This window comes from Marinobacter sp., assembly GCF_041595835.1.
GTDB lineage: Bacteria > Pseudomonadota > Gammaproteobacteria > Pseudomonadales > Oleiphilaceae > Marinobacter.
Genome location: NZ_JBFHJO010000020.1, coordinates 1 through 48,602 on the forward strand (window position 1 = coordinate 1; position 48,602 = coordinate 48,602).

Here is a 48,602-nt window from a genome sequence, read left to right on the forward strand (position 1 = left end):
CCCGGGCATTTCGTAGCACGGGTAAATTTATGGAACAGGAGATGATTCTGGATGACTGACCTACAGGCGAGCCCAAGCGCGTTCACTTTTGGTATTCGCCGTTTGGTATTGGTGGATTCTGCTGGCTTCTGTTACGTGGAAATTCCGGTCACTCATCATGGGCTGATTCTAGGGCCTGGAAACTTGGGTAAATCCAGTTTGCTGAACTCCCTGCGCCTGTTCCTGTTGCCAGAGAGTAATTTCAAAAACAGCCGAAAGAAGTTTGCATTCCGTAATGCGAGTGCTGGTAGCTTCTACAGCAACGAAGAAAGTTATCAGCACTACTTTCCTGGTAAATACAGTTTCCTGATTATGGAGGCCGAAAACCCCGCCGGCACCTATTGTCAGATTTTATACCGGGATAACAGCAGCCAATTGAGTTACGGTCGTGCGTTTGTTCCAGTGCCATACGAGCAACTTCGCCCGTTATTCTGGAATAGTGATGACCCGGATGGTATTGGCCAGGCCGTTCCGGAGCTATCCTTCAGCCGGCTTTCTGAATCTTTGAAAAAATTGTCGAAAGATACCCGGTTTATAAACGACCCGGCCCGTCTGAAGTCGTTGTTATACAACAGCGAGCTGATGAATGCGGACGCCGTGCGTTATTCTGTTTTGCCTCTGGGAGAGTCTGACGAGCGTAAGGTGCAATCCCTTCGCACCCTGATCTTGCTGTTGTTTGAAATGAAGGCCGACGACCGGGCCATGGCCAATGCCATTGCGAGCATTATCGAGGCCGATAAGAAGTTTTCAGACGATGCCTTTGATTTCAATATTGATGACTTTTTGAATCACCATGAATACCTCAAACAGCAGCAAAACCAGCTTAACCGGATTGAAAAGGAGCGGCCTCGTTTTGAAAAGCTGAATGGCGATTATCAGAAGTATCAGGGTCTGCTTCGGAGTCAGCATGATTTTGCCGCATTCAGAGACGGTCTTTTTACGGCACTCGAGCACGTTGGCACTCAGCGACGAATGGCGGTTGAGGCCTATAACGAACAGAATGAAATACTGAAGCATGTTGCGCAAAACCTGAAAAAACTGGAGCAGGAAGCCAACAGTTTGCAGGGAGAAGTACGAGCCGCCGAGCGTAACCTAAAGCGAGCCGAGCAAGACAAGAAGAACGGTGAATTGCTGACTGCCCGATACGGCACCATGACGCTGCAGGAAATCGGGGAGATTCTTCAGGAAGATCGTGAACATAAGCAGAGTCATCTTAATGCCCTGAAGAGTGCGGCCCAGGCCGAAGTGCGCCTTACGCAGATTGAAGCTCAAAAACGTAACCTGGAAAGCAAATTGGCAGCACTGGCTGAGCGGGAGAGCAAACAACAGTGGCAATTGCAGAACCAGGTGGATGAATCCGTTGCGGCACCGCTGCGCTCCGTTGACCCCAGACTGATGATGGCCAGCCCGGGCCAGAAGCTTGACGCTACCCGTAAAGCCACCCTTGAAGCCTTCGCCAAATTGTTGGTGCCTAATGGTAAAGGGTTTGACTGGTTTGATATTGAATATCCGGCTCAGGCTGCCCGGCAAGAAGACTATGCTGAGCAGCGCCGGCGGATTGAAGGTGATATGCACGGGCTGGAAAAAGAACGTTCTGAGTTGGCCGGTACAGCGAATAAAGAGCAAGATCGCCCCCGCCTGATTGAACGAACTGAAAAGGAAATCCGGGCCGTCGACAAAGATCTGGAAACCTTGGCTCGATACCCCGCAGCGGCAACGATACTGCTTGATGCAACTGAAGAGCGTAAAGCGGCCGAAGAGGCTCTGGCCAGGCTGAACGAACAAGCCCGGCTGGAAAAGGAAAAGATGGAAGCTGTTCAGCAAAAGGCTTCGAAAGCTCGCGCTGAGAAAGATCGTATTGAAGAACGGGAGCGGGAGCTAGCTCGGCTTAGTAAGAGTGTTGGCACGGCAGAACATAGGTTTCAGCACCTGAAAGCTGTAAAAGCTGAGCAACCTTTGGATATTGAGAAAATCTCTGTAGCGGCGTTTGACGACCTGCAGGCCCGGCTTGATGAGGTGGAAAATTTACGCAGAAATATTCTCGACCACCTGCGCCAGTTTGTTTATCTGGGGGTATATGAAGATGTTGACGGTGAACTGCAAAAAGACAGTCCCACATCAGCGGTTATTCGAGATACCTTCAAGGGTTTGTCTGACCTGTTCGCCGCTCTTGAAGAACGTTGGCTGGTGCTGGATGAACAAGTGTCTGTCCATAATGAAACTGTGGCCAGTTACGTTCAGGCGTTGACCTCCAATCACGAATTCATCAATCGGTTTGAAGCTCAGCTAAACCGGGAACTGGAAGGTGTACAGATCAATGATCTGGTGGAGATCCGGGTGGATATTCACACCGACCCGAAATTCCGAAATCTGGTGGAAGAAGCCAATAATATTGACCCTTACGGCAATCAGCTTCAGTCTGAAGCCTTCTATGACCGACTGCGGGTGTTTGTTGCAGATTTCTTTGGTGAACACGGAAGCAAGCGCCTGACCATGGATAAGGTCATCACTGGCATCTCGTACCGAACCCGAAAAGAAAACGCGACGAACCTGGATAAGAAGGGACAATCTACCTCAACTACGGCGCTGGTTAATCTTGAACTGGTTTACCGGTTGCTCAAGCGGGTGTTGTACCCGGGCGTAACATTGTCATTCCCGATGGTGCTGGATGAGCTGGCCAGTGTGGATATCAGTCAGATGCCTGGTTTGCTGGATCGGTTGAGCCGGCAAGGCTTCAACCTGTTCTCTGCGGCGACTCACAGCGCCAGTGCCGAAATGATTTACTTGATTGGTCGACATTTGGAAGTCGGGCAGATGCGCACATCTCGGCCTTATAGCCGGCAACGAACTCTGGTGTTCTGGGGCGGTGCCGAAGGTTTTACCGGCGGTGAGCCTGTAAGCCATTGGGCCGATCAGTCTCAGAATAGTCTGTTGGAGTCGGTGAATGAGTAAGCGCTTCAGCACTTTGGATACCACTCGGCTGTTGTTTGACCATCCGAAAGTTCTGTTCCGGCTGATTGAACGCATGGATCGGAATGAAGCCCGTTACGTACTCGAAAGTGATTTAGTGGCCGAGGTGATGGACTACACCCGCGCTCTGTCCAATGCAGACCGAGACAGAATGCGGATGGCGATGAACACTGAGAATCTGTTTCGTTCGGGCTTGGTGATTGACATCGTCAAGGCAGAAGGTGAGCGCCGTCTGATTTTCCAGGATGCGTTGATTAACCTGATGCGTGCCTGTAATGCCTCACTTTACCAAGAGTTGACCGACGCTCGCTTGCGCGGTCATCTGGTGACCTTGCGAGATGTCCGGAATCGGTTAGAGGCCAGCAGTTTCAGTGAAGCCGACCCGGATTTCACTGAGCTCAGGGATGACCTGAATGAGCGGGTCAGTCAGCTCATCGGGCTGTTACGACAAAATGTACTGCGTATGCAAACCATCAGTGCCCAGTTTGCAGAGCTGTCCGGCGATGCCAGCCGCGCCCCGGAAAGGTTTGTGGAGTTCCGGCATAAGCTGCTGGAACAAATCGTTACCCTGTACGAGCGCCATATCAAACCCACTCTGGTGTTCTTGAACCCGGACACGCGTTTGCCTGATGGCAGTAACCTTTTTGAAACACTGGACGCTATGGTTCGGCTGCTGGAAACCCAGGGAGATCATAATCTGGCGGATCAGTTGTTTCGCTCCTCTCTAAGCCTCAACGCGCTGTATAAACCGATTCAAGCCGTCGCTCAGGAGGTTGAGCATTTCCTGCGTAAAACGCGCCGGGGAATGGTGCAGTACAACGCAATGGAACATTTCTATGACAAGCTGCGGGAGCTCAAAGGCGAAACCGAAACTCTCAGTCTGCGTCGAAAATGGCTGGAAGGGGGGGGCTTTGCTCGCAGCACCGGATTTCTTGTGGGGCTAAGGGCTCAACAAAGGCCCAGGCACTACGCCTTCGGCCATTCATCCAGTTATTACCAATTGTTGTTCAGTGAGCTGGACCTTCGTCTGGTCGACTTGCGCCGGAAAGCTGAAGTACCTGAGTTGCAAGAAGTGGCGGGTAGCGGTCGTGAGACCCGGGTTGATGTTCAGCGTATCAATCAGCTCTACCAATGGCTGGAAACTCTGGAACTTCGGCCAACCACGGATCTGGTGCGAGAGCTTCATGGCCGACTGGATGGGTTTATTCCGGGTTATCGATTCCCTGATTTGCTGGCAGCGCTTAATCGACTGGTGAATACCCCGCCGGAAGGTTTCAGGGTGGAGACGACCAACCGCTTTGGCACCCTGGATTCGGTGCCGGAGACTAACGCTGAACAGTTTGTATACCGTAAACGCCGACTAGAATTACAAGCAGAGAGTAACCATGACTGACCTGAACAGCCCGAAAAGTCATCAAGCAAAGAGCAGCTTTGATGAAATTCTGCCGGCCCACAGCGCCGCCTTATACCGGGAATTTCAGGCTGGCCGTGTGGTTGTTCGGGAGCTATGGGATAATAATCGATCCGAGTTTGTGTCAAACCCTTTGTACAACCTACTGTATAACCACTTATCCCACTTCAGAACCTTTTATCAACACCTGGGCTGTGAGCTGGTGTTTAATGACCAGGGTAGCTTCTTTTTTCTCAAAGAAAGTAATGACGATGACAACGAAGAGCATGATGAAAATGCTTTCCGGGTGCAGGTTGTTTTGCTTTTGATTGGTCGTTATTTCGCCCGCAGCGGCCGTGATCTGGATTATCTGGCGCGGCCAGATGCCGGGCTTGGAGAGCAGGACCTGGCAGCATTGAGTACGGATGAGGAATATCTGGAAATTCTCCGTGCAGCACGCTTCGATAAAGGCCTGCCCGAAGCTTTGGACTATCTGGATAAACGTAACCTGTTGTTCCGTAGTGGGGCCAGTCGGTACTTTCTGAGTTCGGCCGGGATGCACTTTCTGGAGGAGTTGGTCAGGGAGTACGAGCAAGTTTAACCGAAAGGGGAGTTGGGCAGGACAGGAAATAACACCGGAAATCGCTACTTATCACGCCCTCAGGAAGAACGGTGTTCAGGTAAACGCGATGTCGTTACGGCCGCTATTCTTTACCTCATACATTGCGGTATCCGCCTTTTTCAGAAGATCTTCAGCTGTTATGCCGTCATCAGGGAATAGGGCAACGCCGATGGATGCAGAAATCTGAATGTTGTGATTCTGAACATGAAACGGCTCGTTCAACACTTGTAAAACCTTTTTCGCGATATGTCGGGCTTTGTCCTCGCTGTTAATCGGCGCGGTGATGATCACAAACTCATCGCCACCGCGACGCCCGACGACATCGGTGTTTCGGATACTGTGTTTCAGCCGTTGAGCCACCGCCAGGAGTAATTCGTCACCGGCTTGATGGCCGAAGGTGTCGTTTACTGGCTTGAACTTATCCAGGTCGATAAACATCACAGCAAACTGGCCATTACCCCTGCGCGCTTCATGTATGGCTTGATCAAGATGGTTGTCCAGCGCAGCGCGGTTCGGTAGACCTGTCAGTCTGTCAAAATGCGCTAAACGAATCATCTGCTTTTCCGCCTTCACTCGCTCGGAAATATTACTGAAGGTTTGAATAAGCTGGTGTATCTGGCCATGGTTGTTCCGCACCGGAGAAATGGTCAGCAGGTTCGGAATGGGGGCACCTTTACGAACTTTTAGCCAAACGTCCCCCTGCCATGCATTTTCTGCAATCAGTTGGCGGTCAATGTTTTTGGGTAGTGGTAATTCCCCCTGAGCTGTATCCAGAAACTCAAATAAAGTCTTGCCTCTGAGGGATCTTGCCGAGAGCCCGACGGCATCGGCGAAGGCCGGATTTGCTTTGATGATATTAAAGGATGGATCGGAGATCACGATGGCTTCATTGGTATGCTCAACCACTTGATAGGCGAGTTTTAACTCCTCGGAGGACCGAGCAATCTGAGAAGCCTGAGACACCAGCGCATGCAGGATAGGTTTGAGTGAGCGCCAGACCACTAATGCCGCCAGGCCCGATAGCAAAAGGATCGCCAGCGCACTCAGAATGACCGTCCGGATTACATCGCCGAATACCTGAGAAACATTCGAATGCATGTAAAGTTCCCAGTTACAGCCATCAACGGGCCTCAGAAAGGCCAATACCTGAGTACCATCTTCTGTATTTGAATGGAAAAACTCAGGGTATTCTCCAGCTTTGATGTTTTCAGCGTCAGCTAAACAGGTGTCTGAGGGGGCTGTTTCCAGGCTCCCTGTCTCCGGATTTAAGGTGATGTGCTTCGTTCTGTCGGAATTGAGAAGACAGATTTTGGTGCCATCTTCCGTTTGAAACACATGGTTAAGAGATGTAAGGGTAAACAAAAGTACATCCGTTCCAACCACTTCACCGTTATAAGTTACCGGACTTGATGTGCTGACGAGGGACAAGCTGCCTGCACCAGACGTCAGTTGGACGGTGTCAATGTCAATACCTTCCGGAATTGCGATGTCAGAGGGAAGAATATCTGCGATAGGGCCAATGCGTACCAGCTCTTCTCCTTCGGCATCGAACCGGATCAGGGCTGCAAGGTTGTCAATGTTCTTGGCGGCATCTTGTAGCCGAGGTTCTGAAAAAGCTTTGGTGTCAGCAGTCGACAATTGGCCAGCGGAGTGTCTTGCAAGTACCCGGGCGATTTCGGAGCGACTTGATGTTTGAAGGGCGAGGTATTGGTATAGGGAAAGAATGGCCCGCACGTTTTCGGTTTTCACATCAGCCACATTACTTGCGGCCTGAGATGCATTCGAGAGAATTCTGTTGATCAGCGGTGCTGAAACAATTGCGGCAATTAGGATTCCAGTCAGAGCAACCGCTATTATGGCAATAGTGATGATGCGACGCTTCTGTTCGAGGATTTCCATTGCTACCGTTTTGTTTGGGTGAGCTTCAGGGGAATCTTAACTGATTTTCCTGATCATTGGAGGGGTAATCGTGGGTTTTCCTATGAAAACAACGCAGTTTTCTCTGCGAGCTAAGCGCCCCGGAAGCAGACTTTGGATGGTGTTGATTGCTTTTGGTATCAGCGTCTTGATCGTGATTGAGTCTGAGTCATGGGTTGTTGAGGAGCGGTTGATCACCTTGCAGGCGCAGGAGCAATTTGGACGTCAGTCGGTTTTGCTGGACCAGCCGTTGTCGATTCAGGCCTTGCTACTGGATTACCGAAACGATGAACTCTTATGGCTGAAGGCTCAGGCTGCGCTGCATGTCTATCCGGAATACAGTCGGTTGTTTTTTAAACTGTTTGGTGAGGAGCCGGAATTCAGGCAAGCCTTAAAAGCAAACGGGGAGCAGCTGATTCCTCCTTTGGTTCACTTTTATCAAAATCCAGTAAATACCATCGAAGTGATGAACAAGATAACTGGCAGCGGGGACTCTCTGAGTCCTGAACAAAGGGCTTGGTATGCTATTAATTTTGCGAATCAGGAAGGTAGCGACTTCACGGGACAGTTCCTGGTAGCGCCAGATGGAACCATTGAATGGATCTGGACAGAGCGAATCACCGAAGGTGTTGTTCAGTTTTTTACCAGCGGCATTCGGACACTGGAATCCCGATACCGAACCGACCAGGATATCCGCGCAAGGGATCTGGGCTGGGCTGCGGTAGACATGGCCATCATCGGCAGTGCCGTGAAATTTCTTAAAGCAGGGCGGGCGGCGGCAACCACTGCACGAACATCTACGATAGCCGCTCGGTCTGCCAGCTATACCTCTCGTTTGGCCCGGGCCGGCCAACTGGCTTCAACCATGGTCAGCAATGCCCGATGGCCAGCTTTTGCGGCGCTGGCTTATGTGGCGGTGAAGCACCCGGTGGTGTTAAATGACTTATTCGCCGGGGCAGCAAACGTATTGGGTGTACCCGCGTGGATGGTGCAGATACCCGGTTGGTTCTTCATACTTTTACCACTTTTGGTCATACTGCGCTGGTTGCTACGCACCATCCTCTGGCTTATTCCTGCCCGCCATTAAAGTGCACCCGGTTACCAGGCCAGCCAGATAGTGTGTCGTGCACCTTTGCCGGGGCGAAGAGCACGCACGACCACGGATTCAACTGAAAACCCGGCACGGCGAAGCCTTTCAGTGAAGGCATGTTCGGGGCCGGCGGACCAGTACGCCAGAATGCCCTCCGCGCTCAAGGATTTCTGGGCGGCGGCAATGCCTTCCGGTGAGTAGATCCAGTTGTTTTCTTTGCGGGTCAGGCCCTCCGGGCCATTATCCACATCCAGCAGAATGGCATCCCAGTTTCCGTCGCCTTCTCGAAGCAGCTCTGCTACGTCACCAATGTGAACTCTGGCCCGAGGGTCGTTCAGTGGATAGCCTGAAGCTGCACCCAGCGGCCCGCGATTCCACGCTTCAACTTCCGGTACCAGCTCTGCCACAGTTATCTCAGCCGCATCGCCAAGAGAAGACAGGGCAGCCGCTAAGGTAAAACCCATGCCAAGCCCACCAATCAGTACGCGGGCTTTCGGGATGTGAGCAAGGCGTTCACAGGCCAGTGTGGCCAGAGCATCTTCAGAACCGTGTACCCGGGTGTTCATTAACTCCCCGGGTGCGCCGGCAATCTTGATGGAAAACTCATCATTACGTTGAAGTAAGCGCAAACGAGTGCCATTGCCGGGAATGGTAGCGGTGCCTATTTCGTTGAAGCGGGACATGTAGAGTTCCGGGTGGTGAAGTCAGTTCGCATCTTAACCTTCCGAGGAACGCTTTCAATGACTATCTGTAGTTATAGGCCTGTCTCAGTCAAAAGGAGATAATCTGATAACTGATAAACTGCACGTCAGTCAGTCTAAATTGTCCATTCAGAAGGAGTGATTTTTCATGAAAACACTGTTACAGGTCGACTTTCCGTTTGATGGCCCATTCGGGCAGGAAATGACTGTGGCCATGAAAGAGCTGGCGGAGTCGATTGCCAGGGAGCCGGGTTTTATCTGGAAAATCTGGACGATGAATCAAGAAACCAAAGAGGCTGGCGGTATCTATTTGTTTGAGGATGAGGTTAGCGCAAGAAAATACCTGGGTATGCACACTGAAAGACTGAAGGGTTTTGGCGTACCGGTTGTAAATGCCAAGGTCTTTCAGGTCAACGAAGCATTGTCGGCGATTGATAATGGGCCGGTTTGATAGCCGCCTGGGTAGACGTGTGGTTACTTAACTGAATTTGGTTGGATGTGGCGCCCCCAGCACGATTCGAACGTGCGACCTTCCCCTTAGGAGGGGGACGCTCTATCCAGCTGAGCTATGGGGGCATTTCAGAAGAGGCGCTATGATAGCGGTCATAGGCCTGTGGCTCAAGGGGCCACAGGCTTACGTTTGCGGAGCTCGTTAAGAATAGCGTCTTGATTGGCGACTTTTTCACCGGTTAATACCAGTAAAGCACGTTGCCGTTCGATCAAAGTTTCCCGGAAGGTCTGCTCCAGTTCGTCCAGGGTTACTTTTCTGATTGCCGCAGCCATTCGCTCCCGACTGTCGAATTTGTAGTTCTCCCGATCAATTTCCCGCCAGTACCGGTTCGAGACTTCACCGAGTTGCCTGTCCCGTTCCGTCAGCTGGCTGATAACAGCCTGTTTTTCCCGGTCGAGTTGGCTTGGCGAGAAATGGGCGAGTTTCGCTGCAAACGCGTTGGCAAACTCAGTGACTGCTTCGTCTATCGCTGTGCCGCTGGCTTCTGGTGACTGGATGACAAGACCCAGAGCAGGGGTTTCCAGCATCTCAAAACTCGTGGCATACACTATGTAGCCGAGTTGCCGTGTGGTGCGAAGCTCCTCGTAGAAGGGGCTGCTGACGATTTGGGTCAGAAGCTGAAAACGGGCCCGTTCTTGATAGGACGAGTCTTTACCTTGCAGGTATAGGGTATACCCGGTGTCAGGGTGTTCTACATTCAGGGTGGCCCGGGTCTGTCCTGCTGGTAGCTGACGAACCTGTGAGCGATTTACCGTAGTGCGTTCGTGATCGTTCAGCACCATGGCCTGTACCTGCCTGGACAGATTTAATGCTGAGGCTTCGGTCAGGTTGCCGTGGGCGAGCATGATAGGGTCGGTTGCCGTTATCAGTTCTTTGCTAAAGTTTGTCAGTTCGCCCAGAGTGATTTCTCTGGCGGCTGTTAGTTTTTCTGCCGTCGGGTAGGTGCCATCGAGCAGTGCTGTCTGGATGAATTCCGAGGTCTGTTGCACCGGACGGTCTTTGGCCTTGTTTTCCAGTCCATCGATTAGCCGCTGGCGAGCTATCTGGAAACGCTGTTCTGTGATGGTGGGGGCAGAGAATTCCAGCAATATGCGGTTAACCAATTTGTAGAGTTTGTCGTTGTAGCCACCGACTCGAATGGTTACGCCCCGCAAGTGCGGGTACACGCTGTAATTCAGCCCAGCTAGCCTGGCGGAATAGGCCCAGGCGTTGAGATTGGTGTTGACGGCGTCTACCAGTAGTTGCGTGAGCACTGCATTACGTGCAGAAGCACGCGCTACCGGGGTACGCAGTCCGATGTAGACATTTGCTTTGGGGGTGTTGAATCGGGTATCACGGGCAAACCAGACATCCAGGCCGTCAGGGTTAGCCAGTAAAATGGGTTGGGCCATACTATCGCCGTTAACCAGGTCCAGATTTTCAGGCACAAAGGGATTGGGTTGCGGCAGAGACAACTGTTTGGCCAGTTGTTGGTTGACCGTCGTTGGCAGCTTGAGTGGTTCACGCTGCCAAGGGGTTTCATACCACTTGGTCAATTGTGGCTCTTGCAGGTTCTGATCTGGCCCGGAGACCCATACCATCAAATTGTCGGGGGTAAGATGATCCAAAATTGCCTGATACTGCTCTGGCGCGTAGCGTTCCATCAACCAGGGCGCGCTCAGGAGATCTTCGGGCGGGTAATCCCGAAGGAGGCTGGATAACCGCATCGCTTCGCGCATGGGCTCACCCCGTTCCCGAAAACGGAAGTCGATGATGGCCAGTTGTTTCATTTCTTCAAAACGTTCCGTGCTGATGCCTTTAGTTTTAATTTCATTGATATAACTGAAAACCAGAGCGATGATTTCATCTTGCTGTTTCAGCCCTGCACGGGTGAGGGACATGCTGATATCCAGCGTTGCATGCGCTCCGGTATCCATGCCAGAGCCTGCGGAGAGGGACTCCACCAACCCGGCTCGTTTGAGAACATCAAACAAGCTGCCCGGGCCTTCGTGGCCTAGCAGGTTAGCTACGTAAGAGGCCGGTTTGGTCGCATAGTTTTCTCGTTGTGAGGGAATGGGGAACGAGAGCGTCAGGCTTCGGCTGTCTTTTAGGGTTTGGGCAGAAATTCGCTCAGGTAGCTGGTCTGGGCTATACAGTGGTTCTGTGTGCTCAACAGCTTTCAGGTTCCGGTTGGGAATGGCGCTGAATCGTTCTTTAACCATCTGCTCGAGATCGTCAAGAGACTGTGGGCCGTAAACCGCCAGCGCCATGATATTGGCAGAATAGTTCTGTTCCCAGAATTCAATCAGATCGGGACGAAGAGGGTTTTCATCCGTATTTTCGAGGGTGCTCAGGTTGCCTACAGCAAACTGGCTGAAGGCGTGGCTCGCGTTGCCTCCTGCTTTTCTGACGGAGAGCAGGCGGCGGCCATCTTCTTTAAGTTTTGCACTGAATTCGGAATGAACGGCATTTCGTTCCCGGTCCACCAGCTCCGGGGTAAAGAGTGGGTGGGAAAATTGTTGGGCGAACCGGTCCAGCGCCGGCTCCAGGAATTCGCTTTCTACATCGAAGAAGTAATTGGTGTTTTCAAAGGCGGTGAATGCATTATGGCTGCCGCCATGGCTGCGAATGAATTGCTGGTATTCGCCGGCATCCGGATATTTTTCTGTGCCCAGAAACAGCATGTGCTCCAGGAAGTGCGCCAAGCCCTCGCGGTCGGCCGGGTCATTGCCGCTTCCGACGGCTACGTTCATTGACGCAGCTGCTTTGTCTGCTTCCGGGTCCGAGGCCAGGATGATGCGAAGCCCGTTATCCAGTTCCAGGTATCGATAACTGTTTGGATCGTTCGGGCTTTTGTTGGGAGCTGTACCCGACAGGGCGGCAGTGCTCAGCAGCATGCTGCCAATCAATAGCAGGAACAGGGGCAAACAGAACAAACGGTGGAACGAGTGACGTTCAGCGATCATAGGGCCTCATCTATTCGGAATTCACATGTAAAAATGGATCAGTGCATCTGACCTGTTTTTGTGTTGTCAGGTTGTTGTTCCACTGTTTTTCTGGCCAGGCTGGCGGCTTGATCTGCGTCCAGTTCGCCAGAGGCAATGCGCTCCAGCACTGTTGCCATGATGGCGATGGACTGGCGGTAATCCGCAAACTCTTTCTGAAAGGCCTCGTCGATGGCCTGATAGACCGCCTGGATTTTCTCTTCCCTTGAACCACTATTTGCCGCGGTATCATTAATTGCTTTCAGGCAGGCACGGGCAATGGCAATGTAACGTTCAGTGTTCGGGTTGTTTTTCTGCATGGCTGGCTTGGCAAACCTTGGTATTGGTAATTGAATATTAGAGACGCCGAAGGGCGCCAGAAGTTCCCGATTATGGCATTGCCAGGCGCTGCTTGCATTGCTCGTTGGTAATTCGGCGTTTGGGGGGAGGCAGTTCCGGCCTCTTGTGTTAGTCTCAGACTTATTGTGTTGGCAAAGTGGGTATAATTTTACCTGAAGCTGCCAAAATTCTAGAGTAATAGCTCTAACAGAAACAAAGGCTTAAAGAGTAAAAACTCTAATAAAGTTCGATACATGCAGGCTGCAATTAAGTAGAATGCGGACGTTCCACAGAATGACTAAGACTTTAGTCTTAGTTGTGTGTGGTTCCGAAAAATGAAAATAAATAAGTAACAGGTAGGATGGATTACCTATGAACTATTTCCTGACAGGTGGCACCGGTTTTATTGGTCGTTTTCTGGTAGAAAAACTGCTGGCCCGCGGCGGTACAGTGCATGTTCTGGTCCGTGAGCAGTCCTTGGGCAAGCTGGAAGACTTACGCCAGCGCTGGGGCGCAGATGAAAGTCGCGTTAAAGCGGTAATTGGCGATCTGACCAGCAAAAATCTGGGAATTGATGCCAAAACCATGAAAGCCTTGAAGGGAAATGTTGACCACGTATTCCATCTTGCGGCTGTATATGACATGGCGGCTGATGAAGAATCTCAGGCCACAACCAATATTGATGGTACCCGGGCAGCGGTTCAGGCTGCTGAGGCGATGGGTGCGAAACATTTTCACCATGTTTCCTCTATTGCCGCTGCGGGCATGTTTAAGGGTATCTTCCGGGAAGATATGTTTGAGGAAGCGGAAAAGCTCGACCATCCATACCTTCGCACCAAGCACGAGTCTGAAAAAGTGGTGCGTGAAGAGTGTAAGGTTCCGTTCCGTATATACCGTCCAGGCATGGTGATTGGCCATTCCCAAACGGGTGAAATGGACAAAATTGACGGGCCTTATTACTTTTTCAAATTGATTCAGAAAATTCGCCATGCTTTGCCGCAGTGGGTGCCGACCATAGGCATTGAAGGTGGTCGGCTCAATATCGTGCCGGTAGACTTCGTAGTTAATGCCATGGATCACATTGCTCACCTCGATGGCGAAGACGGCAAATGCTTCCACCTGGTAGATCCCGACCCTTATAAAGTTGGTGAGATTCTTAATATTTTTTCTGAAGCAGGCCACGCACCGCGTATGGCTATGCGGATTGACTCCCGGATGTTTGGCTTTATCCCTCCCTTCATTCGTCAGAGTGTTAAAAACTTGCCCCCGGTTAAGCGTATTACTGGTGCCGTTCTGGATGACATGGGCATTCCGTCATCAGTGATGTCCTTTATCAACTACCCGACCCGTTTCGATACCCGGGAAGTGGACCGTGTATTGAAGGGCTCTGGTATTGAAGTACCTCGCCTGCCGAGCTATGCCGCAGTCATCTGGGACTACTGGGAGCGTAATCTGGATCCGGACCTGTTCAAGGATCGGACCCTGAAAGGCACGGTTGAAGGCAAAGTGTGTGTGGTGACTGGAGCAACCTCTGGTATTGGTCTGGCGACTGCAGAAAAACTGGCAGAAGCCGGTGCTATTCTGGTTATTGGCGCTCGCACCAAAGAAACTCTGGATGAAGTGACTGCGCAGCTTGAAGCTAAGGGTGGCAATGTTCACGCCTATCAGTGTGACTTCTCCGACATGGAAGACTGCGATCGTTTTGTGAAAACGGTTCTGGATAACCATGGTCATGTGGATGTGTTAGTGAACAACGCGGGTCGTTCAATTCGTCGTTCATTGGCGCTGTCGTTTGATCGCTTCCATGATTTCGAGCGCACGATGCAGTTGAATTACTTTGGCTCTGTGCGGCTGATTATGGGCTTTGCGCCAGCCATGCTGGAGCGCCGACGCGGCCATGTCATCAATATTTCTTCTATTGGTGTACTGACCAACGCACCTCGCTTTTCAGCGTATGTAGCCTCCAAATCAGCGCTGGATGCCTTCAGTCGTTGTGCCGCCGCTGAGTGGTCAGATCGCAATGTGTCGTTTACCACTATCAACATGCCATTGGTGAAAACGCCGATGATTGCGCCTACTAAAATCTACGATTCTGTGCCGACTCTGACGCCGGAAGAAGCTGCACAAATGGTCGCTGATGCGATTGTTTACCGTCCGAAGCGTATTGCCACTCGTTTAGGTGTGTTTGCTTCGGTTTTGAACTCTCTGACACCGAAGTTGGGTGAAATCATCATGAACACCGGTTACCGGATGTTTCCGGATTCACCTTCGGCTGCCGGGAGCAAGTCTTTGGAAAAGCCCAAAGTATCAACCGAGCAAGTAGCATTTGCTGCGATCATGCGTGGTATACATTGGTGAACTGAATGGCTGTGAATAATAAAAAACCCGCCAAGTGCGGGTTTTTTATTGCCTGCAGAAAACTACATTAGCAATCAGTCGACGCTGTTTGCGACCGGAGGCGGAGGAAAACCGCCCAGCTCTTGCCAGCGATTAACAATACCGCAGAACAGATCGGCAGTTTTCTCTGCATCGTAAGCTGCGGAATGGGCTTCCTTGTTATCAAACGGAATACCGGCCAGTTTACAGGCTTGAGCCAGGACCGTGTGCCCGTATGCCAGGCCGGCCAGAGTGGCAGTATCGAAGGTAGAAAAAGGATGGAAAGGATTGCGTTTGATGTCGGCTCGCATGGCCGCAGCGAACACAAAGTTGTGATCAAAAGTGGCGTTATGGCCGACCAGGACCGCTCTTTTGCAGTCGAAGGCTTTTACCGCTTTTCGGATGGGGGAGAAAATTTCGCTCAGACCTTCGCGCTCTGGTACCGCTTCCCGTTCAGGATCCCAGGGGTCAATACCAGTGAAATCCAGGGCAGACTGTTCGAGGTTAGCTCCCTCGAAGGGGTCTATTTGCTGAAGGTGGGTTTCGCCTCGGTGGATGAAGCCATTTTCATCCATGGTCAGCATCACTGCTGCGATTTCCAGAAGAGCATCTCTTTCCGGGTTGAAGCCTGCAGTTTCGACATCTACTACAACGGGTAGAAAGCCACGAAAGCGCTGAGACATAGGGTGAAGCGGTTTGTTTTCGTCAGACACTCGAACTCCAATGTTCGTGTTGGTAAATAAAAAGTGATTATGCCATGCGCCAGTTAATGGTTTCACCGGCTTTCAGTGGCACGATAGTTCCATCGGCCAAGGGCAGCTGTTCCGGCATGACCCAAGGCTCGCGAACCAGTGTAATGGTGTCGGTGTTTCTGGGTAAGCCGTAGAAATCAGCGCCATTGAAGCTGGCGAAGGCTTCCAGTTTGTCCAGAATGCCCAATTCTTCAAAGATGTCAGCGTACAGGCTTATGGCACCGTATGCTGAGTAGCAGCCAGCACAACCACAGGCTGCTTCTTTCTTATCTATAGCGTGAGGGGCTGAATCGGTACCCAGGAAGAATCTGGGATCACCACTGGCCACGACTTCACGCAGAGCTTGTTGGTGTCTGTTTCGCTTGAGAATTGGCAGACAGTATAGGTGAGGGCGCACGCCCCCGACCAGCATATGATTACGGTTGTACATCAGATGCTGTGGTGTGAGCGTTGCAGCTAGATTATCACCGGAGTGACTGCGCACAAACTCAGCAGACTCCGCCGTAGTGATGTGTTCCAGGACCACCTTCAGGTTGGGGAAGGTATCAAGTGTTGGCGTAAGTACTCGTTCAAGAAATACCTGTTCCCGGTCAAAAATGTCGATATCCGCATCGGTCACTTCTCCGTGTACCAGAAGGAGCATGCCGCAACTCGCCATAGTTTCCAGTGCAGGATAGATGTTACGAATATCCGTCACGCCTGAGGCAGAGTTGGTGGTAGCTCCCGCAGGGTAGAGTTTTGCGGCCACAACACCCGCAGCTTTGGCCTCAAGGATGATTTCCGGTGTGGTGCTTTCGGTGAGATACAGCACCATCAGTGGCTTGAAGTCAGTTCCTGGTGCAGCTGCACGGATGCGCTCTTGATAGGCCTTGGCAGTGGCTGCATCTGTGACCGGCGGCACCAGGTTCGGCATGATGATTGCGCGGCGGAAACAGGCGGCTGTGGCAGGTACGACGCTATTTAGCACAGCACCATCGCGTACGTGGAGGTGCCAGTCGTCAGGGCGGGTGATGGTTAGTTCTCTGGTCATGGGATATTTGCAAGGAGGCCATAAAAATTTCGCAAATTATACCAGAAGGTCAGGCTGAATGTTTTCAATCTGAATTTGTTGTGTGGCTCAAGTAATGCTTTGGCCTGCCGATATCCTATGGACTGAATGTTTAACGGATACCAGGGCGTTTCTATGGTTAGGTTCGAACGCAGATCTACAGGATTGGGTGTTGCACCTTTGGCGACTGCACTGCTGTTATGGGCTTCTGTCTCGCCTGCCGTGGCATCCAGCTATGGTGCAGGGATAGAAAACAGTCAGTGGTATCTTTCTGAATCGGTATTTGAGTGCTCGCTTGTGCATGAGGTGCCAGGGTATGGCCGTGCCGTCTTCAGCCACCGGGCCGGCGAAGATCTTGCGTTTTATCTTGAGTCTTCAGTTTCATTGATGCGACCGGGTAAAGGGCATCTTGTGGTTGAAGCTCCGGCTTGGCGTCCGGGAGTCGCACCCACGCCGGTTGGAACGGTCAATGTTACTGATGGTCGTCGTTCGGTGAGTGTGGGGAATCGAGAAGCAGCCCTGATGGCCCAAGGGCTTCTGCAAGGCATGCAGCCAACGCTTACCCGGGTCGCGCGCTATGGCAACAGGCCCGTCAGGGTGCATTTGTCGAACGTGAATTTCTCTGGTCCATATTCCGGTTATCAGCAATGCGTTGCCGGTTTGCTGCCGGTTAATTATGACCAGATTCGCCGCTCCAGAGTGCCATTTGCAAGTGGTAGTGCCAGGCTTTCAGCCGCCGACAGAGTTCAGCTGGATAATATTGTGGCTTATGTGATGGCGGATTCTACTGTGGAGCGTATTCTTGTGGATGGTCACTCTGATAGCGTTGGAAATCGTATTGATAATCGGGCGTTGTCTGAGGAGCGGGCTGCCGTTGTGGCCGACTATTTGAAGGCTCGGGGTATCGATGAAAGTTTGCTGATTGTGCGTAGCCACGGAGAACAGTTTCCGGTATCTCGCCGTAATGCAGATAACCGAAGAACAACCATTCGATTGCAGCGAGAAGGCGAACGCCCTGAATTGCAGCAGGCAAACGGGATGGGCGGCGATTTCTCGGGGTGACCGCGGTCTTACTTTAATAGACGGCGTTCAATACCTCTAGATGTGCCGCGACACTTTCAGCCAGGGCTTTCAGGTGGTAGCCACCTTCCAGCGTTGAAATAATCCGGTCGTTGGCATGATCGTGAGCGACGCTCACCAGCATTTCTGTCAGCCAGCGATAGTCTGCTGTTTCGAGATTCAGTTCAGCCATCGGATCCAGTTTGTGGCCATCAAAACCCGCAGAAATCAGCACCAATTGTGGCTTGAAGTCCTGGAGCTTTTTCAGCCATACGGCTTCTACTCTCTTCCGGTAATCTGTGGATGAGCAGTTTGCTTCCATCGGGGCATTGATGATGTTTTCTGCCTGGCGGTGCACATGGCTGTGGGGAAAAAGCGGGTGCTGGAAACTTGAACACATCAGGATGCGCTCGTCTCCGCTGACAATATCCACTGTTCCGTTACCCTGATGAACATCAAAATCAACGATGGCTACGCGTTCAAGTTGATGGAAACTGAGAGCTCGTATGGCTGCCAGGGCGATGTTGTTATAAAAACAGAATCCCATGGATTTTGTCCGCTCGGCATGATGCCCAGGGGGGCGAGCGCAGACAAATGCGTTAGTAACCTGGCTGCTCATCACCATATCAACGGCTTGAATGTTGCCTCCAGCGGCCAGTTTTGCGGCGCGCAGTGTATCGGGCATCATTGCGGTGTCCGGGTCGGTAAACACGCGGCCATGGGTGGGCTGCATCAGGTCAAGTTGGTGTAAATAAGATTCAGGATGTACGGTCAGTAGCTGATCACGGGTAATTTCGTCCGGGCGTATCCAGTCTAGTTCCTGTTGCAGATTGGTATCTGCAAGGTACGCCAAAATGCTTGAAATACGCTGAGGGCTCTCAGGATGCTCCGGCCCCATGTTGTGTTTCAGGCAGTCATTGTGGGAGAAAAATGCAGTGGTCATACTTAGTGTCTGAACCTGAGTCTGATTGTTATCAATCTCATACTAACAAGGATGCCCGTAAGATGGGTATTTCTTTGGTCTAATAAACAAGATAGTCGATTTACATCAGGGAATAGCCATCTAAGATAAGGTATACATTGATAAGTAACCTGTTTTATTGAGATTCTTAACTAAGTTACCGTCGCCATGTTCAGGGAGAGTTCACTTGAGTACCCGTTATCTGGAAAGTCTGTTTAACCCTGAATCCATTGCTGTGATCGGTGCATCCGAACGAGCAGACAACTTGGGCGGTATGGTATTGCGTAACCTGCTGGGTGGTACTTTTCCCGGTCGGATGGTGGTTGTTAACCAGCACGATTACGATAATGTCCATGGTGTGGATTGTGTCGCTAAAGTGTCGCAACTGGATTTTCGTCCTGATCTTGCCATTATCTGTACTCCCCCCGAAACGGTTCCCAAGATGATTCGGAAGCTCGGGGAGTGGGGAGTCAGGACTGCTATCGTTATGACTGGCGGCATGTCTCGTACCCATAGTAAAACCGGGCAGCCGCTAATGTATTCCGTGCGTGATGCCGCCAGAGAGACCGGTATCCGTGTTTTAGGGCCTAACACGATTGGCTTGATGGTTCCGGCGCGGCACCTGAATGCTACCTATGCCCATATGGGGGCAATTCCCGGGCGTGTAGCGTTTGTGGGGCAGTCAGGTACGATTGCTGATTCGGTGTTGGACTGGGCTTTTGCCCGGGGTGTCGGCTTCTCCTACTTCTTGACGTTGGGCGATGGCATGGACATCGATCACGACGACCTGATTGATTATCTTGCTCAAGATCCCCATACCCGTGCCATCATTTTACATATTGAGAGCATCCCCAACCCCCGCCGATTTATGTCGGCGGTGCGTGTGGCATCCAGAACCAAACCGGTCATTGCCGTTAAGTCCGGACGAGTACCGGAATCGGAGTGGATTCCGCATCGCCTTCCTGCGGGCATCAGTCACAGTGATCCGGTATATGACGCCATGCTGCAAAGGGCGGGGGTGTTGCGGGTAGATGGCCTGGGGCAGATGTTTGATGCCCTCGAAACGCTGACGCGAATGCGGCCTTTGCGACGTGAGTCGTTGGCGATTATGGCGAACGGTGTTGGCCCTGGGGTGTTGGCGGTTGACCGTTTGGCGGACCTGGGTGGTGAGCTGGCAGATTTGTCAGAAAGTTCTATTACAGAACTCGCGAAATTGTTACCGCCGTACTGGACCCGAAAAAACCCGATTGATTTGAACTATGACGCTTCACCTGAGCTGTATGGCAAAGCAATAAAAATTCTGGCAAAAGATCCGAATGTTGCGAATATATTGGTGATGTATGCACCAACGCTTGTTCAGGACAGTCTTCAGATCGCGGATGCGGTGGTGCAGGCATCCAAGGGGACACGCCTGAATATCTTTACCTGTTGGTTGGGGCAGAGCACGGTGATGGATTCCCGGGAAGAGTTCTACCGGGCAGGTTTGCCATCTTTCTTTAATCCGGAAAAGGCGGTTATGGCGTTTATGCAGCACGTAAAGCACCAGCGGGTGCAAAGGCTGTTGACGGAAACCCCTGAATCCTTCACCGATCATTTTGCCGACCGGGCTAACACTCGTTCCTTAGTGACTAAAGCGTTGCGGGATGGCCGCAAGCATCTTTCCAGCCGGGAGGCCCGTCAGGTCATTCGTGATTATGGTATTGCGGCGATTGAAACCGTGTACTGCGATGACGTTGAGGAAGTTCTTGAGATGTTTTCGGTTGAACGCAGGTCAATTGATATTACGGTGGTCCATGAACAGATCTGTTATCCATTTCTTGAGCTCACGCCGACTCAGCGTCGCTATAAGGGGACAATAAAAAATCTGAATAGCGAACAGGCCATTATTGATGGTTGTCGTTTCCTGATTGAGGAATATCAGGAGCATTTCCCGAACAGTGGGTTCCTGGGCTTTGGTATGCAGCACTCATATCAACACGTAGGTGGAATTGAGTTCAGTGTTGGTATCACCAGAGATGAAGTGTTCGGCCCCTTGGTAGTGTGCGGTGCGGCGGGGGCTCAGATTAACATTATGACGGACCGTCAGATTGCCTTGCCGCCCTTGAATATGGTGTTGGCGCGTGAGTTGCTGCGTCGGACCTATATGTACAAACTGCTGAAGGAACATAGCCTGAAACCGCAAGAGGACATTCGAGCGGTTTCAGAAACGCTGGTGAAATTGTCGCAGATTGTGATTGATATTCCCGAAATTCGTGGCTTGGAAATCTCCCCCTTGTTGTTCAACGAGCAAGGAGCTGTGGCAGTGAATATTGCCATTGATCTGGATGACAAGCCCAGTCGCCCGATTATTCAGGCTTATCCTCGAGAACTCGAAGAGTGGATTGTGCTGCCTAAGTCGGGACGCAGAGTTATTATCCGGCCAGTGCTTGCGGAGGATGAGCCGGCACACAGAGCATTCCATGAACACCAGTCTCCGGAGTCTATCCGGTACCGCTTCTTTCAGTACCGTAAGAACTTTTCACGGGAAGACGTCGCTCAGATGGTGCAGATCGACTACGACAGGGAGATGGTGTTTATTGCCAACGCGCCCAAAGAAGATGGGAGTGGCGAGGAAACACTTGGAACCGTCCGAATCTGGACAGACGCCGATAATCTTCGCAGTGAATTTGCGGTGATGGTGGATGACCGCATGAAAGGTGAGGGCCTGGGCGTTGCTCTGATGCAGAAGATCATTGAGTACTGCCGCGCTCGAGGAACCATGGAAATGGTCGGTAATGTATTGCCTGAAAACAGGCCAATGCTCAGTTTGGCAGAGCACCTGGGCTTCGAAATTAAGTTCAACCCGGAGGAAGAGGTGATGGACCTGCGGTTGGTACTTAATGAGCCAGAAAAAGACTGGCAGAAAGAAAGGCTGAAAAAACGGGGGCATTAACAGCCCCCGTCAACTTCAAATCATTCTTCGACAATGGCAGAACGGTCTTCGCCCCCGAGTGCTTCCAGCAGCCCCGGAATCATTCGGGACAATTCCAGAGTCATAATGGCGAAGGCAGCATCGAATTTGGCCACGGCGTCGTCAACATCCACGTCGTCTAACTGCTCTTGCAGGGTTTCGCCAAACTTCAGGCGGCGTATGCCTAGCTCTTCATCCAAAACGAAATGGACGTTGTTATCCCAGGTCATTGAAAGCTTCGTGACTTGCATGCCTGTTTCCAGGTGATTTCGGATTTCGTCGGCTTTCAGGTCCAGCCCTTTGCAGCGCACAACGCCACCATCCTCCGATGGGTCTTTCAACTCACACTCATTACCCAGCTCAATCGTTGCCGGATGATCGATGGTTTCATTCAGCCAACCGGTGAATGTAAATGCCGGCGCCTGTTCAACTGCCGGTGGGCGTACCGGTAAAGATCCGAGAGTTTTACGTAGAGTAGAGGCCAGGTCTTCAGCTTGTTTCGCCGAACCAGCATCCACCACCATTATGCCGTCCTGGGGGGCCAGATATGCGTAGCAGCGGCGATTCCGGGAAAACGCTTTCGGTAGCATTTCCAGCATGACCTGTTCTTTGATTTCGTCTTTTTCTTTACGACGGATTTTCCGGCTCTGTTCCAGTTCGATCGCTTCTGCGCGTTCTTCTACGGCCTCTTTTACAACGGGGCCAGGCAGAATCTTCTCTTCTTTGCGCAGGGCAATCAGGTGGTATCCATTGGCACTGTGTACCAGCAGTTCACCGTGTTTACCTAGTGGAGGCACCCAACCCTGGCGCATGGTTTCTTGAGGGCCGCAGGGCTTGAAAGCGTCGGCTTTCAGTTTTTCTTCAAGGGCTTCGGCTGTAATGTCGAACGGTTTGGTAAAACGGAAAACTCGGGCGTTACGAAACCACATGGGGTTTGTCCTTGCTGTATTTGTCAGGGCTTTTCAAGAAGGGAAGCGATCATACGGCTACGGGGCGCAGCCGTAAAGTGACCGGATGGGCATGTTCAGATGTGCATAAATTCCACCAGCACGGTTTTAAAAATAAAGCCGGCAACGCCTGCTCCCAATACGATAAACAAGGTAATGGTGCCAAAGGTTCCGGCCTGTGACTTTTTGGCAAGATCCCAGACAATAAAACCCATCCAGATAATAAGGCCCGTTAGAAACACCATCATGGCGATCTGGGAAAAAACGGCTTCGTTCATGACTGCTCCGGTATTAACTGAAATGTACTGATGAGAAAAGAGAAAGTGTCGTTACTGTTGTCCGTCCCGCAGGAAGACCCAGTTGTTCTTATCGGATTGTTCTTCGCTGAAGTAATATCCATCCAGATCGAAGCCTCTGAGATCATCTACCTGAGTGATACGGTTCTGAATGGCATAACGGCACATCAGGCCCCGGGCTTTCTTGGCATAGAAGCTGATCATCTTGTACTGACCGTTTTTCCAGTCTTTGAATTGGGGGGTCACCAAGCGGCCGTCGATGTTCTTTTTCTGGACACTTTTGAAGTATTCGTTTGAGGCCAGATTAACCAGAACCCGATCGTCGGCTGCGAGGAGCTTATTAAGATCTTTGGTCAGCTTGTTGCCCCAGAATGTATAGAGATCTTTTCCTCGCTTGTTCTCAAATCTGGTACCCATTTCGAGTCGGTACGGCTGCATCAGGTCTAACGGTTTCAGCAAGCCATAAAGGCCTGATAGCATGCGTAGATGCTCCTGGGCAAAGCTGAAATCATCCTCACTGAAACTGCCTGCATCCAGGCCCGTGTACACATCACCCTTAAACGCCAGGATAGCCTGGCGGGCGTTTTCCAGGGTGAATGGGGTATGCCAGGTGCGGAAGCGCTCGGCGTTCAACTGGCCAAGCTTGTCGCTGATGCGCATCAGGTTGCTCACCTGATGTGGTTCCAGTTCCTTGAGCTGATCAATCAGCTCGCAGGCATCCTCCAGATAATCTGGCTGGGTGTAGGTTTCCGTTGCCAGTGGGCTTTCGTAGTCCAGAGTCTTGGCGGGAGAAATGATCATCAGCATGTCAGCGAACCCTCATTGCAAAAACGTCAGTAACTGGGCTTGGGTAAAAGGCCAGCCCAGTTCTGTGCCTGTATCTTGCCGGCGCAGCACTGGAATACGGGTGCCATAGCGCTTCACCAGATCTTCTGACTGGGCAATGTCGACCACATCAACCGGGACTGGCTCCGGCATGGGCGTGCTGACCAAAAGTGCCTCGGCCAGCTCGCACAGGTGACAGTTAGAGGTGGTGTAAAAGATCAGTGTCATTATTTTTTGGGCTGCGCATCTATTTGTTGACCATTAACGCCCTGGCTATCTTTCCCCATCAGGTAAAGGTAAACCGGCATCAACTGCTCAGGGTCTGGGTTTTTCTTGGGATCTTCAGCAGGGTAGGCCAACACTCTCATGCCCGTGCGGGTAGCTCCTGGGTTCAGGCTGTTTACACGGATGTTATTGCGTTCGTCGTCCAGCTCATCGGCCAGCAACTGAGCCAGACCTTCAATCGCGAATTTGGAAACCGCATAAGCGCCCCAGTAGGCTCGGGCCTGGCGCCCAACACCTGATGAGGTGAAAATCATCGAAGCACTGTCGGATTGGCGCAGCAGTGGAATCATGGCTTTGCTAAGCAAGAATGGTGCTGTGGCATTCACCTGCATGACTTTGTTCCAGGTTTCCGGATCATACAGCTCAACAGGGCTGCGGGATCCAAGAATGCCAGCATTATGAAGCAGCCCATCCAGGCGCCCAAAGTTTTCTTCGATGGTCATGGCCAGTTCTTCATAGTCTTTCATTGCCGCGCCTTCGAAGTTCATGGGGACCAATGCCGGCTGGGGATGCCCTGCAGCTTCGATCTCATCATAAACTTCTTCTAGCCGGGCCAAAGTACGACCCACCAGAATTACAGTAGCGCCGTGGGCGGCATAGGCTTTTGCAGCAGCACGACCAATACCGCTGCCCGCTCCGGTTACCATGACAATGCGGTCTTTTAACAGATCGGCGGGAGCCTGGTAATCATGCATAACCTGTCTCCGTATTCAGGGCTGTTTCCGGCCGGTTGCGGCCAGTGATGAAATATTTGGGCATTATTGTAACAGCTTTGCCAAGTCGCTGACGGTGTCTGCGATGGTATCGGCTTGCCACAGATCAACCGTTTCGGGCTGTTCGATATAGCCATAGCGTACAGCGATGGTGTACATACCTGCCTTGCGGCCTGCTTCGATGTCGCGCTCGTGATCCCCAACATAGATTGCCCGCCCGGGCTCAGCATTGATCTCTTTGCAGGCCAGAAACAGTGGTTCTGGGTGGGGTTTTCGGTTGGTCACATGGTCTGGGCAGATCAGAGTTGCACAGCGCTTCTCTAACCCCAGGGCTGTAATAAGAGGGGCCGCAAAACGAACGGGTTTATTGGTAACAATGCCCCACGGGATTTTTTTGGCTTCCAGGTCACGAAGCAACGTATCCATGCCTTCAAATAGCGTTGTTTCTTCCGCAATGCCTGCTTCATAAAGATCTAAAAATGCGGTGTGCTTATGTAAATAACCATCTTGTTCGGGTTCCAGGTTGAACCCCAGTCGCACCATAGCCCTGGCACCATTGGAAACGGAGCGCCGGATGTGTTCCGGTGCCAGAGGTTCAAGGTTGTGTTGTTGCCGAAGCTGGTTCAGACAGCGAATGAAGTCTGGAGCTGTATCAATCAGCGTGCCATCTAAATCAAACAGAACCGCAGAGGGTTTGGCTTTAGTTTTCACGAATATCCCGGGCATGCATCAGGTAGTTTACATCCACATCACGACCGAGCTTATAGCTTTTGGTGATGGGGTTATAAGTCATGCCGGTAAGTTCCTGGATTTCAAGGCCTGCATGGCGCAAGTGGTCCGACATTTCTGAAGGGCGAATGAATTTCTTCCACTCGTGAGTGCCCTTAGGCAGCATGTTCATGATGTATTCCGCACCCACAATAGCAAACAGGAATGATTTGGGGTTTCGGTTGATGGTTGAGACAAACATGTGTCCGCCGGGACGAAGCATGGCGGCGCAGGCCTTAATGATGGACGCCGGATCTGGTACATGTTCAAGCATTTCCAGGCAGGTTACGGCATCATATTGGCCTGCGTGTTCCGGATCACGTGCCAGTTCTTCAATTGTGGTCTGTCGGTAATCCACTTTTACGCCAGACTCCAGGCCATGTAGCCGGGCCACATTCAAAGGAGCTTCGCCCATATCGATGCCGGTTACGTGGGCACCACGCCGGGCCATGCCTTCAGATAACAGACCACCGCCGCAGCCCACATCGAGAACCCGCTTTCCGGCAAGGGAAACCCGTTCGTCAATGAAGTTCAGACGCAGGGGGTTAATGTCGTGAAGTGGTTTGAATTCACTGGTTGGGTCCCACCATCGGCTGGCCAGTGCCTCAAACTTGGCAATCTCTTTGTGGTCTACGTTCTGGTTGCTCATGCTTGCACCTGGTTTGAAAAATTAACTGAGAATGTGTTTTTGCCAGTCTTGAACCCGAATCATCAGGTCCGGCACATCAATTCGGGTCAACCGGCCATCCTGTAACTGTGGTACGCCGTGAATCCAGCTGTGGCTGACTGCTCGCCCGTGATTGCTGTAAACCAGATGCGAGGCTGGGTCATAGACGGGCTGCAGGAACGGATCACTCAGGTCGACTGCGATGAGGTCTGCCAACTTGCCGGCAATGAGTGAGCCCAGTTCATGTTCACGGCCCAGTGCCCGGGCGCCATTCATGGTCGCCATTTCAATAGCCTTATGGGCCGACAGTGCTGTGGCGTCTTCGGCTACCACCTTAGCGACCATGGCGGCCGATTTCAGTTCACCGAACAGGTCCAGGTCGTTATTGCTGGCTGCGCCATCGGTACCGATGGTGACATTCATTCCGCTGTCGATGAGCTTTTGAACAGGGCACAGGCCGCTGGCTAATTTAAGGTTGGATTCAGGGCAGTGAACAATGTGCCCGCCGGCTTGGTTCAGAAGCTCTACATCGGCTTCGTTAATCTGAGTCATGTGAACGTACTGGCTGTTGCTGCCCAGCACGCCCAAGTCAGCCATGCGGGCAACCGGGCGTTGGCCTGATACTTTCAGTGCTTCTTCTACCTCGAAAGCAGTTTCATGCAAGTGAATCTGGATAGCTGCACCGGTTTTTTCTGATAGCGCTACAGCAGCCTTCAGGGGCTGGTCAGACACGGTATAGGGCGCATGAGGGCCTATCGCCGGCATGATGTAGCTATCTTTGCGCCACTGCGCAATGAGGTCAGTGCCTTTAGCCAAGTATTCATCCGGGCCGGAGCCCCAAACGGTTGGCATATCGATAAGTGGAAAGCAGATCTGTGCACGCATACCAATGTCGTGAGCGGCCTGAGCCGTGACCTCGGGAAAGAAGTACATATCAGAGAAGGTTGTGGTGCCAGTGCGCAGCATTTCAGCCATAGCCAGTTTGGAACCATCCAGAACAAACTGCCCGGACACAAACTTGCCCTCGGCAGGCCAGATATGTTCGTTCAGCCAGGTCATCAATGGCAGATCGTCGGCCATTCCACGGAATAGGGACATGGCAGTGTGACCGTGCAGGTTGATCAGGCCTGGCAATACGACATGCTGTTGGAGGTTAATTGTTTCCCGGGTACGGTATTTCTGGTCTGCATCCGTTTGGGGTAAAACCGCCGCTATGCGGCTGCCCTGAAGAATGACGGCCTGGTGTTCCAGAACGACGCCAAAAGGTTCAACGGGAATTAGCCAGCGGGCGTTAATCCGGGTGTCGGCTGCTGTGATGGTGTTTGCCGTCATTAACCTGCCTTGGAGGGTTGGGGGCACGGAGTCTGCGTGCCGGAAATTTCAACTGGCAAGTATAGCGAGCCACCACCGGTAGAACTACCCCGGCAACTGAGCCAGTGGAGGTATAAACCTGCAGGTAAAACGCTATACTGCGCCTTTTCTGGGCTGCAAATGGAGCTGTGTATGGCAATTTCTACCGACCAACGATCGATGGGGGCTGTAGCTATGCGCTGGCATGGCGACAGGTTAGAGCTTTTGGATCAGCGCTTGCTTCCTGCTGGCGAACACTGGGTCACCGCAGCAGATGCCTCCGCTGTTGCTCAGTGTATTGCTGATATGGTGGTTCGTGGCGCTCCGGCCATCGGCATCAGTGCGGCTTATGGGGTTGCCCTGGCGGCTTACAATGCCCGTGGCAACAGTAACTGGAAGGCTGCGGTCAGGCTAGCCATTGATGAGTTGGCACAATCCCGGCCAACCGCGGTTAATTTGTTTTGGGCGCTTCAGCGGATGGAACAGACTTTCCTGACTTGCGCGTCGCCGGGTGAGGCTGTTGAGCTGTTGGCTGCTGAGGCGGTGTTGATACATGAGGAAGACTTGGCTGCCAACTTAGCTATGGCGGATCACGCACTGGATGTGATGAACCCGCAGCAAGCTATTGGTGTGTTAACCCACTGTAATACGGGCGCACTCGCAACGGGTGGTTATGGTACGGCTTTAGGCGTGATTCGTCGCCTCCATGAGCGCCAGTTGCTGGACAGGGTGTATGCCGATGAAACCCGGCCTTGGTTGCAGGGTAGCCGCCTGACCGCCTGGGAGCTTATGCAGGATAATATTCCCGTCACGCTTAATGCGGATGGTGCAGCAGCAGCCATTTTGGCCAGTGGTAAGGTGAAATGGGTGCTCGTAGGAGCTGACCGGATTACAGCTAATGGTGATGTTGCCAACAAAATTGGTACATACAGTCTGGCGGTATTGGCCCGTTACCATAATGTGGGGTTCATGGTGGTGGCTCCGTCCAGTACGGTGGATATGGCCCTGGTATCTGGTACGGAAATTCCGATTGAAGAGCGTGAAGGAACGGAGGTTCGTGAAATTCGGGGTATACCTCTGGCACCTGCAGGAGTGGATGTGTTTAATCCAGTGTTTGATGTTACGCCGGCAGGCTTGATTGATGCCATTGTTACTGAAAAAGGTGCCGTGAGGAAACCTGATCTCGCCGGAATGAGGGCGTTATTTGCCTGAAGGGGGGGCTGGCTCTTCTGAATCCTGCGTGTGAAGGCTGGCTTTCAGTTCTGCCATTTCTATTTCTTGCTGTTCGATAAAGTGCATCGACATTTCAAAGCTGTTTCGGGTAAATTCCAGGACTTTCCTGAACCCTTCGTCAGAAAGGTTTCGGGCATCGTCGTGGCGGCGGAATATATTGATGAACTCCCGTTCCCGTTCGAATTGCAGGGGTATCCGGCCTATCCCCCAGTCGTTCAGGATTTGCCAGACTTCCGGGTTGTAGTTCCGGGTGGTGCGCATGATGAAGGGAATCGGGTCGTTTCTGGCTATGAGTGCGGCAAATCTGAGAATCAGCTCGAAGGATAGGGTGGCGGTGCCGTTTTCAATGGCTTCAAGCAGGGATTTGTCTTTCAGGTTCAGGGCCTCGCTCATTTCTGAAAGCGTGAGCCCGGCCACTTCTCGGATGTCCTTGAGAGATTGGCCAGCGGTCAGCATGGCCCTGAGTTGATCCTGTGAGTTAACGAGCGCTCGCCCGACTCTGAGCGAGGTGTCAGTAGCTTTGGCTCCGAATCTCAGGGCCGAACCGGTAAACCCGACAATACGATCCAGAATCCCTTCCGGTGTTTTATTGCGATTTTCCGTAGTGGCTATGCCTTCCGCTTCCTCCATAGAACGCATGGCGTGCAGGGCGTCCAGCAGCATGTCCTGGAACGCCTGAGCTTTTTTCAGACTGTCGCCTTGAGTTCCGGGAGAGGCATGCCGGGTCATGGTTTTATGGCGCCTCGGTTTTGGCGGCGAACCGGGTAGGTGTCAGTATGGATGCCATGCGTTGGTCCAGATCCAGCAAGTCGGCCATGATGTGGCCGCCTTCGCGAATCACGAAGTCCAGTTCTTCATCTGTCGTGTCCAGATTTTCGGCCTGCTCATCCTGCCATTTTTCCAGATCTTCCAGTGTGTCAAATGGTTCATCGCCACGTAGTTCTCGGCGGGCATTTGCAATGGTCAGTCGGGTATTTTCTACCTGATTGTGTTGGGCTGTTCTTTCCTTAAGGTTAAGACTCACGTAGTCGATCTGGCGTTGCTGGTTAAGGAAGTCTATTTCCTTTTGCAGCAGGCTGAATTCCGGGCTGGTTTCAAAGCGGTCAGCGTGTCGTGAACGCAGTTCTTCGATGATGCCGCTGAAATCGAAATAGCGAGTGTGGGGTACGGCTTCAATCTGATCCCAGGGAAGAGCATGATCCAGCGCATCTTCACCAATTCTGGTTTTATCAATACGGGAAGGGATCTCGATGTCAGGGATCACGCCTTTGTGTTGAGTAGAGCCACCGGAAACCCGGTAAAATTTGGATTGAGTGATTTTCAACTGCCCATGGTTAAGTGGGCGTACAGCCTGAACAGTGCCTTTACCAAAGGTTTGAGAACCAACGACCAGGCCGCGGCCGTAATCCTGAATGGCACCTGCAAAAATTTCTGAAGCGGAGGCGCTCATGCGGTTGACCAAAACGACAAGCGGGCCGTCGTAGACAACCGTCGGGTCTTCGTCGTTCAGTACCTGGACATTGTTGTTAGCGTTGCGTATTTGAACGGTAGGACCTTTATCGATAAACAGGCCGACAAGGTCGTTGGCTTCGTGTAATGCGCCACCGCCGTTGTTGCGAAGGTCTATCACAACACCGTCAACACCATCCTGCTTGAGTTCGTTAATCAGTTTACGTACGTCACGGGTGGTGCTTTTATAGTCGGGATCGCCAGCCTGCATGGCCTGGAAGTCAGCGTAAAAGGTGGGGATGGTGATGACACCGATGTTGTAGGTTGCTCCATGCCTGTCCAGCCTGATGAGGTCTTTGCTGGCGCTTTGCTCTTCCAGCTTTACTTCATCACGATTGATGGCAATGCTGCGAGTAACTGTTTCATCGGAAGCGTTCGCTGGTATTACTTCCAGAGAAACGGTTGAGTTACGAGGACCTCGGATCAGATCCACTACTTCATCAAGGCGCCAGCCGATGACGTTGACAGGTTCTTCACCCTCTTGAGCTACTGAAACAATTCTGTCTGCAGGCTGCAGCTGTCCTTGTTTGGACGCAGGGCCGCCAGGCACCAGGCGAACCACTTTGGTGTATTCGTTGTCTGACTGAAGAACCGCCCCGATGCCTTCCAGAGACAAGCTCATGTTGATGTTGAAGTTTTCAGACGTACGTGGTGAAAAATAAGACGTGTGTGGATCCCACATGCCAGTGAACGCGTTCATGTAGGCCTGAAATGCATCTTCACTACGAGCTTGATAAGCACGCTTAAGCTGGCCTTCGTATCGGCGTAACAGGGTTTCTTTTATAGTGTCGTCATCGTTACCGCTCAGCCGTTGAGCCAGGACGGCATTTTTGATGCGCTTGATCCAGAGTTTGTCCAGAGCGGCTTTGTCTGCTTCCCATTGGCTATCTGAGCGGTCAACACGAATTTTCTCGGTGGTGCTGAAGTCCAGCTCGGAAATGTCGTTTTCAACAATATCCCGGGCAAATTTGAGGCGTTCGATAATGCGCTGCTGAACCAGGTTGTAGATATCAAACCCAGGTTGCAATTGGCCGGTCTTCAGGGCCGAACCGAGTCGATTCCTGACATTACTCAGGGCGTCAATATCTTGCTGAGTCAGATAAACGCGCTGGCTGTCCAGGTAGTTCAGGTAGGCGTCAAATACATCGCTTGATAATTCGTCGCTGATGCCAAGGTCGCGGAAGTGTGTGAACTGTAACTGACGGGCAATCAGAATATTTGCCCGTGCCTGATCAATGGTGGGGGACACCGGTTGATACACGGCGGGTTCTTCAACTTTTGCCTGTAAACCGGACAAGCCGGGAATGAGTAGGGCAATGCTAAACGCCGCGCTTAGCCCAGCTTTTTTGATAAGCGTGGACCGGTGGCTACGGGGCATGGCTTTTTCCGCAATGGTCATATTAAACATACCTGGCGATACTGGGCTTTTTATACTTGTCAGTCTGGCTGACAGTGGTTATTACCCGTGACTAGTCAATTTATTGTAGGCAACTGCTACACCTGTTGCCATAGGCCAGGTGTATAGCTTGGTGACAATATGTCCATATAAGTTGCAGCTTTAGACTATAGGTTGGGACTTTTGGCGGGAAGTAAAGGGGGAGAGTGGCCGAAGGGAAGCCCTCCGGCCTGCAGGCACTTATACAAAGATTTCGTTGTTTTCGGCTTTTTGTAGCAGCAAGGCCGGGGGGGTGAACCGTTCGCCGTATTTTTCGGCCAAGGTTCTGGCTCGCTCAGCAAAGGCTCGTACGCCATACTGGTTCACAAACTGGATGGCTCCGCCGGTCCACGGAGCGTAACCAATACCGAAGATGCTGCCGATGTTGGCATCTTCAACGGTGCGCAGCACGCCTTCCTCCAGACATCGGATGGTTTCGATCGCCTGAATGAACAGAATGCGGTCTTTTAGGTCCTGGAGTTCAACGCTACGTGCTTTTTCCTGGTTAACAAACAGGCTCTCCAGTCCAGGCCAAAGGTATTTCTTGCCCTTTTCCGGATACTCATAGAAACCAGCACCCGACGTTTTTCCCTTACGGTTGTGGGTGTCGACCATGGCATCGATAATGGCTTCGGCGGGATGCGGTTGCCATGTTCCACCTGCTGCCTCTGTGTCTTTCTTGCTTTGTGCCCGGATGTGTTGCATCAGAGTCATACTGACTTCGTCAGAAATGGCCAGCGGACCAACAGGCATGCCAGAAAGAAGGCCAGCATTTTCAATGCTGGATGGGTGGATGCCCTCGGCCAGCATGCTGATGCCTTCGTTTACAAAGGTACCGAATACCCGGGATGTGAAGAAACCACGGCTGTCATTGACAACAATCGGGATCTTGCCGATCTGCTGTACATAGTCGAAGGCGCGAGCCAGGGTGTCATCGGAGGTTTTTTGACCAACAATAATTTCTACCAGCTGCATTTTGTCAACCGGCGAAAAAAAGTGCAGGCCAATAAAATTATCTGGCATGCTTGAGGCTTCGGCTAACTGAGTGATGGGGATGGTGGACGTGTTTGATGCAAAGATACCTTTAGCCGCCATTTTGGGTTCGGCCTCCTGAGTGACCTTGGCTTTCAGGCCGCTGTCTTCGAAAACAGCTTCAATGATCAGGTCACAACCACTCAAATCTTCCACGCTGTCGGTTGCGGTAATGCGGGCCAGAATTTCGTTTTTCTGTGCTTCTGTCATACGGCGACGGCTGACTTTTTTGAGCAGTATGTTTTCGGAATAGCTTTTACCTTTTTCGGCGTTTTCTACAGATACGTCTTTTAGCACGACGTCAATACCGCGGCTGGCGGTGGCGTAGGCTATGCCAGCCCCCATCATTCCTGCGCCGAGAATGCCGACTTTTCTGAAGGTTTCTTTCTCTACGCCGTCAGGGCGACTTCCGCCGGCTTTGATGGCATTTAACTGGAACCAGAAAGTGTTGGTCATGTTTTTCGCGACCTGGCCGGTGACCAGTTCTGTGAAGTAACGGGTTTCGATCAGGCTGCCGTTATCGAAATCTACCTGAGCACCTTCAACCGCAGCCGCCAGAATGCGCTCGGGTGCGGGATAACAGCCTTTGGTTTTCTGGCGCAACATGGCCGGTGCGATGGCTAGTTTCTGGGCCATGGCGGGATGATGTGGCGCACCGCCGGGTAGCTTGAAGCCTTTTTTATCCCATGGCTGCTGGCACTTTGGGTTAGCTTCAATGAAGGTGCGGGCCTTGCTCATCATGTCTTCAGGTGAATTGGCCAGGTCATCGATGACGCCGGCTTTCAGAGCTGCTTTGGGGTTCAGCTTCCTGCCTTCCATCAGTAATGGGAAGGCGGCTTCCAAACCGATCATTCGTGGTAGGCGCTGGGTGCCACCACCACCAGGCAGCAGCCCCAGTGTTACTTCTGGCAAGCCTAGCTGAGTGCTGTCGTTATCGAGCGCGATGCGGTGATGGCAGGCCAACGCAATTTCCAGTCCACCACCCAGAGCGGTGCCGTTGATGGCAGCAACAACGGGTTTGCCACAGGTCTCCAGGAAGCGCATGTCGGCTTTCAGGGCATCAACCATAACTTCGAAGTCTTTGGCTTGTTCCCGGGTTACCTTGTGCAGTTCGTTCAGGTCACCGCCGGCAAAAAAGGTTTTTTTGGCGGAGGCGACGATGATGCCTTTGATGTTGTCCAGGTCACGTTTGACCTGGTTGACGGTGTCCGTCAGAGCGGCCCGGAATTCGCCGTTCATAGTGTTGGCGGATTGGCCTGGCATGTCGATAGTGAGGGTTAGAATCTGGTCTGAACCCAGGTCATATTTAATTGCGGTCATGGTCGGTTCCTTGTTCATGGAAGTGGGTTTCAAACGCGTTCGATGATGGTAGCAATGCCCATGCCGCCGCCAACACACAGCGTCGCGAGGCCGTAGCGTAATTCGCGGCGCTCCAGCTCATCGAGCAGTGTGCCCAGGATCATCGCGCCGGTAGCACCTAGCGGGTGGCCCATGGCGATAGCTCCACCGTTAACGTTCACTTTCTCATCAGGAACAGACAGTTCTTTCTGGAAGCGCATTACTACAGAGGCGAAAGCTTCATTTACTTCAAACAGGTCTATCTGATCGACCGTCATTCCGGCTTTTTTTAATGCTTTCAGGGCTGAGGGGGCCGGGCCTGTCAGCATGATGGTGGGGTCGGTGCTGGTGACGGCGGTAGCGACAATGCGGGCACGTGGTTTCAGGCCCAGTTCCTTACCCTTGGCTTCACTGCCAATCAGCATGGCAGTGGCTCCGTCAACGATGCCGGATGAGTTGCCGGCATGGTGTACATGGTTGATCTTCTCAACGTAGTGGTATTTTTCGCGAGCTACGCCGTTAAAGCCCATTTCCCCCATCATCTGGAAAGATGGCTTAAGGCCGGATAATGATTCCAGGGTGGTGTCAGCGCGAATGTGTTCATCGTGGTCCAGAATAACCACGCCGTTCTGGTCCGTAACTGGCACGATAGATTTTTTGAAGAGGCCGTTCTCCCAGGCTTTGGCGGCTTTTTGCTGAGATCGTACGGCAAAACTGTCGACGTCTTCACGACTAAAGCCGGCAAGGGTGGCAACTAAGTCTGCACCGATACCCTGAGGCATGAAACCCGTTTCCAGGTTAGTGGCCGGGTCGGTTGCCCAAGCACCGCCATCCGAGCCCATAGGTACGCGGGACATGCCCTCAACACCTCCGGCAACCACCAGATCCTCCCAGCCCGATCGTACTTTCATTGCTGCAAGATTGACGGCTTCAAGTCCGGACGCGCAGAAACGATTCAGAGTTACGCCCGCTACTGTTTCGTCCCAGCCTGCGGCCAGTGCTGCAGTTTTGGCGATGTCTGCACCCTGATCACCAACGGCCGTAACACATCCCATCACAATGTCATCAACCTGGGCAGTCTCCAGATGGTTGCGTTCCCTCAGTGCATTGAGCACGGTCGTCAGCAGGGTAATGGGCTTAACGCTATGCAGTGAACCATCTTTCTTGCCGCGACCGCGGGGGGTGCGAACCGCATCAAAGATATACGCCTCGGTGGACATGGTTATTCCTCTGTTAATTGTTCTTGGTGAAACTGGATGCAGTAACCATAGCCGCAATGGGTTGTTGGTGGTAATGACAGTGGCTGCCAATCCCATTGGCAAAATTGCTCAGCGCTAAGGCTTGGGGAGGAATAAAAATCCCTGGTCGCAGTCGGGCTGGCCAGGGATTATTTAAAGCTACAATACGGGAGGCGGGGCTAGTCTATTTGTGCCAGCGCTGTCAGAGCTTGATTCAGGCGACTGGCATTTTCGGCGGTAATGTCTTCAGCGTCAGGGTGTAAGCACCAGAGTGCCACCAGTTTCTCCAGTTCTTTGGTAGGGGAGGTAGTTTCATTATTGCCCATGCTATCTGTCAGGCGCTGAACCTGAATTTCCATCCGGCGGGTCTGGTCTTGCTCCGGCGAGGGGGTGCCTGTCAGGATTTCAGCCCGTATTGCCAGGTCGCGGCCATTGATGGTGCCGGATGCTTCGGCCAGAGTATTCCAATGCGGAGGTGTGGACTCTTCTGATAGTTGCTTTTGAGCTTTGTCATTGATCAGCGTCTGCCACTCAGCCACGGTTTGCCGGAACTTTTTGTCTTGAGTGATCCGGTTGAGGCGTTGCTTCAGCTTTTGCAACTGATCCTTTGCAGAATGAGACAAGGGCTCATTGGCCAGTGAGTTTATGGCTTCGCGGGCTTCGTTCAGAATGTTGTCGTCTGTAGCTGTTCCAATATCCTGATACTTGCTTAGCGCTTCCTGTGCAGCTATATCGGCTTGTTCGCTGGCATGTTGCTGAGCTGTACGTTGTGCGTCACGGCGCGCAAAAATTTCGTCACAGGCTTTGCGGTAGGCCTGCCACATTTTGCGGTCTTCCCTGTGCCGGGTTATGCCCACCTTGGTCCATTCAGCTTGCAGGGATTTAGCCTGTTCCATAGCTTCCTGGAGGGGCTCGTGGTTAATCAGGGCCTGGGCCTTTTCAACAATAGCCTGCTTTTGGGCTTCGTTCTTTTTGCGCTCTTCATCCAGCGGGCGTTCGAGCTGCTTCAACAGATCATCAAATTGTTTCTGTGCCTGGCGGTTGTCGCGAAAGTCTACTGGCCATGCATCTTTCCATTCCTGCCGTGCTGTCTGATAAATTCGCTCAACGGCCTTCCAGTCTATGGTTGACCAGTCGGCGTTCGCCAAGAAGTTAGCGAGTTCGCTGCAAATAGCTTTGCGCTTTTGGAGATTGGCCTGTTTCAGATCAGATTTTGCTTCGAAATAGATCTTGCACGGCTCATAGGCCCGGTCTGAGGCAGCTTTGAACCGGGTCCAGAGGGATCTGTCTGAAGAACCTCCCAGTTCACGCCAGTCGTTTTGCAGCTCTTTTATCCGCTCAGCTTTGGCTTCCGGTTCCATGGGCTGGTCGGCCAGGTATTCCATTTGTTCGCAAAGAGCGATTTGTTTCGGTTCAGTTGCGAAGCCTTGCCAGTCGCTGAGTTCGCGGAACTGACCTGTCAGCAACTGTATTCGGGCCTGCAGGTTCTTCCGGTTGTGATGGTCCAGTTGCTGAAACAGGTGTTGCACGGCTTTGATCAGCTGTTTGGATTCTTTGAACCGCCGAGCTTCAAGCGCAGCTTCCAGTTCCGGTAATGTGTCTTTGAGTTTGGCGGCAAGGGCCTGCTGTTTTTCGTGGCGGCCGTCTGTTGCTTTTGGTGTTTTCGGTTTTCCAGTCAACTTGCGGATCAGGGCAAGGCTGGCTGGCTGTGCAAAGCCTGAAGGCCACTCCAGTTGTTTCAGTAGTTCACTGGCCTGTTTGCGGTGATCGTCGGTGGCTTGGTCAGATTCGACGGCCTGAACCAGTGTGGTGATCGTGTCTTTTTCCTGCGCCATCCAGCGTACAGCATTCAGGTAGCTCCGCAGCGAGAGCATGTGTTGCTCGTAAGCCTCTTGTTCGCTTTTATCAACCGAAGTGTCGCGGGTTGCCTCTAACCAACGGTTTTCTTGGGTTTTTTGAAGTGCATCCAGGGCGGAAGCCGAGGGGAGGTCGTTGGCATCCTGGGCTTTCAAATCGGAGAGCGTGCCTTTAAGCAACTCTAACGTTTCAAGCCGCTGGCGCGCCTGTTCTTGCTGGAGCTCTTCTTTTTGGCGAGCTTCTTCCATCTCTTGTAGGCGTTCACGGCACTGGTGTACAGCTTCCAGGAACTGCTGAGTCTGCTCGGGGGTGGCATTGATTTCTATTGCCCGCCATTGGTCCTGAAGCGTCTCAAGGCGTGCCTTGAAGAGTTTGGTGTTTTCACTGCTGGCTTGTTCCTGAGCTTGGCTGACCAGGTCTGTGATTCGCTGGTGGGTGGCGGCTTCGTTAGCCTGCTGTTCCCTCAGACGTTGGAGCGACTGGCGGACAGTCTGATAAACGCCTTTGTCACGACCCTTTGAATGTTTCTGAACTTGTTGAAGTAAGGCTTCATCAAGAATGCCTTTTGCGGCTTCCAGCCGGATAGATGCGGTTACACCGTCAATTGCCAGTTCCGCTAATTCGGATTGTGCAGGATTGTTTGCAAGCCGTTGTTCTTGTGCTTCCCGAAGCGCTTTTCGGTGGTCTGCCTCTGTTGGCTGGCTTGGTTCAGGTTTTACGGGTGCCCTTGTGCTGGTGGTCTTGTTTGCTTTGCGGGACTTGAACAGTTTCTGAATGAATGCAGCCATAAAAGGTATCCTTCGGGATTGAAACCAGTCTGCGGTGTCGGCAAAGTAGTCCGCCACCGGCCGTCGGCACACAGTTGTATGTCGGGTAGTTGATATTCGGGCGCTAGTCTAGCGTTTAGCGAGCGCATGCGGGAAGGGGCTATATGGGAAAAGATTCAAAACAGGAAGATCCGGAGTATAAAGCCCGGTCGGTAGCCCTGCGTCTGCTGGCAAGGCGCGAGCATAGTCGCTATGAGCTTTCACTGAAGTTACGACAAAGAAAGATCGGAAAAAACGTGATCGATTTAGTGCTGGATGATTATGAAAAAGAAGGTTGGCTAAATGACGCCCGGTTTGCCGACATCTATGCTCGTCAGCGCATGGATGTTGGGTATGGGCCGCTTCGCATCATGGCGGAACTGCAGCAAAGAGGTGTTCATCAAAGTCCGGAATGTCTGGCAGAAATGTCTGATGCAGACTGGTGTCGTTTGGCGGCCCAGTTGCGGGATAAGCGGTTTGGTCTTGACTCAGTTAGCAATGATTTGCAGGAAAAGCTCCGGCAGGCAAGATTTTTGGCTCGTCGAGGGTTTTCTTCTGCACAGGTAGAAAAAGCGCTGAATATGGATGATCTGGATGAGGTCTGGGCGATAGATGGCTGACGCCTAGAGCGTGGGCGGTATCAGGCTGAGTTCTGGTGGCAACGCCGCTCTCAGGTCTGGTGTTTCAGACAGAGGGCTTGCTTCGCCGGGCTCTTCTTCTGTATTTGTGGTGAGTTCACTCAAGGCTAATTGTTGCTCCTGATCGTCAGCTTCGTTTTTGTCGAGCGCCGGTATCCTGGCCAGAACATCGTAATATCTCCGGATGTTTTGAACGTATGCTACGGGTTCGTGCCCCCTGGCATATCCGAAGCGGGTTTGTGAATACCACTCCTTCTTGGCCAGTAACGGCAAAAATTCTTTCACATCCATCCAGCGGTCAGGATCCTTGCCTGCTGACTCAGTCAGCCTTCGGGCATCCTCCAGATGGCCATAGCCAACATTGTAAGACGCGAGGGCAAACCAGGTTCTGTCAGGCTCCGGAATTCGGTCAGGGATTTTCTCGTAAACCAGCTTGAAATACCGGGCCCCACCTTCAATGCTTTCCTCTGCATCCAGGCGGTTGTTGATACCGATATATTTTGCTGTTGTTCTGGTCAGCATCATCAGGCCGCGCACACCGGTGGGAGAGACAGCGTTTGGGCGCCAGTGAGACTCCTGATAGCCAATAGCGGCTAAAAGCCGCCAATCTATGCCTGTTTCACGAGCATGACTTTCAAACATAGCCTGATAGCGGGGAAGCCTGTTTTCCAGGTGATGCATAAAGGTGCGGGCGCCGACATAACTCAGTCGGTCGAGGTGACCATAAAACCGTTCTGCCAGTTGTGCTTTGGAGCCGTCTTCATCGGAACGCTCCATAAACTGTTGCACCGCATTGGCTAAAGAGTCGTCCTGTTGTGGAGGGAAAAGCCAGACAAGTTCCTGAGGTTCGCTCAGGGAAAATGCCTCTTTAACCATCGGGTAGAAAACGTGATTGAGGTCTAGCTCGTTTGAGGAAATAACGGCATAAGGTAGTTCGCCGCTATCCACTTTAGCCAGTAAGTCGGCAGCGTCCAGCCCCGGGTGGATACGGATCTCTGGCCGGTTGGCGGCAGGTTTTGAGATGATCAGGTGTTCGTGGTTACTGTCGGCGAGCAGATGTAATGTCTGGTCTGACAAGTCTTCAAGAGACGACGGGGCGGGGTGGTCCCGGTGATACACAACAATAGATTGGGCGCTGATGCCAATAGGTACTGGATGGAACTCATTCTCGAAATCAGGCCGATTGATTAATCCGGCAAGGCCGATATGGGCGTAGTTTTGCTGCAGGATGGACAGAATTTCGGAGTTGTCCTCAGCTACTCGAACCCTGAGCTCAACACCTAACTCCTCTGCGAATTTACGAGCAAGTTCATAGTCGTATCCCGTGGGGCCTTCTTGTTCTTCATAATAAATAGAGGGCGCAGCACGGGTGATAACGTGCAAAACCCCTTCGTTTTTCACTGTTTGAAGGGTGCTTGGCTGGGAGCAGCCGCTGCCGGCAAAAATGGCCGTCAAGCTAAGCGCAGTGATTGCGCTGGCGTTTCGTAACATATTGATAAGTTGCGACAAATCCTTGTTCTCCGAAAAAGCCCAATGTTCAGGGAACTACGTGGCTACGGCCACTCTCCTGTTGTTTGATGCCCCCGGCTATCCTTGCAACGAATTAATAATCTCTTCTTGTGCGGCTGCGGTCAATTGGCGTGGTTAATAACTACGCAAAATAATGTTAATAATACACCCACGAAAGGCATCACCTTACCCTGTATCCCGGCGGCGGTTTCAAGTATCATGGCCGCCTTTCAGAAAGACGTCCCCCGATTCTTCGCGCGATACAGGTTGATATCATGCTTGAACTTCGCGGCGCGCCAGCGCTCTCGCCCTTTCGTTCCCGCAAACTGCATTCTCGCATCCAGGAAATGGTTCCGGATGTGGAGCATGTCTATGCTGAGTTTATGCACTTTGTGGATCTAGATGACGACCTGTCCGATACGGAACAGGCGATTCTGGACCGGCTGCTTACTTATGGGCCTAGTGTTGAAGTAGAAGCGCAGGATGGAGTTTTGTTCCTGGTGGTTCCACGACCCGGCACACTCTCTCCCTGGTCCAGCAAAGCGACTGACATCGCCCGTAATTGCGGGCTGCGCCAGATTCGCAGAATTGAGCGAGGCATTGCCTATTATGTCCGCGCCAGCCGTAAACTGGATCTGGAGCAGCGGGAGAAAATTGCCGCACTGCTGCACGATCGCATGACTCAGAAAGTTTTTCACGAAATGGGTGGTGCCGAGCTGTTGTTCAGTAATGAAGAACCCCGGCCTCTGGGGCGTGTACCGGTTATCTCCGGTGGACGTGCTGCTCTGGTGGAAGCGAATAGTCGCCTCGGGCTTGCGCTGGCCGACGATGAGATCGATTACCTTGTGACATCTTTTGGCAAGCTGGAACGTGATCCGACTGATGTTGAGTTGATGATGTTTGCGCAGGCGAACTCCGAGCATTGTCGACATAAGATCTTTAATGCGTCATGGGATATTGATGGCGAAGGGCAGGACAAGTCCCTGTTCGCGATGATCAAGAATACCTATGAAATGAACAGTGAAGGTGTGTTGTCTGCGTACAAGGATAACGCGTCAGTCATTGTTGGTAGCGAGGCCGGTCGTTTCTATCCGGCCCCAGGTTCCGGTGTGTATGGCTACAATCGTGAGCCTGTACATATCCTGATGAAAGTGGAAACCCATAACCACCCGACAGCTATCGCACCTTTTGCGGGCGCTGCTACTGGCTCCGGTGGTGAAATTCGTGACGAAGGCGCGACTGGTCGCGGCTCTAAGCCAAAGGCAGGACTTTCAGGTTATACCGTGTCAAATCTGAATATTCCCGGCGCTGAACAGCCGTGGGAAATCGGGTATGGCAAGCCGGGCCGGATTGCTTCGCCGCTGGATATCATGATTGAAGGTCCCATTGGCGGCGCTGCGTTCAATAATGAATTTGGCCGACCAAATCTGGCGGGCTATTTCCGTACTTTCGAGGGAAAAGTTCCCGGGGCTGCCGGCGAAGAGGTTCGCGGCTACCACAAGCCCATCATGATTGCCGGTGGTCTGGGTAATATTCGTGAGCAGGATGTGGAAAAAGGGAATATTCCCGTAGGTGCAAAACTGATTGTGCTGGGTGGTCCGTCCATGCTTATCGGGCTTGGAGGCGGCGCGGCTTCCTCTATGGATTCAGGCTCAAGTAACGAAAACCTGGATTTCGCGTCTGTACAACGTGACAACCCTGAAATGGAGCGTCGCTGTCAGGAAGTCATCGACCGCTGCTGGCAGTTGGGCGACGAGAACCCTATATGCTTTATCCACGATGTAGGTGCCGGTGGCTTATCTAACGCGATGCCAGAGCTTGTTAAAGATGGTGGTCGCGGTGGTAAATTTGAGTTGCGCGACATCCCCAGCGATGAGCCCGGCATGTCGCCGCTGGAGATCTGGAGTAACGAATCTCAGGAACGCTATGTGCTTGCAGTGGCCCCGGATGACTTGGACCGGTTTGATGCACTGTGCCGCCGTGAGCGTTGCCCTTATGCGGTAATTGGCGAGGCTACCGAGGAACACCATCTTGAGCTGGCTGACTCCTATTTCAACGATAAGCCGGTAGACCTGCCGATGGATGTGCTATTCGGGAAGCCCCCGAGAATGCATCGGAGTGTTACTCGTGCTTCGTTCACAAAGCCAATTTTCGATTCTTCGAAAATTGATCTTCAGGATGCAATTCAGCGTGTTCTCCGCTTGCCATCTGTTGGATCGAAGAGCTTTCTGATTACCATTGGTGACCGCACAATCACCGGTCTGGTCGCCCGTGACCAGATGGTTGGTCCCTGGCAGGTTCCTGTGGCCGATGTAGCTGTAACTGCAGCCTCTTTTGATGTGAATGCCGGCGAAGCCATGGCGATGGGGGAGCGCACGCCGCTGGCTGTTATTGATGCCCCGGCATCCGGCCGTATGGCTGTTGGTGAGGCGATCACCAACCTTGCAGCTGCTCCTATAGCGAAACTGTCGGATATTCGTCTTTCTGCAAACTGGATGGCTGCTGCCGGCCATCCGGGTGAAGATGAAAACCTATACGACACTGTGCGTGCTGTTGGGATGGAGCTTTGCCCGGCTCTGGGGATTACTATCCCGGTGGGTAAAGACTCCATGTCCATGAAAACCACCTGGGAGGAAGAAAACGGCGAGCAGAAGAGTGTGACGTCGCCCCTGTCTCTCATTGTCAGTGGTTTTGCACCGGTGACTGACGTAGCCAGAACCCTTACACCTCAGCTTCGAACTGACGTCGGTGAAACTGATCTGATTTTAATTGATCTGGCGGCTGGCCAGAATCGTCTGGGTGGCTCTGCCTTGGCTCAGGTTTACAGTCAGGTTGGAGCGGTTGCTCCCGACCTTGATGATCCTGAAGATATTAAAGCTTTCTTCGCGGTTATTCAGGGTCTGAATTCTGACGGTAAACTGCTGGCTTATCATGATCGGTCCGATGGTGGCTTGTTTGTAACACTGGCGGAAATGAGCTTTGCTGGCCGTGCCGGTGTGAGCGTCAAGCTGGATGGCTTGGCTGAAGACAGTTCCCAGTTTGCCCGTGAGCTGTTTAATGAAGAGCTTGGCGCCGTAGTGCAGGTGCGCCGTGAAGACACGGAGTTTGTGCTGCAACAATTCTCAGCAGCGGGCCTGGGTGACCACACGGGTGTTATCGGGACCTTGAATGATAAGGACCGGATTCAGTTGACGTTTGCTGGCGACCATGTGGTTGATGAGTCTCGGGTTGAGTTGCAGCGTATGTGGGCTGAAACCAGCTACCGGATTCAGTCTCTGCGGGACAATGCTGACTGCGCGCACGAAGAATTTGAGAACTTGCTGGACACTGAAGATCCGGGTCTGAACGCTAACTTGAGCTTTGATATTAATGAAGACGTGGCTGCGCCTTTCATTAACACGGGTGCTCGTCCAAGAGTGGCTGTGCTTAGAGAGCAGGGAGTTAATGGTCAGGTTGAGATGGCTGCTGCCTTTGATCGGGCAGGATTTGAGGCCGTAGACGTGCACATGAGTGATTTGCTGTCTGGCAGGGTGGCTCTCGATGGCTTTAAGAGCCTGGTGGCTTGCGGTGGATTCTCGTACGGTGACGTATTGGGCGCAGGCGAAGGTTGGGCGAAGTCGATTCTGTTCAATGACCGTGTTCGTGACCAGTTTGCTGCATTCTTCAATCGCCAGGATACTTTGGCGTTGGGTGTGTGTAATGGTTGTCAGATGCTGTCCAACCTGCATGAGCTCATCCCGGGCAGTGAAGGTTGGCCTCGTTTTGTACGTAATGAATCGGAACAGTTCGAAGCTCGTTTGGTGATGGTTGAGGTGACCCCGTCTCCCTCTGCTTTTCTGGAAGGGATGACCGGTTCGCGTATGCCGATCGCCGTAGCACACGGTGAAGGGCGTATTGAGTTTGCCTCTGGCAACTCCGCGGGGGCGTTGACGGAAAGTGAGTTGGTCGCATTGCGGTATGTGGACAATCAGGGACAGGTGACGGAGCGTTATCCATACAATCCCAATGGTTCTGAAGGTGGTATTACCGGTGTTACTACTCGCGATGGTCGGGTCACCATAATGATGCCTCACCCAGAACGTGTTTTCCGGGCTGTACAGCATTCCTGGAGGCCGGATGGCTGGCAGGAAGATGGTCCCTGGATTCGCATGTTCAGAAATGCCAGGCGCTGGCTCGGCTAATTGAGCAAACCTGTCCGGTTGGCCTGAAAGCCGATCGGGTAATGTTCCTTTTCTTGGGGCATTATCCGGTCGGCTTTTTTGATTGTACAATATTCACTCTGCGGTCAAAAAACATACAGGTTGGCCTGAAAAAATATGCTAAAAGTGCGGGTCAAGGTCTTGACTCGGGATTTTTATGCACATTTTTTGATGGAAATTGATGGATCTATGATCAAAGAGGGATATAAGCGTTCATTTTTTATTCGAAGTATTTAACCTCTTGAAAAATAAAGATAAAAATAAATGGGTGATTTTGTCGTCAATTTGAGTGAAGGCCTGTAATCATAGGGGTTCAGAGTGGATTCCCCAAAACTTTCCCCAGAGTTATCCACAGAATCTGTGGGTAAGTTCAAAAAAACCTGATTTGTACAAAACTTGTACTATTTGAGGTGCACAGATGTATAAACTTTGCTACTTCGTACCGGAAACCCATCTGGAGAAAACCAAACAAGCTCTCTTTGATGTGGGGGCGGGGAAAATCGGCGACTACGATTGCTGTGCATGGCAATGTGAAGGACAGGGCCAGTTCCGGCCTCTGGCTGGAAGTGATCCCTTTCTCGGCAAGCAAGGAGAGCTGGAAGTTGTTCGGGAATTTAAAGTGGAGCTGGTTTGTTCTGAAAGGGTGGTCAGGAGTGCTGTCGCAGCATTGAAGCAGGCCCATCCATATGAAGAGCCCGCTTATGAGGTGTTGCGACTAGAGGTGCTGTGAGGCTCTTCTTTAGTGATGCGGGGCCTGATGTCGGTAATGTGTACGCCGTAGTTTCCTGTTTCCATCTCGTTAAGAAAGAGTTTCAGGGTTTTCTTCACGGTAGGGAAAGATATTTCATCCCAGGGAATCTCGTCGGCAGCAAACAGTCTGGACTCCAGTGACTCTTCACCGGCACCAAAACTTCCATCCAGAAGTGTGGCTCGATAAAACATGTGCACCTGATTGATGTGAGGAACATCAATGATCGAATACAGACCGTCAATACTGACTTCAGCCAAAGCCTCCTCTCTGGTTTCACGTGCTGCGGCTTCAATGGTCGTTTCAGCATTTTCCATAAACCCGGCTGGTAGGGTCCAGTAGCCGTATCTGGGCTCAATAGCTCTGCGGCAAAGAAGAATGCGCCCATCCCATACGGGTACTGTGCCGGCAATAATCCTTGGGTTCTGGTAGTGAATGGTGTCGCAGCTGACACAAACATAACGGTATCGGTTGTCGCCTTCGGGAATCCTCTGTTCAACCGGTTGGCCGCAAGTGCTGCAATACTTCATCATTTTCCCCGTATACTAAGTGTTCAATGGTAGTCAGTTTAACGGCCAAGGCTGTCATTGTCTCACCCAATGTTGTGAAGTTACCGGAGTAAACAGTGCAAGATCTGTTATCGGAAAAACTGTCGAATTATGCGCCCAGGCAATTGGCTCTGGATTATCCCGAGGCCGGAATCCTGGTGCCCATTACTGACACTCCAGGCAACCCTGAGATGATTTTTACCTTGCGTTCGGCACACCTTAAAACTCATCGTGGTCAGGTTGCTTATCCTGGGGGAAAACGTGATCCTGGAGATGCTTCTTTAGCTGCAACGGCGCTCAGGGAAACCTACGAGGAAATAGGATTGCCGCCTGACCAGGTTCGCGTGATTGCTCCGCTGAGCCAGGTTGTATCATTACATCGGATTCTGGTGACGCCATACGTTGGTATGGTTCCTGCTGATCACGTCTTGAAACCGAACCCCGATGAAATCGAGAGCGTATTTCGTGTTCCAATTTCTTTTTTTCTGGAAGATAAACGGGAGCGTACGGATGCTCTCGGTTTCCAGAACAGCACACTTTATGTGCCCTGTTACAGGTGGGAACGCTACCAGATCTGGGGGTTGTCAGCAGTGGTTCTGGTTGATTTCCTGAATGCTGTGTACGATGCCGGTATCGATATTCTTGAACCGCCGCGCTGAATCACTTGGAGGAATTGATGTTATACCGTCTTGAAAACCGTACACCAGAGTATTCAGGAGGAGGGCAGTTTGTTGCCCAGAATGCCACAGTGATTGGCAGCGTTAAAATGATGGAAAAATCCAGCATCTGGTTCAACGTAGTTGTTCGAGGTGATAACGAACTCATTACCATTGGTCCGGAGTCAAATGTTCAGGATGGTTCTGTCCTGCATACCGATCCGGGTAACCCTCTGACCATTGGGCGTGGAGTGACGGTGGGTCATAAAGCAATGCTTCATGGTTGTCAGATCGGTGACTACTCCCTGATCGGGATAAACGCTGTCGTGTTGAATGGTGCAAAGATCGGAAAGCACTGTCTTATTGGGGCGAATACCCTAATACCTGAGGGAATGGAGATTCCGGATGGCTCTATGGTGGTTGGCTCGCCGGGGAAAATTCGACGAGAGCTTACTGCTAGTCAGAAGACAATGTTGGAAATGAGTGCCCAGCACTATGTGCTTAACGCACAGCGCTATCTGACAAAACTGGAAGAGGTTGATCTCTAGCTATGAAAGTTCGGGATAAAGTGCGCTCCCCTTGCGTGTCAGTCTGCGCTCTGGATGCAAATGATATCTGTATTGGCTGTCAGCGTAGCGGTGACGAAATACTTCGATGGAGCACCATGACAGAGGATGAGCGCCGAGAAGTACTTAAAAACGTTGCAGAACGAGAAAAGCAATTTCAAATCTGAATGAACGGGAAGTAAACCGGAATGACTGACATAGAGCGTACTGTTCGTATCGGAACACCTCTTAAACCGAATGCAACCCGCGTTCTTTTTTGTGGCTCCGGGGAGTTGGGTAAAGAGGTCGTTATAGAGTTGCAGCGATTTGGTGTGGAAGTTATCGCTATTGACAGGTACCCGGATGCGCCTGCGATGCAGGTTGCGCACCGGAGTCATGTTGTCGATATGCTGGACGGCCCCGCTTTGCGAGAAATCATTGAGCGTGAAAAGCCTGACTTGATCGTTCCTGAAATTGAAGCAATCGCAACGTCGGAGCTTGTGAAATTAGAAGGGGAAGGGTACCGGGTGGTTCCAACCGCTCGTGCGGTTAACCTGACAATGAATCGAGAGGGTATTCGCCGTTTAGCTGCCGAAGAACTTGGTCTGGCAACGTCGCCCTATCGTTTTGCGGAAAGTCGTGAAGAATATATTGCAGCGGTAAGAGAAATAGGGTTGCCGCTTGTGGTTAAGCCGGTCATGAGTTCGTCGGGCAAAGGGCAGAGTACCGTCAAAACTGAGGCAGATATTGATGCCGCATGGGAATATGCCCAGACAGGCGGGCGAGCAGGCCGCGGCCGGGTGATTGTCGAAGGGTTTATCGATTTTGACTACGAGATCACTTTGCTGACAGTTAAGCACCGTGGTGGGATTTCCTTCTGTGATCCGATAGGTCACCTCCAGGAAGATGGAGACTACCGGGAGTCATGGCAACCACACCCAATGTCCGGGAAAGCCTTTGATGGGGCGACTCAAATTGCGCGGGCGGTTGTCGAGAATTTGGGTGGGTATGGCTTATATGGTGTCGAGTTATTTGTTAAAGGTGATGATGTTTGGTTTTCTGAAGTATCACCGCGACCGCATGACACAGGCCTGGTTACATTGATGTCACAGGATTTGTCTGAGTTTGCGCTGCATGCCAGGGCGATCCTTGGCTTGCCGATACCTGCTATCAGACAGCGAGGGCCGACAGCCTCATCGGTTATACTTCCTGAGGGTGAATCCCGATCGGTTTCCTATAGTGGGCTGGAAGAGGCGTTGTCTGAGCCGGATACTCAGATCCGCCTTTTTGGTAAGCCTGAATTAAAAGGCAGAAGACGGATGGGGGTGGCTTTGGCTCAGGCCGCTACCATCGAAGAGGCAAGGGCTGTGGCGCGGGCCGTTGCTCTGAAAGTTAAAGTAGAAATGTAAACGGTTCTGGATAGGAGATAAGGGGTCGATTAAAAGAATTTTAAAAAGTTTAAGGGCGACCGTTGACTCCTTGGCTAAGGTCTGTAGAATGCGCATCTCGCTTGAGGGGCTGGCCACTTAAATCAGTCGGAATCGAAGCGATAACTGCTTGTAAGATCTGAAGAAAATCTTTTAAAGTTTCTTTAGAAAGTGGTTGACAAGATGGCTGTTCAGTGTAAAATACGCCACCTTGATTGAGCAACGAGACGCTCAAACGCTCTTTAAAAAGTTGACCAAGTAATTCGTGTGGGCGCTGGCCGAGGTATTTCAGATACGAAATATCAGGACAGTGACTCGTCGAAAATTGAGTTTTGTCTTGAGCAA

39 protein-coding genes and 1 tRNA gene are annotated in these 48,602 nt (G+C 52.0%); 16 read left to right on the plus strand and 24 right to left on the minus strand.

The features are described from left to right. The first annotated feature begins 51 nt into the window (after window positions 1-51). Genes ABYA77_RS08580 through ABYA77_RS08590 form a run of 3 tightly spaced genes read left to right on the plus strand, consistent with a single transcriptional unit; the run spans window position 52 to window position 5,000 of the window. The gene (locus ABYA77_RS08580) at window positions 52-2,991 is read left to right on the plus strand and encodes a hypothetical protein (protein ID WP_372965541.1); all 2,940 of its coding nucleotides are present in this window, start codon (window positions 52-54) and stop codon (window positions 2,989-2,991) included. Further along, a complete protein-coding gene (locus tag ABYA77_RS08585; RefSeq protein ID WP_372965542.1) occupies window positions 2,984-4,402 on the plus strand; it encodes a hypothetical protein in 1,419 nt (472 codons plus the stop codon). Before ABYA77_RS08580 ends, ABYA77_RS08585 begins: the two co-directional genes overlap by 8 nt. After that, window positions 4,395-5,000, plus strand: coding sequence for a condensin complex protein MksE (locus ABYA77_RS08590; RefSeq protein WP_372965543.1), 606 nt, complete (start codon window positions 4,395-4,397; stop codon window positions 4,998-5,000). Before ABYA77_RS08585 ends, ABYA77_RS08590 begins: the two co-directional genes overlap by 8 nt. A 75-nt stretch (window positions 5,001-5,075) precedes the next feature. Here ABYA77_RS08590 and ABYA77_RS08595 read toward each other — a convergent pair whose 3' ends face one another. Beyond that, window positions 5,076-6,920 (minus strand): diguanylate cyclase domain-containing protein, encoded by a 1,845-nt coding sequence (locus ABYA77_RS08595; protein ID WP_372965544.1) that lies wholly within the window; start codon window positions 6,918-6,920, stop codon window positions 5,076-5,078. Between the two features lie 82 nt (window positions 6,921-7,002). Here ABYA77_RS08595 and ABYA77_RS08600 point away from each other — a divergent pair, with 82 nt between their 5' ends. Next, window positions 7,003-8,025 carry a hypothetical protein gene (locus tag ABYA77_RS08600; RefSeq protein ID WP_372965545.1) on the plus strand — a complete coding sequence of 341 codons (1,023 nt, stop codon included), beginning with the start codon at window positions 7,003-7,005 and terminating at the stop codon, window positions 8,023-8,025. Window positions 8,026-8,036: 11 nt separating this feature from the next. Here the strand turns inward: ABYA77_RS08600 and ABYA77_RS08605 are convergent, their stop codons facing one another. Continuing rightward, complete coding sequence (locus ABYA77_RS08605; RefSeq protein ID WP_372965546.1) at window positions 8,037-8,711, minus strand: spermidine synthase; 675 nt, start codon at window positions 8,709-8,711, stop codon at window positions 8,037-8,039. Window positions 8,712-8,877: 166 nt separating this feature from the next. On the opposite strand from ABYA77_RS08605, the gene ABYA77_RS08610 reads away from it, so the two are divergent. Continuing rightward, on the plus strand, window positions 8,878-9,180 hold the full coding sequence (locus tag ABYA77_RS08610) for a monooxygenase (protein ID WP_372965547.1): 303 nt from the start codon (window positions 8,878-8,880) through the stop codon (window positions 9,178-9,180). Between the two features lie 48 nt (window positions 9,181-9,228). On the opposite strand, the gene ABYA77_RS08615 is transcribed toward ABYA77_RS08610, so the two are convergent. From ABYA77_RS08615 to ABYA77_RS08625, 3 genes are all read right to left on the minus strand, one after another. Further along, a tRNA-Arg gene (locus ABYA77_RS08615) sits at window positions 9,229-9,305 on the minus strand. Window positions 9,306-9,347: 42 nt separating this feature from the next. After that, window positions 9,348-12,185, minus strand: coding sequence for an insulinase family protein (locus ABYA77_RS08620; RefSeq protein ID WP_372965548.1), 2,838 nt, complete (start codon window positions 12,183-12,185; stop codon window positions 9,348-9,350). Window positions 12,186-12,223: 38 nt separating this feature from the next. Further along, the gene (locus ABYA77_RS08625) at window positions 12,224-12,523 is read right to left on the minus strand and encodes a hypothetical protein (RefSeq protein ID WP_372965549.1); all 300 of its coding nucleotides are present in this window, start codon (window positions 12,521-12,523) and stop codon (window positions 12,224-12,226) included. Between the two features lie 391 nt (window positions 12,524-12,914). Between ABYA77_RS08625 and ABYA77_RS08630 the strand changes: the two genes are divergently transcribed. After that, window positions 12,915-14,900, plus strand: a complete 1,986-nt coding sequence (locus tag ABYA77_RS08630; RefSeq protein ID WP_372965550.1) for an SDR family oxidoreductase — start codon at window positions 12,915-12,917, stop codon at window positions 14,898-14,900. 74 nt (window positions 14,901-14,974) lie between these two features. Here the strand turns inward: ABYA77_RS08630 and rnt are convergent, their stop codons facing one another. Together rnt and pyrC are read right to left on the minus strand one after the other, a co-directional pair. Further along, the gene (gene rnt / locus ABYA77_RS08635) at window positions 14,975-15,631 is read right to left on the minus strand and encodes a ribonuclease T (protein WP_372965551.1); all 657 of its coding nucleotides are present in this window, start codon (window positions 15,629-15,631) and stop codon (window positions 14,975-14,977) included. 37 nt (window positions 15,632-15,668) lie between these two features. Beyond that, a complete protein-coding gene (gene pyrC, locus ABYA77_RS08640; protein WP_372965552.1) occupies window positions 15,669-16,700 on the minus strand; it encodes a dihydroorotase in 1,032 nt (343 codons plus the stop codon). A 153-nt stretch (window positions 16,701-16,853) separates the two neighbouring features. On the opposite strand from pyrC, the gene ABYA77_RS08645 reads away from it, so the two are divergent. Next, window positions 16,854-17,780 carry an OmpA family protein gene (locus tag ABYA77_RS08645; RefSeq protein ID WP_372965553.1) on the plus strand — a complete coding sequence of 309 codons (927 nt, stop codon included), beginning with the start codon at window positions 16,854-16,856 and terminating at the stop codon, window positions 17,778-17,780. A gap of 13 nt (window positions 17,781-17,793) precedes the next feature. Here the strand turns inward: ABYA77_RS08645 and ABYA77_RS08650 are convergent, their stop codons facing one another. Then, window positions 17,794-18,720: a histone deacetylase family protein gene (locus ABYA77_RS08650; protein ID WP_372965554.1), complete on the minus strand. Its 927-nt coding sequence runs from the start codon at window positions 18,718-18,720 to the stop codon at window positions 17,794-17,796. 205 nt (window positions 18,721-18,925) lie between these two features. On the opposite strand from ABYA77_RS08650, the gene ABYA77_RS08655 reads away from it, so the two are divergent. After that, on the plus strand, window positions 18,926-21,670 hold the full coding sequence (locus tag ABYA77_RS08655; protein WP_372965555.1) for a GNAT family N-acetyltransferase: 2,745 nt from the start codon (window positions 18,926-18,928) through the stop codon (window positions 21,668-21,670). Window positions 21,671-21,690: 20 nt separating this feature from the next. On the opposite strand, the gene rdgC is transcribed toward ABYA77_RS08655, so the two are convergent. From rdgC to ABYA77_RS08695, 8 genes are all read right to left on the minus strand, one after another. Then, entirely contained in the window at window positions 21,691-22,617 is a 927-nt protein-coding gene (gene rdgC, locus ABYA77_RS08660; protein WP_372965556.1) for a recombination-associated protein RdgC, read from the minus strand. A 95-nt stretch (window positions 22,618-22,712) separates the two neighbouring features. Then, on the minus strand, window positions 22,713-22,913 hold the full coding sequence (locus ABYA77_RS08665; RefSeq protein ID WP_372965557.1) for a DUF2788 domain-containing protein: 201 nt from the start codon (window positions 22,911-22,913) through the stop codon (window positions 22,713-22,715). A gap of 51 nt (window positions 22,914-22,964) precedes the next feature. Next, window positions 22,965-23,738 (minus strand): peroxide stress protein YaaA, encoded by a 774-nt coding sequence (yaaA, locus tag ABYA77_RS08670; RefSeq protein WP_372965558.1) that lies wholly within the window; start codon window positions 23,736-23,738, stop codon window positions 22,965-22,967. A 12-nt stretch (window positions 23,739-23,750) separates the two neighbouring features. Further along, on the minus strand, window positions 23,751-23,984 hold the full coding sequence (locus ABYA77_RS08675) for a glutaredoxin family protein (RefSeq protein ID WP_372965559.1): 234 nt from the start codon (window positions 23,982-23,984) through the stop codon (window positions 23,751-23,753). Next, complete coding sequence (locus ABYA77_RS08680) at window positions 23,984-24,736, minus strand: YciK family oxidoreductase (RefSeq protein WP_372965560.1); 753 nt, start codon at window positions 24,734-24,736, stop codon at window positions 23,984-23,986. The genes ABYA77_RS08675 and ABYA77_RS08680 overlap by 1 nt, the downstream gene beginning before the upstream one ends. 63 nt (window positions 24,737-24,799) lie before the next feature. Next, window positions 24,800-25,465, minus strand: coding sequence for an HAD-IA family hydrolase (locus ABYA77_RS08685; protein ID WP_372965561.1), 666 nt, complete (start codon window positions 25,463-25,465; stop codon window positions 24,800-24,802). Further along, window positions 25,455-26,171, minus strand: coding sequence for a bifunctional 2-polyprenyl-6-hydroxyphenol methylase/3-demethylubiquinol 3-O-methyltransferase UbiG (gene ubiG, locus ABYA77_RS08690; RefSeq protein WP_372965562.1), 717 nt, complete (start codon window positions 26,169-26,171; stop codon window positions 25,455-25,457). The genes ABYA77_RS08685 and ubiG overlap by 11 nt, the downstream gene beginning before the upstream one ends. A gap of 21 nt (window positions 26,172-26,192) precedes the next feature. After that, a complete protein-coding gene (locus ABYA77_RS08695; protein ID WP_372965563.1) occupies window positions 26,193-27,521 on the minus strand; it encodes a TRZ/ATZ family hydrolase in 1,329 nt (442 codons plus the stop codon). 171 nt (window positions 27,522-27,692) lie between these two features. On the opposite strand from ABYA77_RS08695, the gene mtnA reads away from it, so the two are divergent. Continuing rightward, entirely contained in the window at window positions 27,693-28,751 is a 1,059-nt protein-coding gene (mtnA, locus tag ABYA77_RS08700; protein WP_372965564.1) for an S-methyl-5-thioribose-1-phosphate isomerase, read from the plus strand. Here the strand turns inward: mtnA and ABYA77_RS08705 are convergent. The 5 genes from ABYA77_RS08705 to ABYA77_RS08725 form a co-directional block, all read right to left on the minus strand. Next, complete coding sequence (locus ABYA77_RS08705; RefSeq protein ID WP_372965565.1) at window positions 28,740-29,501, minus strand: helix-turn-helix domain-containing protein; 762 nt, start codon at window positions 29,499-29,501, stop codon at window positions 28,740-28,742. The two genes, mtnA and ABYA77_RS08705, sit on opposite strands and share 12 nt — an antisense overlap. Before the next feature lie 4 nt (window positions 29,502-29,505). Next, window positions 29,506-31,680 carry a carboxy terminal-processing peptidase gene (locus ABYA77_RS08710; RefSeq protein ID WP_372965566.1) on the minus strand — a complete coding sequence of 725 codons (2,175 nt, stop codon included), beginning with the start codon at window positions 31,678-31,680 and terminating at the stop codon, window positions 29,506-29,508. 237 nt (window positions 31,681-31,917) lie between these two features. After that, window positions 31,918-34,068 carry a 3-hydroxyacyl-CoA dehydrogenase NAD-binding domain-containing protein gene (locus tag ABYA77_RS08715; RefSeq protein ID WP_372965567.1) on the minus strand — a complete coding sequence of 717 codons (2,151 nt, stop codon included), beginning with the start codon at window positions 34,066-34,068 and terminating at the stop codon, window positions 31,918-31,920. A gap of 29 nt (window positions 34,069-34,097) precedes the next feature. Beyond that, window positions 34,098-35,306: an acetyl-CoA C-acetyltransferase gene (locus ABYA77_RS08720; RefSeq protein ID WP_372965568.1), complete on the minus strand. Its 1,209-nt coding sequence runs from the start codon at window positions 35,304-35,306 to the stop codon at window positions 34,098-34,100. 197 nt (window positions 35,307-35,503) lie between these two features. Continuing rightward, window positions 35,504-37,969: a DUF349 domain-containing protein gene (locus ABYA77_RS08725; protein ID WP_372965569.1), complete on the minus strand. Its 2,466-nt coding sequence runs from the start codon at window positions 37,967-37,969 to the stop codon at window positions 35,504-35,506. A gap of 143 nt (window positions 37,970-38,112) precedes the next feature. Between ABYA77_RS08725 and ABYA77_RS08730 the strand changes: the two genes are divergently transcribed. After that, window positions 38,113-38,607, plus strand: a complete 495-nt coding sequence (locus ABYA77_RS08730; protein WP_372965570.1) for a regulatory protein RecX — start codon at window positions 38,113-38,115, stop codon at window positions 38,605-38,607. A 3-nt stretch (window positions 38,608-38,610) separates the two neighbouring features. On the opposite strand, the gene mltF is transcribed toward ABYA77_RS08730, so the two are convergent. Beyond that, on the minus strand, window positions 38,611-40,116 hold the full coding sequence (gene mltF, locus ABYA77_RS08735; protein ID WP_372965578.1) for a membrane-bound lytic murein transglycosylase MltF: 1,506 nt from the start codon (window positions 40,114-40,116) through the stop codon (window positions 38,611-38,613). Window positions 40,117-40,409: 293 nt separating this feature from the next. Here mltF and purL point away from each other — a divergent pair, with 293 nt between their 5' ends. Together purL and ABYA77_RS08745 are read left to right on the plus strand one after the other, a co-directional pair. Then, a complete protein-coding gene (gene purL / locus ABYA77_RS08740; RefSeq protein ID WP_372965571.1) occupies window positions 40,410-44,315 on the plus strand; it encodes a phosphoribosylformylglycinamidine synthase in 3,906 nt (1,301 codons plus the stop codon). 436 nt (window positions 44,316-44,751) lie between these two features. Further along, window positions 44,752-45,063, plus strand: a complete 312-nt coding sequence (locus ABYA77_RS08745) for an NGG1p interacting factor NIF3 (RefSeq protein ID WP_372965572.1) — start codon at window positions 44,752-44,754, stop codon at window positions 45,061-45,063. On the opposite strand, the gene ABYA77_RS08750 is transcribed toward ABYA77_RS08745, so the two are convergent. Next, window positions 45,033-45,611 carry an NUDIX hydrolase gene (locus tag ABYA77_RS08750; protein WP_372965579.1) on the minus strand — a complete coding sequence of 193 codons (579 nt, stop codon included), beginning with the start codon at window positions 45,609-45,611 and terminating at the stop codon, window positions 45,033-45,035. The genes ABYA77_RS08745 and ABYA77_RS08750 overlap by 31 nt on opposite strands. A 95-nt stretch (window positions 45,612-45,706) precedes the next feature. Here ABYA77_RS08750 and ABYA77_RS08755 point away from each other — a divergent pair, with 95 nt between their 5' ends. From ABYA77_RS08755 to purT, 4 genes are read left to right on the plus strand one after another with little or no spacing between them, the layout of a single operon-like run. Next, window positions 45,707-46,288 (plus strand): CoA pyrophosphatase, encoded by a 582-nt coding sequence (locus ABYA77_RS08755; RefSeq protein WP_372965573.1) that lies wholly within the window; start codon window positions 45,707-45,709, stop codon window positions 46,286-46,288. A 17-nt stretch (window positions 46,289-46,305) separates the two neighbouring features. After that, window positions 46,306-46,833 (plus strand): gamma carbonic anhydrase family protein, encoded by a 528-nt coding sequence (locus tag ABYA77_RS08760; RefSeq protein WP_372965574.1) that lies wholly within the window; start codon window positions 46,306-46,308, stop codon window positions 46,831-46,833. 2 nt (window positions 46,834-46,835) lie between these two features. Beyond that, the gene (locus ABYA77_RS08765) at window positions 46,836-47,018 is read left to right on the plus strand and encodes a DUF1289 domain-containing protein (protein ID WP_372965575.1); all 183 of its coding nucleotides are present in this window, start codon (window positions 46,836-46,838) and stop codon (window positions 47,016-47,018) included. A gap of 21 nt (window positions 47,019-47,039) precedes the next feature. Further along, on the plus strand, window positions 47,040-48,239 hold the full coding sequence (purT, locus tag ABYA77_RS08770; protein ID WP_372965576.1) for a formate-dependent phosphoribosylglycinamide formyltransferase: 1,200 nt from the start codon (window positions 47,040-47,042) through the stop codon (window positions 48,237-48,239). 49 nt (window positions 48,240-48,288) lie between these two features. On the opposite strand, the gene ABYA77_RS08775 is transcribed toward purT, so the two are convergent. Continuing rightward, the coding region (locus tag ABYA77_RS08775) for a hypothetical protein (RefSeq protein ID WP_372965577.1) at window positions 48,289-48,602 on the minus strand (314 nt) is incomplete at its 5' end.

Coding starts and splice junctions, on each gene's coding strand:
- ABYA77_RS08750 (WP_372965579.1), bottom strand. CDS start 45,611: ATGAAGTATTGCAGCACTTGCGGCCAACCGGTTGAACAGAGGATTCCC.
- yaaA (WP_372965558.1), bottom strand. CDS start 23,738: ATGCTGATGATCATTTCTCCCGCCAAGACTCTGGACTACGAAAGCCCA.
- ABYA77_RS08610 (WP_372965547.1), top strand. CDS start 8,878: ATGAAAACACTGTTACAGGTCGACTTTCCGTTTGATGGCCCATTCGGG.
- rdgC (WP_372965556.1), bottom strand. CDS start 22,617: ATGTGGTTTCGTAACGCCCGAGTTTTCCGTTTTACCAAACCGTTCGAC.
- ABYA77_RS08625 (WP_372965549.1), bottom strand. CDS start 12,523: ATGCAGAAAAACAACCCGAACACTGAACGTTACATTGCCATTGCCCGT.
- mltF (WP_372965578.1), bottom strand. CDS start 40,116: ATGTTACGAAACGCCAGCGCAATCACTGCGCTTAGCTTGACGGCCATT.
- ABYA77_RS08585 (WP_372965542.1), top strand. CDS start 2,984: ATGAGTAAGCGCTTCAGCACTTTGGATACCACTCGGCTGTTGTTTGAC.
- ABYA77_RS08620 (WP_372965548.1), bottom strand. CDS start 12,185: ATGATCGCTGAACGTCACTCGTTCCACCGTTTGTTCTGTTTGCCCCTG.
- mtnA (WP_372965564.1), top strand. CDS start 27,693: ATGGCAATTTCTACCGACCAACGATCGATGGGGGCTGTAGCTATGCGC.
- pyrC (WP_372965552.1), bottom strand. CDS start 16,700: ATGACCAGAGAACTAACCATCACCCGCCCTGACGACTGGCACCTCCAC.
- ABYA77_RS08730 (WP_372965570.1), top strand. CDS start 38,113: ATGGGAAAAGATTCAAAACAGGAAGATCCGGAGTATAAAGCCCGGTCG.
- ABYA77_RS08715 (WP_372965567.1), bottom strand. CDS start 34,068: ATGACCGCAATTAAATATGACCTGGGTTCAGACCAGATTCTAACCCTC.
- ABYA77_RS08595 (WP_372965544.1), bottom strand. CDS start 6,920: ATGGAAATCCTCGAACAGAAGCGTCGCATCATCACTATTGCCATAATA.
- ABYA77_RS08720 (WP_372965568.1), bottom strand. CDS start 35,306: ATGTCCACCGAGGCGTATATCTTTGATGCGGTTCGCACCCCCCGCGGT.
- ABYA77_RS08600 (WP_372965545.1), top strand. CDS start 7,003: ATGAAAACAACGCAGTTTTCTCTGCGAGCTAAGCGCCCCGGAAGCAGA.
- ABYA77_RS08725 (WP_372965569.1), bottom strand. CDS start 37,969: ATGGCTGCATTCATTCAGAAACTGTTCAAGTCCCGCAAAGCAAACAAG.
- ABYA77_RS08645 (WP_372965553.1), top strand. CDS start 16,854: ATGGTTAGGTTCGAACGCAGATCTACAGGATTGGGTGTTGCACCTTTG.
- ABYA77_RS08760 (WP_372965574.1), top strand. CDS start 46,306: ATGTTATACCGTCTTGAAAACCGTACACCAGAGTATTCAGGAGGAGGG.
- ABYA77_RS08675 (WP_372965559.1), bottom strand. CDS start 23,984: ATGACACTGATCTTTTACACCACCTCTAACTGTCACCTGTGCGAGCTG.
- ABYA77_RS08765 (WP_372965575.1), top strand. CDS start 46,836: ATGAAAGTTCGGGATAAAGTGCGCTCCCCTTGCGTGTCAGTCTGCGCT.
- ABYA77_RS08710 (WP_372965566.1), bottom strand. CDS start 31,680: ATGACCATTGCGGAAAAAGCCATGCCCCGTAGCCACCGGTCCACGCTT.
- purT (WP_372965576.1), top strand. CDS start 47,040: ATGACTGACATAGAGCGTACTGTTCGTATCGGAACACCTCTTAAACCG.
- ABYA77_RS08580 (WP_372965541.1), top strand. CDS start 52: ATGACTGACCTACAGGCGAGCCCAAGCGCGTTCACTTTTGGTATTCGC.
- ABYA77_RS08650 (WP_372965554.1), bottom strand. CDS start 18,720: ATGACCACTGCATTTTTCTCCCACAATGACTGCCTGAAACACAACATG.
- ubiG (WP_372965562.1), bottom strand. CDS start 26,171: ATGAGCAACCAGAACGTAGACCACAAAGAGATTGCCAAGTTTGAGGCA.
- ABYA77_RS08695 (WP_372965563.1), bottom strand. CDS start 27,521: ATGACGGCAAACACCATCACAGCAGCCGACACCCGGATTAACGCCCGC.
- ABYA77_RS08745 (WP_372965572.1), top strand. CDS start 44,752: ATGTATAAACTTTGCTACTTCGTACCGGAAACCCATCTGGAGAAAACC.
- ABYA77_RS08680 (WP_372965560.1), bottom strand. CDS start 24,736: ATGCATGATTACCAGGCTCCCGCCGATCTGTTAAAAGACCGCATTGTC.
- ABYA77_RS08630 (WP_372965550.1), top strand. CDS start 12,915: ATGAACTATTTCCTGACAGGTGGCACCGGTTTTATTGGTCGTTTTCTG.
- purL (WP_372965571.1), top strand. CDS start 40,410: ATGCTTGAACTTCGCGGCGCGCCAGCGCTCTCGCCCTTTCGTTCCCGC.
- ABYA77_RS08705 (WP_372965565.1), bottom strand. CDS start 29,501: ATGACCCGGCATGCCTCTCCCGGAACTCAAGGCGACAGTCTGAAAAAA.
- ABYA77_RS08590 (WP_372965543.1), top strand. CDS start 4,395: ATGACTGACCTGAACAGCCCGAAAAGTCATCAAGCAAAGAGCAGCTTT.
- ABYA77_RS08605 (WP_372965546.1), bottom strand. CDS start 8,711: ATGTCCCGCTTCAACGAAATAGGCACCGCTACCATTCCCGGCAATGGC.
- ABYA77_RS08665 (WP_372965557.1), bottom strand. CDS start 22,913: ATGAACGAAGCCGTTTTTTCCCAGATCGCCATGATGGTGTTTCTAACG.